This is a genomic window from Paenibacillus sp. Soil522 (assembly GCF_001428245.1).
In the GTDB taxonomy this organism is placed as follows: Bacteria; Bacillota; Bacilli; order Paenibacillales; family Paenibacillaceae; genus Pristimantibacillus.
Window position 1 is genome coordinate 1 of the sequence record NZ_LMRV01000048.1, and the last position, 57671, is coordinate 57671.

General features: G+C 45.2%; 51 protein-coding genes and 1 pseudogene (1 of these 52 running past the window's edge). 12 read left to right on the top strand and 40 right to left on the bottom strand.

Features of this window, described 5'->3' with window-relative positions:
• Positions 1-227: 227 nt before the first annotated feature.
• From ASG81_RS32835 to ASG81_RS16090, 9 genes and pseudogenes are all read right to left on the bottom strand, one after another.
• On the bottom strand, positions 228-833 hold the full coding sequence (locus tag ASG81_RS32835; RefSeq protein ID WP_327205173.1) for a transposase: 606 nt from the start codon (positions 831-833) through the stop codon (positions 228-230).
• A 183-nt stretch (positions 834-1016) separates the two neighbouring features.
• Positions 1017-1617: pseudogene (locus ASG81_RS16060) on the bottom strand (IS110 family transposase); the annotation flags it as partial.
• 422 nt (positions 1618-2039) lie between these two features.
• Positions 2040-2234 carry a hypothetical protein gene (locus ASG81_RS32840; RefSeq protein ID WP_235548895.1) on the bottom strand — a complete coding sequence of 65 codons (195 nt, stop codon included), beginning with the start codon at positions 2232-2234 and terminating at the stop codon, positions 2040-2042.
• Between the two features lie 79 nt (positions 2235-2313).
• Positions 2314-3669, bottom strand: coding sequence for a dipeptidase (locus ASG81_RS16065; protein ID WP_056636237.1), 1356 nt, complete (start codon positions 3667-3669; stop codon positions 2314-2316).
• 35 nt (positions 3670-3704) lie between these two features.
• Positions 3705-3929: a YciI family protein gene (locus ASG81_RS34010; RefSeq protein ID WP_056636242.1), complete on the bottom strand. Its 225-nt coding sequence runs from the start codon at positions 3927-3929 to the stop codon at positions 3705-3707.
• 104 nt (positions 3930-4033) lie between these two features.
• Positions 4034-5056 (bottom strand): serine hydrolase domain-containing protein, encoded by a 1023-nt coding sequence (locus ASG81_RS16075; protein ID WP_442952890.1) that lies wholly within the window; start codon positions 5054-5056, stop codon positions 4034-4036.
• A 188-nt stretch (positions 5057-5244) separates the two neighbouring features.
• A complete protein-coding gene (locus tag ASG81_RS16080) occupies positions 5245-5766 on the bottom strand; it encodes a hypothetical protein (protein ID WP_056636245.1) in 522 nt (173 codons plus the stop codon).
• A 216-nt stretch (positions 5767-5982) separates the two neighbouring features.
• On the bottom strand, positions 5983-6231 hold the full coding sequence (locus ASG81_RS16085) for an MFS transporter (RefSeq protein WP_056636247.1): 249 nt from the start codon (positions 6229-6231) through the stop codon (positions 5983-5985).
• 81 nt (positions 6232-6312) lie between these two features.
• The gene (locus ASG81_RS16090) at positions 6313-6876 is read right to left on the bottom strand and encodes a GNAT family N-acetyltransferase (protein WP_056636249.1); all 564 of its coding nucleotides are present in this window, start codon (positions 6874-6876) and stop codon (positions 6313-6315) included.
• 69 nt (positions 6877-6945) lie between these two features.
• Here ASG81_RS16090 and ASG81_RS16095 point away from each other — a divergent pair, with 69 nt between their 5' ends.
• Positions 6946-9180 (top strand): UvrD-helicase domain-containing protein, encoded by a 2235-nt coding sequence (locus ASG81_RS16095; protein WP_056636250.1) that lies wholly within the window; start codon positions 6946-6948, stop codon positions 9178-9180.
• A 168-nt stretch (positions 9181-9348) separates the two neighbouring features.
• Here ASG81_RS16095 and ASG81_RS16100 read toward each other — a convergent pair whose 3' ends face one another.
• From ASG81_RS16100 to ASG81_RS16120, 5 genes are all read right to left on the bottom strand, one after another.
• On the bottom strand, positions 9349-11526 hold the full coding sequence (locus ASG81_RS16100; protein ID WP_056636252.1) for an anthranilate synthase component I: 2178 nt from the start codon (positions 11524-11526) through the stop codon (positions 9349-9351).
• A gap of 226 nt (positions 11527-11752) precedes the next feature.
• Positions 11753-12220, bottom strand: a complete 468-nt coding sequence (locus ASG81_RS16105; RefSeq protein ID WP_056636255.1) for a GyrI-like domain-containing protein — start codon at positions 12218-12220, stop codon at positions 11753-11755.
• A 69-nt stretch (positions 12221-12289) separates the two neighbouring features.
• Positions 12290-12889 (bottom strand): phosphotransferase, encoded by a 600-nt coding sequence (locus ASG81_RS16110; RefSeq protein WP_056636257.1) that lies wholly within the window; start codon positions 12887-12889, stop codon positions 12290-12292.
• Positions 12843-13286 carry a phosphotransferase gene (locus ASG81_RS16115; RefSeq protein ID WP_155971584.1) on the bottom strand — a complete coding sequence of 148 codons (444 nt, stop codon included), beginning with the start codon at positions 13284-13286 and terminating at the stop codon, positions 12843-12845. The genes ASG81_RS16110 and ASG81_RS16115 overlap by 47 nt, the downstream gene beginning before the upstream one ends.
• Positions 13287-13481: 195 nt before the next feature.
• A complete protein-coding gene (locus ASG81_RS16120) occupies positions 13482-14654 on the bottom strand; it encodes a serine hydrolase domain-containing protein (RefSeq protein WP_056636261.1) in 1173 nt (390 codons plus the stop codon).
• A gap of 171 nt (positions 14655-14825) precedes the next feature.
• Here ASG81_RS16120 and ASG81_RS16125 point away from each other — a divergent pair, with 171 nt between their 5' ends.
• Complete coding sequence (locus ASG81_RS16125; RefSeq protein ID WP_056636262.1) at positions 14826-15278, top strand: Lrp/AsnC family transcriptional regulator; 453 nt, start codon at positions 14826-14828, stop codon at positions 15276-15278.
• Positions 15279-15377: 99 nt separating this feature from the next.
• Here the strand turns inward: ASG81_RS16125 and ASG81_RS16130 are convergent, their stop codons facing one another.
• Entirely contained in the window at positions 15378-16583 is a 1206-nt protein-coding gene (locus tag ASG81_RS16130) for an MFS transporter (RefSeq protein WP_235548896.1), read from the bottom strand.
• 556 nt (positions 16584-17139) lie between these two features.
• On the opposite strand from ASG81_RS16130, the gene ASG81_RS16135 reads away from it, so the two are divergent.
• The 3 genes from ASG81_RS16135 (at position 17140) to ASG81_RS16145 (ending at position 18754) form a co-directional block, all read left to right on the top strand.
• Positions 17140-17622, top strand: a complete 483-nt coding sequence (locus tag ASG81_RS16135) for a DUF2975 domain-containing protein (protein WP_056636264.1) — start codon at positions 17140-17142, stop codon at positions 17620-17622.
• A 10-nt stretch (positions 17623-17632) separates the two neighbouring features.
• The gene (locus ASG81_RS16140; RefSeq protein ID WP_056636266.1) at positions 17633-17860 is read left to right on the top strand and encodes a helix-turn-helix domain-containing protein; all 228 of its coding nucleotides are present in this window, start codon (positions 17633-17635) and stop codon (positions 17858-17860) included.
• 387 nt (positions 17861-18247) lie between these two features.
• Positions 18248-18754: a metallophosphoesterase family protein gene (locus ASG81_RS16145; protein WP_056636267.1), complete on the top strand. Its 507-nt coding sequence runs from the start codon at positions 18248-18250 to the stop codon at positions 18752-18754.
• A 327-nt stretch (positions 18755-19081) separates the two neighbouring features.
• Here ASG81_RS16145 and ASG81_RS16150 read toward each other — a convergent pair whose 3' ends face one another.
• The 4 genes from ASG81_RS16150 to ASG81_RS16165 form a co-directional block, all read right to left on the bottom strand.
• Positions 19082-20383, bottom strand: coding sequence for an MFS transporter (locus tag ASG81_RS16150; RefSeq protein ID WP_056636268.1), 1302 nt, complete (start codon positions 20381-20383; stop codon positions 19082-19084).
• Positions 20384-20654: 271 nt separating this feature from the next.
• Positions 20655-21785 (bottom strand): hypothetical protein, encoded by a 1131-nt coding sequence (locus tag ASG81_RS16155; protein ID WP_056636269.1) that lies wholly within the window; start codon positions 21783-21785, stop codon positions 20655-20657.
• 730 nt (positions 21786-22515) lie between these two features.
• The gene (locus ASG81_RS16160; RefSeq protein ID WP_056636270.1) at positions 22516-23673 is read right to left on the bottom strand and encodes a type II asparaginase; all 1158 of its coding nucleotides are present in this window, start codon (positions 23671-23673) and stop codon (positions 22516-22518) included.
• 300 nt (positions 23674-23973) lie between these two features.
• A complete protein-coding gene (locus ASG81_RS16165) occupies positions 23974-24759 on the bottom strand; it encodes an ankyrin repeat domain-containing protein (protein WP_056636272.1) in 786 nt (261 codons plus the stop codon).
• Between the two features lie 133 nt (positions 24760-24892).
• Between ASG81_RS16165 and ASG81_RS30940 the strand changes: the two genes are divergently transcribed.
• Positions 24893-25051, top strand: a complete 159-nt coding sequence (locus ASG81_RS30940; RefSeq protein ID WP_155971586.1) for a hypothetical protein — start codon at positions 24893-24895, stop codon at positions 25049-25051.
• A gap of 151 nt (positions 25052-25202) precedes the next feature.
• Here ASG81_RS30940 and ASG81_RS16170 read toward each other — a convergent pair whose 3' ends face one another.
• Together ASG81_RS16170 and ASG81_RS16175 are read right to left on the bottom strand one after the other, a co-directional pair.
• Positions 25203-26225 carry a phosphotransferase enzyme family protein gene (locus tag ASG81_RS16170; protein ID WP_056636275.1) on the bottom strand — a complete coding sequence of 341 codons (1023 nt, stop codon included), beginning with the start codon at positions 26223-26225 and terminating at the stop codon, positions 25203-25205.
• 23 nt (positions 26226-26248) lie between these two features.
• Positions 26249-26626, bottom strand: a complete 378-nt coding sequence (locus tag ASG81_RS16175; protein WP_056636276.1) for a winged helix-turn-helix transcriptional regulator — start codon at positions 26624-26626, stop codon at positions 26249-26251.
• A 125-nt stretch (positions 26627-26751) separates the two neighbouring features.
• Between ASG81_RS16175 and ASG81_RS16180 the strand changes: the two genes are divergently transcribed.
• Complete coding sequence (locus ASG81_RS16180; protein WP_056636278.1) at positions 26752-27804, top strand: zinc-binding alcohol dehydrogenase family protein; 1053 nt, start codon at positions 26752-26754, stop codon at positions 27802-27804.
• 550 nt (positions 27805-28354) lie between these two features.
• On the opposite strand, the gene ASG81_RS16185 is transcribed toward ASG81_RS16180, so the two are convergent.
• Positions 28355-29761, bottom strand: a complete 1407-nt coding sequence (locus ASG81_RS16185) for a stalk domain-containing protein (protein ID WP_056636280.1) — start codon at positions 29759-29761, stop codon at positions 28355-28357.
• Positions 29762-30022: 261 nt separating this feature from the next.
• Here ASG81_RS16185 and ASG81_RS16190 point away from each other — a divergent pair, with 261 nt between their 5' ends.
• A complete protein-coding gene (locus tag ASG81_RS16190; RefSeq protein ID WP_056636282.1) occupies positions 30023-30715 on the top strand; it encodes a hypothetical protein in 693 nt (230 codons plus the stop codon).
• Positions 30712-31461, top strand: coding sequence for an S-layer homology domain-containing protein (locus ASG81_RS16195; RefSeq protein WP_056636285.1), 750 nt, complete (start codon positions 30712-30714; stop codon positions 31459-31461). The genes ASG81_RS16190 and ASG81_RS16195 overlap by 4 nt, the downstream gene beginning before the upstream one ends.
• Before the next feature lie 108 nt (positions 31462-31569).
• Here ASG81_RS16195 and ASG81_RS16200 read toward each other — a convergent pair whose 3' ends face one another.
• On the bottom strand, positions 31570-31797 hold the full coding sequence (locus ASG81_RS16200; RefSeq protein ID WP_056636287.1) for a hypothetical protein: 228 nt from the start codon (positions 31795-31797) through the stop codon (positions 31570-31572).
• 219 nt (positions 31798-32016) lie between these two features.
• Here ASG81_RS16200 and ASG81_RS16205 point away from each other — a divergent pair, with 219 nt between their 5' ends.
• Together ASG81_RS16205 and ASG81_RS16210 are read left to right on the top strand one after the other, a co-directional pair.
• The gene (locus tag ASG81_RS16205; protein WP_056636289.1) at positions 32017-32655 is read left to right on the top strand and encodes a cell wall hydrolase; all 639 of its coding nucleotides are present in this window, start codon (positions 32017-32019) and stop codon (positions 32653-32655) included.
• 48 nt (positions 32656-32703) lie between these two features.
• Positions 32704-32895, top strand: coding sequence for a hypothetical protein (locus ASG81_RS16210; RefSeq protein WP_056636291.1), 192 nt, complete (start codon positions 32704-32706; stop codon positions 32893-32895).
• A gap of 93 nt (positions 32896-32988) precedes the next feature.
• On the opposite strand, the gene ASG81_RS16215 is transcribed toward ASG81_RS16210, so the two are convergent.
• From ASG81_RS16215 to ASG81_RS16235, 5 genes are all read right to left on the bottom strand, one after another.
• Positions 32989-34551, bottom strand: a complete 1563-nt coding sequence (locus ASG81_RS16215) for an ABC transporter substrate-binding protein (RefSeq protein WP_056636293.1) — start codon at positions 34549-34551, stop codon at positions 32989-32991.
• A gap of 55 nt (positions 34552-34606) precedes the next feature.
• A complete protein-coding gene (locus ASG81_RS16220; protein WP_056636295.1) occupies positions 34607-35542 on the bottom strand; it encodes a carbohydrate ABC transporter permease in 936 nt (311 codons plus the stop codon).
• A 14-nt stretch (positions 35543-35556) separates the two neighbouring features.
• Positions 35557-36477: an ABC transporter permease gene (locus ASG81_RS16225; protein ID WP_056636297.1), complete on the bottom strand. Its 921-nt coding sequence runs from the start codon at positions 36475-36477 to the stop codon at positions 35557-35559.
• Positions 36478-36665: 188 nt separating this feature from the next.
• Positions 36666-38225: a response regulator gene (locus ASG81_RS16230; protein WP_056636299.1), complete on the bottom strand. Its 1560-nt coding sequence runs from the start codon at positions 38223-38225 to the stop codon at positions 36666-36668.
• 36 nt (positions 38226-38261) lie between these two features.
• Entirely contained in the window at positions 38262-40001 is a 1740-nt protein-coding gene (locus ASG81_RS16235; RefSeq protein ID WP_056636301.1) for a sensor histidine kinase, read from the bottom strand.
• A gap of 224 nt (positions 40002-40225) precedes the next feature.
• Here ASG81_RS16235 and ASG81_RS30945 point away from each other — a divergent pair, with 224 nt between their 5' ends.
• On the top strand, positions 40226-40381 hold the full coding sequence (locus tag ASG81_RS30945) for a hypothetical protein (RefSeq protein ID WP_155971588.1): 156 nt from the start codon (positions 40226-40228) through the stop codon (positions 40379-40381).
• A 332-nt stretch (positions 40382-40713) separates the two neighbouring features.
• On the opposite strand, the gene ASG81_RS16240 is transcribed toward ASG81_RS30945, so the two are convergent.
• The 12 genes from ASG81_RS16240 to ASG81_RS16295 form a co-directional block, all read right to left on the bottom strand.
• The gene (locus tag ASG81_RS16240; RefSeq protein ID WP_056636302.1) at positions 40714-42249 is read right to left on the bottom strand and encodes a glycoside hydrolase family 31 protein; all 1536 of its coding nucleotides are present in this window, start codon (positions 42247-42249) and stop codon (positions 40714-40716) included.
• Between the two features lie 53 nt (positions 42250-42302).
• Complete coding sequence (locus tag ASG81_RS16245) at positions 42303-42500, bottom strand: hypothetical protein (RefSeq protein ID WP_056636305.1); 198 nt, start codon at positions 42498-42500, stop codon at positions 42303-42305.
• A 166-nt stretch (positions 42501-42666) separates the two neighbouring features.
• On the bottom strand, positions 42667-44436 hold the full coding sequence (locus ASG81_RS16250; protein ID WP_155971589.1) for a glycoside hydrolase family 36 protein: 1770 nt from the start codon (positions 44434-44436) through the stop codon (positions 42667-42669).
• A gap of 22 nt (positions 44437-44458) precedes the next feature.
• Positions 44459-45319, bottom strand: a complete 861-nt coding sequence (locus ASG81_RS16255) for a carbohydrate ABC transporter permease (protein WP_235548897.1) — start codon at positions 45317-45319, stop codon at positions 44459-44461.
• 13 nt (positions 45320-45332) lie between these two features.
• The gene (locus ASG81_RS16260; RefSeq protein WP_056636308.1) at positions 45333-46214 is read right to left on the bottom strand and encodes a carbohydrate ABC transporter permease; all 882 of its coding nucleotides are present in this window, start codon (positions 46212-46214) and stop codon (positions 45333-45335) included.
• A 75-nt stretch (positions 46215-46289) separates the two neighbouring features.
• Positions 46290-47618, bottom strand: coding sequence for an ABC transporter substrate-binding protein (locus ASG81_RS16265; protein WP_056636310.1), 1329 nt, complete (start codon positions 47616-47618; stop codon positions 46290-46292).
• A 128-nt stretch (positions 47619-47746) separates the two neighbouring features.
• Positions 47747-49333 (bottom strand): response regulator, encoded by a 1587-nt coding sequence (locus ASG81_RS16270; RefSeq protein WP_056636312.1) that lies wholly within the window; start codon positions 49331-49333, stop codon positions 47747-47749.
• Positions 49330-51123, bottom strand: a complete 1794-nt coding sequence (locus tag ASG81_RS16275) for a sensor histidine kinase (protein WP_056636314.1) — start codon at positions 51121-51123, stop codon at positions 49330-49332. The genes ASG81_RS16270 and ASG81_RS16275 overlap by 4 nt, the downstream gene beginning before the upstream one ends.
• Positions 51124-52226: 1103 nt before the next feature.
• A complete protein-coding gene (locus tag ASG81_RS16280) occupies positions 52227-53354 on the bottom strand; it encodes a low temperature requirement protein A (RefSeq protein ID WP_056636316.1) in 1128 nt (375 codons plus the stop codon).
• A gap of 37 nt (positions 53355-53391) precedes the next feature.
• On the bottom strand, positions 53392-55512 hold the full coding sequence (locus ASG81_RS16285) for an EAL domain-containing protein (protein WP_162255032.1): 2121 nt from the start codon (positions 55510-55512) through the stop codon (positions 53392-53394).
• 557 nt (positions 55513-56069) lie between these two features.
• Positions 56070-56774: an HD-GYP domain-containing protein gene (locus ASG81_RS16290; protein ID WP_056636320.1), complete on the bottom strand. Its 705-nt coding sequence runs from the start codon at positions 56772-56774 to the stop codon at positions 56070-56072.
• A 100-nt stretch (positions 56775-56874) separates the two neighbouring features.
• Positions 56875-57671 carry the 3' portion of a methyl-accepting chemotaxis protein gene (locus ASG81_RS16295; protein ID WP_056636322.1) on the bottom strand. It continues 661 nt past the right edge of the window, so 797 of the gene's 1458 nt are visible here — the last part of the coding sequence; its start codon lies beyond the right edge, outside the window; its stop codon occupies positions 56875-56877.

A 57671-nucleotide genomic window follows, 5' to 3' on the forward strand; every position in this document is an offset into this window, starting at 1 on the left:
CAAGTACTATTCTTCTGCACGCATACTCCACAATTTCCTTGGGGTTCACCATCCCATAGCTCTACGGGTCTATGCCCTTACATTCCTTCGTTACACCTGGCCAAGGCGTGGAGACCGATWGCGTTTAGCTGACGGGTCTGAGCCCTTATCGGGTACGAACTCGGTCCTCCGTGCTTTCTTTGTGAAATCCTGCGAATGAGTCAATATACGTGATCGTTTAWTCYGTCTTAGGCAGCTTGAATSYAGGTAGRGACAGCTTTTTCAGGAGAAAAAGTTYCCCCCCGACTAACAATGCCGATGATGATTCGTGCCAATTTCCCAATCAGTTTAAATACCGATTGATGCTTCTTCATTTGCTTGACTTGAACATTATTCTTATGCAGCTGTCGGAACACAGGGTTGTTTCCAACAAGTTGGAGCATAGCCAGATACAGATATTTTCGCAGCATAGCATCACCTCTTTTAGAAAGYACGATCTGTCCCTTGCGCTTCCCCGAAGTGCTTTCGGCTAGGTTTAAGCCTGCCTTACGCAATAATTGACGTCCATGGGCATACTGCCTGAGGTCGCCAGCACCTGATAGAATGGCTGCAATGCAGATCGTGCCTAGGCCRATAGATCGAAGCTGATTGGCCATAGGAATTTCACTGAGCAACACTTGTATATCCTTTTCTATTCTTTCTAGTATCTCAACAATCCGTTCGAACTCTTGAAATAGCCGCCCCAAATCCTGCTTTGCTTCATCGAGGGCAGTCGTTTCGCCTACRCTTCGCTTAGCTTGAGCGATGAGCTGYGCAGCTTTCTGCATGCCAGTGGAGCCACCGGCTCGCTTCATATGTTCTCTCCATCCTGTRATCACTTCTGATACGGACAGAGWCGCTAGATCCTGCGGAGAAGGGAATTCTTTAAGCGTAGCTAAGGACCGTTTGCAGGTCCAGTCTTCAAACACTGAGAAATACTCAGGGAAGCGAATGTCTAACCAGCGAATGATCCGGTTCTGCAGCCGTACACTATTCGNTAGCTAAGGACCGTTTGCAGGTCCAGTCTTCAAACACTGAGAAATACTCAGGGAAGCGAATGTCTAACCAGCGAATGATCCGGTTCTGCAGCCGTACACTATTCGWCACCCAAAATTCCCGRTCACTCATAATCGTTTTCAACCTTTGAAAAACGATAGCTTGTTGCGAGTATTCATAGTAGTAGCCTCGGCTAACCACGTCAGCAATGACAAGCGCATCCTTCGGATCACTYTTGGAGGGAGAATTATCCYGGTTCTCCTTGTTTCGTTTGGTGGTGGCCGGATTCACCATGACAACGCTCTTGCCCTTGTCGGCAAGCCAATTCGCCAGGTTATACCCGTAGTGCCCTGTCGGCTCCATACCAATTATGAGYCCTTTTAAACGGTRTTTCTGTTGTAATCCATCKAYCCATCGTTCTAATTTTTCGAATCCTTCAATTGTATTTGAGAATGATAGATGTCGCTTACTAAGTATGATGCCGCGAAAATTAGTTGCTTGTGCTACATGAGTTTCCTTCGCGATATCTATACCCACAACAAGGTGAGATGTAGATATTCTTTCAATGCGTTGATTTTGTCTGGCTGATTGCTTAAACTTCATAGTAAGAGCGCCTCCTTGATGGTGTTGGGTTATTAGACCTTTCGACAAACCCATCATACAGAGGCGCTCCTTTTTTGACAAAGGCCAAATCTTAGGCCCTACAGGAATGTTTAGCTTAATTACAGTCCTTTCTTTCAAATCTCGAANATGGTGTTGGGTTATTAGACCTTTCGACAAACCCATCATACAGAGGCGCTCCTTTTTTGACAAAGGCCAAATCTTAGGCCCTACAGGAATGTTTAGCTTAATCATATCATTGTGTAAGAGACTTCAAATCCTTTACAACCATTTCAACTCGTTCATCTTTAGGGGTATGGGAACCTTCGTAGTTATAAAATATCAAGACATTCGCGACCTGGTATCTTCCATGTGCTACCACATCCGCCGTTGCCGTATTATCCTCGAAATCCTTTATTCCTTTCTTAACGCCAGCACTGGATGATATAAATACTGATTAACTGTTCATCATTAATAAGAAAAGGTTCAGGTGTGACACCATTTAAAGTCATTAGAAATACACTATCTGGGTGTAATTCGGTCGGCTCTGCTAAAGGCATCCCATGTTTTTTAAATAAGTCTTTAATTTGAGTTGATGTAATTGTTTTCTCCTTATTCATGCATCCTGTAATAATGAAGCACATTGCTAACAGTGTTCAAAAAAAATCGCGAAGCCGGCCGCTTCGCGATTTTTCATACCTATAACCGCTTCAGGAACGATACGATCGTCAGAAGCCCTTTGTCGAAATTGCCCAGATGAAAATGTTCGTTCGGCGCATGCAGATTCTCGTCCGGAAGACCAAAGCCCATCATAACGACAGGAGCTGCCAGTTCGCGGGAGAAAGTTGCGACGATCGGAATCGATCCTCCGTCTTTCGTGAACAGAGCGCGCGTGCCGTAGACGTCTTCGTAAGCATCCGCAGCCAACTGCAGCATCCGGTCGGAAGGATCGATGTTGAAAGCGCGGGCCTTCTCGCCGTCTTTGATTTGCAGCTTCGCGCCGGGCTGAACATGCTTCTGCAAATGCCGTTTAATCTTGTCCAGAATGTCCTGCGGGTCCTGGTCTCCAACTAGGCGGCAGGTGATCTTGACATGCGCCTCCTTCGGAATGACCGTCTTGGTGCCTTCGCCCTGAAAGCCGCCGTAAACACCGTTCAGTTCAAGCGTCGGCCTCGCTCCGACGCGTTCCACAAAGGAGAAGCCTTCTTCGCCGTACAACGCGTCAAGACCGAGACTTGCCTTCAATTGATCTTCATCCAGCATCTGCTTGGCGAACTCTTCTCTCATGAGCGGTGAAAGCTCCGGCACACCTTCATAGAATCCGTCGACGCTTACGCGGCCCCGATCATCGTGCAAAGTCGCAAGCAATGAGACGAGGGCATGAAGCGCGTTAGGAACGCCCCCGCCATATGTTCCAGAGTGCAAATCGGTATTCGCGGTGTTCATGGTGACCTCAAGCGAACACAATCCCCGAAGTCCCGTACTGATGGCGGGCTTGCCCGGCTCGAGCAGCGATGTGTCCGAAATCAGGATGACGTCAGTGGCCAGCTTATCCCGATTCGTCGTCAAGAAAGGGGGGAGGCTCCGGCTGGAAACTTCTTCTTCGCCCTCGATGCACAGCTTGATATTGACCGGAAGCCGCTCTTCCTGCTTCAATATGGCTTCTATCGCTTTGATATAGAGAAACACCTGGCCTTTATCGTCCGTCGCGCCCCGCGCGTACAGTTTGCCGTCCCGGATGTCCGGCTCGAAGGGAGGCGTCGTCCACAAATGCAGCGGATCGACTGGCTGCACGTCGTAATGGCCGTAAACCAGCACGGTGGGTTTACCGGGAGCATGAAGATGATCGGCATACACGATCGGATGGCCTTCGGTTTGATGCACTTCCACGTTCTCGAGGCCCGCGCGGGTGAGCGCGTCCGCAAGCCATTCGGCCGCTTTGTTCATATCCGCTTTATGCGCGGACAGGGCAGATATGCTCGGGATGGACAACCATTGCTTAAGCTCGTCCAACTGCTGTTCCTTTAAGTATTGAAAATAGGTTTCATAACTCATCGTGATTTCATCCTCCCTTTCAATTTATATCCATATCATATACCTCCGCCAAGCAAAGATGCCAGAGACTCGGCGTAAATTGTTGGCGTAAACGGAATAACGGTATATTCCGCGAGTTTTTCTTTATGGAAAGGATCTTCCTTAATAATTTCCTCAATCTCCGTCTTGGATTCTGCGCGCGCGATAATAACTCCGCACGTTCTTGGCTTCAGTAGGCCGGATGCGATAAATCGGGAAGCCCCATAGTATGTGCGCTTCAAACGAAGCCGGTGATCACAAAAATTCGAGTACAGTACCGCTATTGGGATGTGGCTGATACGTGTTCTCGGCGTCTATGGTTTATGTATTTACTTGCAACTGGAGATTACCTGCCATCGATTTGTTGAACAATTTCATTTTCAATAGCAGCCATAATATCGAACGCACCTGTCGACTTATTTGAACACACAGCAACTTTTATCGACTCTCCAGGATAGAAAGCGGAGTGGAAGTTAACTCCTGGGTCATATCCCATTACATGATATTTTAAAATGGTATCATTTTTCATTTTCTTAATCCATACACCATAGCCATAGAAGTCATCGTCCTCTTTCTGAACGTGTGGTGTGAGTAATTGCAGTGTATAAACTTCACTTAGAAGGAGATTATTTATTAGTGCTTCCCACAGTTTAACCATGTCATTTACCGTTACAAATGCTCCACCATCTGAACCTCCTTTTACAGGCAATGAATAAATGTTTGTTCTCCAGTTTCCATCGTGATTATCAATATAGCCTTGTGCTGTATTTGGAGGGAGGGCATCTAATTCAAAATATCCTGAATCCTCCATGCCAGCTCTTTTGAAGATATTTTTTTGAATGTACTCGTCAAAGTTAAGCTGACTTGCTTGTTCAACGATTAAACCAAGCAAAATGTACCCTGCATTATTATAATGAAACCTTTCCCCTACTTTAAACCTCATGGCCTGATACTGAAATAGTGGTAAGAAATCTTTCAAACTTCTTATTCGATACATTGGGTTTTCTACCCACAATTCTTCAAAGTCATCCATTACTTCCTCATCAAAGTAGTCGGGTATTCCAGATGTATGCGTTAGTAGATGATGGATAGTTATTTCATCCTCAAAATTCGGAAAGTTAAAATCAAGACATTCTTTTAACTTGGAATCAAAGGAAAGCTTTCTCTCCTCCACAAGCTGACAAATTGCAATTGCAGTAAAAAGCTTACAACCCGAGGCTATTCCGTACCGAGTGAATGTATTATTCTTTAATTGTTCCGATCGATTGGCAAAGCCAAAGCTTAATTCTGTTAAAATTCCCTTGTCCTTTTTAACAAGTATCGTTCCTGAGAAATCTTTATTGTCAGCAATACATTTTGCCACATCCATGTTCATTATTACCTCCATTTTGATGTACCACCAAAAAAAATAATTCTCCACGAAGCACAAAACTAACTGTCATTATAATGGTATGCTTCAAATATAAAAGCATCAAGATACAGTTTGTTTTTACTCAACGAAGCTGCCGTTTTTACCGGCAGCCTCGTCCTGATGTTTATTGAGCTATAGTTACCCGTTTAGTTGAAAAGACAATATAAGATGATAGCTTGTTGTACATAAACTAAATTCTTTTTGAATTCATGACCAACAAAATAATCTGAGGATATTACATCTTCGCTTACTTCTTCATTTCGGAAAAAGGGAGGGCATGGATTCAATATTGAATGCTTTTTAGTTAATTTCATTCTTTCTAAGGTAATTTGATATTTATTTATGTACTCCTCTGTTCGAAATTGATTCGGTAATGAATCTGTCAAAATTACATCACTTTTCTTCAATACAATTTCAAGTTCTGTATGAAATTTATAGTTATGTGAATGCTCGGCAAGTTCATTACCAGCTAAACAGACATGATTAAATTCTAGATTCATTATATTAGCAATATTTGTCCATGACCGAGAGATATTACCCGCAGGACCAACGAATGTATAAACAAGTTCCTTATATTTCTCTTTTTTCTCACTAATTGAGTATAAATCCGCCAAAATCTCGCATGGATGATTATCGGAAATTTTGCGCGCTCCCCATTTCTGAACCAATCTCCCCCATACGTAAACGCAAGGAATACAGCGATAAATATCGCGCCAAGCAAAATCGTATTGCTGTCCTCCGCGGCCGCAAGTACATATTTGGTGTAGAAGGGTATAGCAGCCGGCAGCATTGCGAAGGTAAATTGCACAAAGAAACTGCCGATGACGTATAGTACGAACGCCTTGTTCGAGAACGTAAATTTTAAGGACTTCAGAAAACCGGTTTCATCGGCGCGAAGCGACGTTTTTCTCCTTGCTGGACGACACCATGATGATGAAGAAAAGCAGCGCTATGCCCGCAAAAATAGCTCCCATCGGTCCCCAGCCCAGCGTTCCGTAAACGAGAGGAGGCAGCGCCACGCCAATAATCATCCCGACGATGCCGAACATTTGCCGCCATGAGGACACGGCCGCACGCTCCTTCATCGTCGTGAACATTTCCGGAAACGCCAGCGGTACCATTCCAAACAGCATGTAAGGTATGCGCCTGCCTAAACGGGAGCTCGTGCGGTCGGAGATATGTAGAACTAGACTATCCGGCTTACGCCTCTTATCCTAATTCTTCTGCTTCACCATTCGAATATAGCGGTTGCCGCTGACTTGAATCGAGCCATCTTCGATATAATTCAGCTTTTTATAAAGCGCATATGCTCTCGTATTGCCTGGCTCCACAATCAGCGACAGCCTGCTGTAGCCTTCCTCCATGCCCTTCTGCTCAAAAGCGCCGATCAGCGCCTTTGCGATGCCTTGCCCCTGATAACGCTCTGCGACCGCGATCGAATCCAAATAATATTCGCCTTCTTTAGCCTCAACGGCAATAATCTCACCAGCGCGGGCACCCGAATCCCGTCCCGGCCGCGTCACAAAAGGGACATCGAGCGCTGCCGCCCCGTCTCCTGCATAGCTGAGCAGCATGCCTGCAACGCCATCTTCCCCTCTATCGACGAGCACATGCTTATAGCTAATCCGATTGTCCTCGCGAATATAAAAGCCGGCTAAAATGCGCTCTGCTTCACCCTCATCCTCGCATCCCGCTAAGGAGTAAGCGATGCGGCCAATCGCCGCAAGCAGCAGCGGCAGCACCTCATGTACATCTTCTTTTCTGGCAGGTCCAATCATGACGGCATCCCTCATTCTTTTTAAGTTCTGTTATAATAAATAAATATTATTTCTGAAGGTGATGAAGCAGTGAGCAATGACTATTATACATTCCCCATAGGCATCCGAAACAGCGAGGTTCCCTTTGCTCCCCGTGCAGAAGCCGAGACAAGCCGTCAGCTTGTCGGTGCCGGGGAGACGGACGCCCGTTTTTTCCGCGCTTTGGAGCAGTACGGCATTTCACTTAATAGACCGCAAATTGCTGCGGTTCGCCATAATATAGGGCCTGCGCTTACACTTGCGGGAGCCGGCTCGGGCAAGACGTCTGTGCTCGTGTGCCGGACCGCTTATCTGCTTGCTGTACAGGATGTGCAGCCCCAGCATATTTTATTGATGACCTTTTCCAAGAAAGCTGCCGATGAAATGCGAAGCCGCATTCGCTTACTTCCCGTCCTTAGCCCGCAGGCGGCGAGCGGCGTAGAGGCGCGCACCTTTCACTCCTTCTGCCTCCAGCTGCTCCGGGGACGCGGCTACCGCCAAGGCATACTGGGCGAAACCGGACAGAAGCATATATTTTTCAAGCGGCTCATGCGCGAGCTTCTGCTGCAAAACGACTACGAGCCCGAAACATTGCTTTCCCAGCTTTCCGCTATAAAGCTGCGGATGATCAACGTAAGCGACCTTCCCGTATCAACGACGGAGGAAAGAGAGCTAAAGCTGCTTTTCACACGCTACGAGCAGTGGAAGAAGGACATGGATAAGCTCGATTACGATGATCTTCTGCTCGAAGCCTACAAGCTTCTGAAGGATGACGAGGCGCTGCTTGCTGGGCTGCAAAGACGCTTTCAGTACATCATGATCGACGAGTTCCAGGATACGAATCAAGTGCAATACGTGCTCGTGCAAATGCTAGCAGACAAGCACCGCAACCTTATGGTCGTAGGCGATGACGATCAGACGATCTATTCCTTTAACGGGGCGAAGAACGATTATATATTGAATTTCGAGCATCAATACCCCGGTGCAGCAACTTATATACTCGATATCAATTACCGGTCGACCAGTACGATTGTCGGTCTTGGCAATGCAATTATTCAATATAATAAGCTGCGCAAGGAGAAAACGCTGCTGGCCGTTAAGCCGAAAGGTGTGAGCCCTTCCTACGCGCGGCTCAAAACGACGCAGGACGAGGCAAAGCTCATTGCGGATACCATTTCCCTGCAAACCGGGCAAGGCAAACGCTCCTTTGGAGATTTTGCCGTATTGTTCCGTACTGCGAGCAGCGGCAGGGCACTTGTCGAGGTGCTTCTGACCAGAGAGCTTCCGTTCATCGACTTCGGCGACGGCCAGCTCTTTTATGACCAATGGGCCATTAAGCCTTTGCTTGCTCATTTGCGGCTTACGCATAATCGCCGGAATTTCGATGCGATGGAAATCCTGCTTCCCTCGCTTTATGTCAATCGCGAGCAGGCTATGGCTTTCATATGGAACCAGGACAAACAGCGCGCGAAGAAATGGCCGCTCATTCACCTTCTGGAATTCCCTCAGCTGAAGGAATTCCAGAAGGACAAAATCAAGGAGCGCATCAAGCTTATTAAATCGTTGACCGATATGAAGCCTGCCGCCGCTATTATACAGCTTCGCCAAGCCTTTTATGACCAATTTCTCGAAACGAGCAAGCGTCATGAAATGACGGAGCATAAAGAAGGGCTAAAGGAAGTGCTCGATGAGTTCGAGGCTGCCGCCGGCAGCTATGACTCTATTGAAGCTTTCCTTGCCTATATAGATGATATCACGGACAAGCACGCTGCCGTGCAGCAGCTCCAGAAGAATGAGCATAACCGCAGCGCCATATCGCTGATGTCGATCCACAAATCCAAGGGGCTCGAGTTTCCGGTCGTATTCGTTATTGGCGCCTCGGAGGGCATTCTTCCGCATAGCTCTGCGCTCGCTGCCGATAAACACAGCGATCGAAGCTCCATCCAGACAGGCGATGACGCACTTGCAGAAGCGCTGGAGGAAGAAAGGCGTCTCGCATACGTTGCCGTTACAAGAGCTCAAGAGGAATTGTACATTAGCTCTCCCGCCCTGTACCGGGGAAAACCCGCTGAATTATCGCGGTTCATCCGCTCTGCCTTCAAGAACGGACAGGAGGAGGACGGCGATGCCGCTTCGGCCCTTGCATGGCTTTGCACAAGCGATTCCTGCCAAGTGTGGCAGCGGATTATAACTTACGAGGATTCGCAAGCGGAAGCCCGGACATGCCCCTTGTGTCAGTCCCCAATGGAGCAAGGAACAAAGGTATTGCCGAAGAAAAAGAAGTGAGGCGAAGAAGCTGCGTACTTCCTAGCGCCCAAGGAGACGCATGAGCAATTGAAGCTGGCGCTTAAGCGTCGTCGATGTATACGATTTGCACTCATTCATACTGGAGCTGTAAATTAAAAAAAGCGGCAGCCTGAAACATGAACATCATGTTTTGGACTGCCGCTGCCTTTATTTTTGTTCGCATTTACTTAAACGGGATACAACATTTTCGATTATTTTTATGCCTGCTTCCCCGCGCAGGGTGGCAATTGATTCGGGATGGAATTGCACCGCTGCAATTGGCAGCGTTTTATGCTCGATTCCCATGACAATCCCATCTTCAGAAACCGCATTAACATCTAAGCAGCTTGGCAGTTCCTTTGCGTACAAAGAATGGTACCTTGCTACATGAAATTGCCCGGGCAATCCCGCCCAAATATGGCTTAACCCGTCGGTCTTAACTAATGAGGATTTACCATGCTGAGGATAATCCAGAACATCCAGGCTCCCTCCAAAATATTCAACAATACCTTGCAGTCCCAAGCATACGCCAAAAATAGGTATTTTCTTCTCCAAACAGATAGCAATCGTTTTATTTAATGCAAATTGGGAAGGCTTGCCGGGACCAGGTGAAAGCACGACCATATCGAACGTCTTTTCTTTTAAAATATCCCGGGCATAGGGTGCGCGCAAAGTCATTACGCTCGCGCCGGTTTGCTTAATATAATTGGACAGCGTATGGACAAAGGAATCTTCATGGTCGATAAGCAAAATATTTTTGCCCTGCCCAACATTCGATCGAGCCGGTTTAGATGGTTCCGCTCCCCCAATATGGGGTCCGCGCACAGCTTGAACTAGAGCAGCCGCTTTGGTGAGCGTTTCCTGTTCTTCCGCCTCCGGCACAGAATCGTATAATAACGTTGCCCCAACGCGAATTTGTGCGACACCGTCTTGGATTCTGATCGTCCGCAACGTCAAACCCGTATTCAAATCACCATTGAAGGCAAGATAGCCGACAGCCCCGCCATACCATCCCCTTGGGGATGTTTCATGATCTTCAATCCAACGAATAGCGGCGCGTTTAGGAGCGCCGGTCACCGTAACAGCCCACATATGGGACATAAATGCATCCAATGCATCAAATTCAGGACGTAAGATTCCCTCCACGTGATCGACAGTATGAATAAGGTGGGAGTACATTTCAATTTGGCGTCTCCCGATAACTTCAACGGAACCGGGTTCGCAAATACGGGATTTATCGTTCCGGTCCACATCCGTACACATAGTCAACTCAGATTCTTCCTTAACGGAATTCAACAGCTCTCTAATCTGGTCTGAATCTTCAATCGCGTTATTTCCGCGTTTTATCGTTCCTGATATCGGACAAGTCTCCACTCTTCTGCCCTCGACTCTAACGTACATCTCGGGAGAAGATCCGACTAAAAATTGATTTCCTAAATTAATAATGAAGCCGTATGGGCTCGGATTAATCCGCTGCAGACGCTCGAATATCGTGGATGGAAGGCTGGAGCATGACTCATACAGCGTGTGGGAGGGAACGACTTCAAATAAATCCCCCACCTTAAAGGATTTAATGGCTTCCCGCACCATATTGGCATAGTTTCCTTCGGTATAACGGTTTAACGGGATTTGCCCATGCAGCTCCGGCTGTATAAGCTCCCCCGTTCTTTCGAGTCCGGCGGTACTTTCATCATTGAACCTGAAATCATAAGATACCTGATAGGCAGAATTCAGATGGCGGTCAACAATAATGATCTCGTCAGGAAAATAAAGAATCACATCTGAGTCACGGGTCTCCCGCTGATGCTTGAGTTCCATAGGTTCAAACTGAAAAACCAAATCATATCCAAACGCCCCATACAAGCCAAGAAAAGAATCCTCGGGCGAATAAAAAAAATCTCTGATCGCACGGATTACAGTGAAAATGGAGGGCTGTTTCGTTCTTTCCTCTTCATTAAACATCGCTTTATTGGTTTTAATGTTTCCTGAAACTTTACTTCCCGTATATTCGAGATTTTCAATAACGTCGATTTCTCTAAGTTTGTGAAAAATGGCATTTATCAATATTTTCCCTCTTACATTCTCGGCCGTCATACTGAACCCGTTTCCACTAGCTGCGAGCTCTAATGCGGGGTTTTTAAAACCAATGTCCCAACGCGAATAACGCCCAGGATATTCAAAACCGCTGGAAAATAATGCACCTTTTTTATTATCGATTTCTTTTAAGATGACTTGATTGGCCGTTTCGACATCAATGTGGTCTGCCGTACGGGTAACTTCAATGTTTCCTTTGGTAATGTATACGCTTTGGCGGGGAATAGAAACGAACGATGACAAAATACTCATGCGGATTACCTCCTCTAAATTTTAGAGGAGAACAGGAATAACCTAAGAGAGGAAATTGGGAATTGAAAAAACTCAAAACTAAATACACTTCGCATCTCTCGACTAGTCTCATCTCTTCTCGGCTCAGCTAACCTGTTCTCGTCTCAACTGCTTAAAGTTTAATGGATTTTCCAAATATTTTCAAGATACAAATGGGAACTCTACCATTCTGTAGGTGCAGATTATTTTAAATAGCTGGTATATAGATGTCAATTTGAGAGACTTCACTTTCCAATGCATGAATATCATTCCAATATTCAATATCAATTGGTCTGCCGCCATACGTGTTGTTTATAAAATCATAAGTTGTACTAATCTGAGATTCGGCACCTTTATGTATAATTTTGATATAACGGCCGGAAGGTACTGTATGCGTTATCATGTCATTAGGGATTTCGCCATATGAGGTTACTTCAAATCCGATCACATGTTGATATGGCACATAGGGAGTCCAATGACCGTCATGAGGATAAATTTGGATCAAGTAAATACCTGATCCTTTCCTATTTTCGATTTCATTCATCCGTTTCTCCAAATCCTCGCGTAACGGTCCAAGAATCTTCGATTCTAAAACATTATTTAGGCTTTCGGTTATTGAAAAACCAACCAGCCTGATTTCTTCTCTTTCCAAATTATCGACTTGATAAGTATTCATTTTTATATTCCTCCCGTTATGTGGAAATATAGTTGAGATAACGATTATTTTACTTGGACAAATCAAGGATCAAAGTAAGTAATTTTCAATCAGCCGCTTTATTGAAGAGCAATGATTGTTCAGCCAGTCATTCCTTGTTTGAAATTGATTTAGGATGTAATTGAAGTTCTGCTCGATATTTCTTCCAGAATAATGCTGGCCGATGTAAATATGAAGTACAGCAATATGGTAAATTTGAGTCAATAGTTGCAACTGATTCATTTCTCGATATGTACATTTTCTAAATTGAGAGTAGCCTTTTATAAATGCCTCAGTCATATCCCATGATCCGTTTGTCAACTGAATGACGTGATTAAGGGAAATCGCAAATTCCATAAAGCTAATATCAATTGACGTAAAATCAAAATCCAAAACACCATGGATTCTGTTGTCTTTTGAGAGTAAGTTGTAGATTAACACATCATGATGAACTAGTTGCTTGGGCAATGCCAACAACTCAAGTTTATTTTTCTCCACGAAGGAGACCGTTTCTTTATAAAAATTAAGGGCTGTTTGAGGAATTTCAAAGGGTGGGGCCTTGATAAAAGATGCAACAGCTTGATAATCGGCTAGTGGATGCAGACTATAAATTTCCGTAAAGGAAACCCCGTCGAATAAGCTCTGCTTCATATTGACTAAATGCTGAAGTAATTTCACCGATAACAGAGCCAAACTCTGTGGTTTGCTGAATACTGGACATCTCCGGAACGGCCCCTTCAATAAACGAAACGACCGCACCTAGTGTTCCATCTGACAGGTGTACGTACTTTTCGCCGGCTTTCGTATTTAAAAACACTGGTACGACAAATGAAAGATTCTGTTTACTTAAATACGATGTTATTTGGGCTTCAAATTTAATGCTCTCTACATTTTTAGTATGATGATTGTAGATTCGAATGACATATTTTTTGTCATTCATTGTTAAAATTTTCGTTAGGTTAGTCAGACCGAATGGTACTGGCTCGATTTCGTATACAGAATCCTCAAAGTAATTACGAACGATCTCATCGATTTTTTCTTGCATCATAATCCCCCCTATCCGACATCCTTTCTTTATCAAATCAGATACTCATAACAGAGTATCACAATGAAGCGATTCAGGGAATGTTTACCATCCAAACCTGCTCGTTAGCTTAATAAAATGAGCAGACCACCGCAGCGCCTGCTCATCCATGTTTGTTTTTCAACGGTAGTTGAATAATAGATCCATTTATTAATTTTCTTACTTCTTCTTAACTCCGCAAATACCGGCATAGACGGCTTCGCATATTTCAGTTGTAAACCTGCCTGACATCCCCTCGAGCGCAGTATTCGTGAACGCTACAACACTAAGCTCTTCTTTAGGATCAACAAACCACGAATGGCCATAAGTCCCGCCCATCCGCCACGTTCCCGCCGATTCCGGCGTATTGGCAGCTACGGGGTCTTTCAGTAACGTAAAGCCTAAGCCAAAACCTCTTCCCGGCCAATACGGCATAATAAGGTCACCAATTTGATTGGTCGTCATTTCAGTGACAAGAGCCTCCGGAAGAATAGGATTCCCTCCTTGTCTCAAAGTCTCCAATAATTTAAGGAAGTCTCCGGCACTGCCAACCATACCGGCTCCACCGGAAGGATAAGCTGACTTATCGCTAAACCGGTTTGGCGTAAGACGGAAACCGGCCATACCCTCTATAAAAGGAACGGTGTCAAAATCGCGTAGACGGCGAGGTTCCTCAGAGCTATCGGCGTAGGCAGTGGTCAGTCTATCTATGTCCACAGCAACAAAATCAGTGTCTTTCATGGCAAGCGGATGAGTAACGAGCATTTGTACAGCTTCACTTAGCGATATCCCGGTAACTTTTTCGATGACCGCTCCGAGCACATCAGTTGCAATAGAATATCTCCACATTTTTCCTGGCTCATAAAGAAGGGGGACAGAAGCGAGCCTTTGGAGATTCTCTTCAAGCGTAATTTCAGCCAGATCCATGCCATCCGATACCCCGGCAAGCTCGTATGTTCCTTTGTCTTCTTGGAAAAAACGGTAAGTTAAGCCGGCGGTATGCGTTATCAAATGATGTACGGTTATTGAAGCATAACGGCCGTTTGGCAGTTTAGGGCGGAATGTAGGCAGCCATTTTTCCACTAGGTCATTTAGACGCAATCGCCCTTGTGAAATTAAAACCAAAGCTGTCGTTGATACAATAGGTTTGGTTACGGAAGCGTACCTAAACAAAGCGTTTTCCTGCATCGGCCGCTTCTGCTCCCGGTCGGCTAAACCTGCAGCCTTGCTATATACCAGATTACCGCCTAAAGCAATTTGAACAACGGCACCCACTATTCTTTTTTCTTCTAGTGTCCGGTTAATGACTTCATTCACGCATGTATCCATAAACTTCATGTCCGTATTTCTCATTGCTCCCAATCCTCTCCTAAAGTTATTTGCTTGATTATTTAAAGTAAGTGTGTTAATTATATTAATAATTTCACCTGATTTACATAAGGCGTTTAAGTTGCATATGGTAAATGACGACGATTATGAAGGTATTTAAAAGGATTATCTTTTAAATTAAAAGGAGACGATTTCATGGATCAAATCGATAAAAACATTTTGTTCCATTTACAAAACCAAGCGAGATTATCAATGACTGATTTAGGAAAGCTGGTAGGGTTATCTCAGCCTGCCGTAACCGAACGCGTGAAACGAATGGAAGAAAAAGGGGTTATTGAGGAATACCGTACGGTGATCTCTCCGCAGAAAGTGGATAAACAAAGCACCGCTTTTATTCTTTTTCGGACGCGAGATTGCCGTGCCTTCCTTGATTTTTGCCGTTTATCGCCGGATGTGGTGGAATGTTACCGCATAAGCGGAGAACATAACTATTTATTGAAAGTCATGACGGAATCAACCCAAGCCCTGGAAGAGTTCGGAAACCAGTGCGATAAGTATGGAACCTATACGATTCTAATCGTGATGTCCTCTCCTATCCCTTATAAAAATCTCATTGATGGAATAAATATACTTGCTTCTAAAGAATAGCCAGGCGCTTAAAAGATTCCTGTTGAAATCAAAAAAAAGAATCCGTAGCCGTACCGGATTCCTGACATTCTTATTAGGGCCACTATCATGGTGCACCTCTTAGCTCCCTTTAGGAAACCCATGCTTTTTAGCTTGCCAAGCTATGAGCAGGGCGAAAAATAGCAGAATGAATAATGAGCCTGGAAGGAATCCGGCCCCAAGCAGCTCGAGTAGGATACCACCTATGATGCCTCCCCCGCCGATAGCCAAGTTCCATGCCGTTACGAGCATCGATTGCGCTATATCTGCGCTCTTGCTCCCGGCTTGAGCAATCGCTGTTTGCAGCAATGTCGCCGCCCCGCCAAACGTAAGTCCCCACAAGGTGACTCCGAGGATGATGATTGCCGGTTGAGCGATGCCGATCCCCATTGCTACAGATGCCAGGGCAAATACCGTGATGCTGATCAAAACCAATAATCTCATAAATCGGTCAATCAGCAGGCCAATAACCCAAATGCCAATAACTGAAGTGATGCCGAAAATAAGCAGAACCAAGTCCACCCTCTGAGCAAGCGCGGTCTCGGCAAGGTAGGGTGAAATATACGTGTATAGAATATTATGAGCCAGCACCCAAGCCAAAACGACGAACAAAATCGGCCGTACCCCGGGGATAAAGAAGACCTTATGGAACGGAAGTTGAACATCGGCGGGCTCTCCGGCATAATCCGGTACCTTCCAAAGCACCCAAACGACCAGGGCTACTGTCAGCAACGATACGGTTCCGAAGATTAAGCGCCAGCCCACGTGATTGCCGAAAAAGGTACCGACCGGAACGCCAAGCGCCAACGCCAAAGGTGTGCCCACCATAGCCACTGCCATCGCTCGTCCTTTCAGCGGATCAGGCACCATGTGACGCGCATAACCAGCAGTCATCCCCCATAAAACTCCGGCAGATACCCCTGCAAAAAAACGGGCGGCAAGCGTCAATGCATAAACGGAAGATAACGCGGTAACGGTGTTAAATACAAAAAAGCCAATGATGCACAGCAATAGAAGCGGCCGGCGCCTCCACCCTCGTGTAGCGGCAGTCAAAGGAATGGCTGCCAAAAGAGAGCCAACTGCATAGAGAGTAACGAGTTGTCCGGCCAGAGCCTCCGTGACATCAAGATCTTTTGCAAGCTGAGGCAGCAATCCTGCCGGCAGGCTTTCAGTAAGGATGCAGATAAATCCAGCCATGGCTAACGCAAGCAATCCTACCCATGGAAGACCTTTTGAAGACGTAACGTTTATTTCGCCTTTGGCTAGACTAGTTGTGTTTAGGTTCACGTAAAAAGTCTCCTTTGTCCTATATTTAAATCAGAGAATCTCTTTCAATGATCCATCCTCTTTGTGTATAAGCTTACATAATTAAACTGCTCTTTTGCATACATGAATATAGGTAATTGAAGCGATTTAAGATGATAATCGATTTATTTTTTGAATTTCTCTTTTAATTTAAATGCCAGACGGATTTCTTCTACGCGCAACACTTTATCCTTGCTCAACAATTGCGATTACCTTTCTAAAACAAAACAAGGAAATAGGCCACATCGTTAGATGCCACCTATTTCATCCTCTATTACTGGAATAACTTGTGCTTGAGGCGTGTAAAAAAGTTGTGTTCTCACCTGTGCGTACATTTAAATCTGCTTGAGGATTGAGCTAACAGGCAGGTTAGTTCAGTTATAGAGCATTTCTTTGTAATGAGGAATGCTCTTTTTGGTTAAAAAAAGGATATCTCTATAGCAATAATAATATATTTAATAACAGTAATTTTTTATTGTAAAACGATAAATATTGTGTTAAAGTCAAATCAAATTTAATAATAAGTGAGGGGCTTTTTATGGAACGAGGAACAACACTCTTTTTAAAGGTAGCTGTTATTGTTATTGGAATCCCAGTTCTTGCTTTGTGCATATTTTTGGTGCCAGAGATAGCGAATTTTGCAGCAGAATTGTATCCAGATCATACTTATTTGAAATATCTCGTTTTAATCGATTTGTATGCAACGGCGATACCTTTTTACTTTGCTCTGTATCAAGCTTTTAAACTTTTAAGCTATATTGACAAGAACAAAGCTTTCTCGGAATTTTCTGTACGAGTTTTAAAGAATATAAAATACTGTGCAATCACAATCAGTAGCTTGTTTGTGGTAGGCATGCCACTCTTCTATCTTATTGCGGAGAAAGACGATGCCCCAGGTATCATAATAATCGGAATGGTCATGATTTTCGCCTCCATGGTGATTGCCGTTTTTGCTGCTGTTCTCCAAAAGCTTTTAAAAGAGGCTATTGATATAAAATCAGAAAATGATTTGACGGTCTGAGGTGAATAACATGGCGATTATAATCAATATTGATGTGATGTTGGCTAAAAGGAAAATGAGCGTAACAGAACTTTCGGAGAGGGTTGGAATAACAATGGCTAACCTTTCTATATTGAAAAATGGAAAGGCAAAAGCGATTCGATTATCAACTTTAGAAGCGATTTGTAAGGCTTTAGAATGTCAGCCTGGAGATATATTAGAATACAAAAGTGACGAAGACAGCACCATTATTCGTTAATGTGAGTAGTGATAGTGCTCCAGGAATAAAATACATGTGGCATGTATTAGTTCAAATGGGAACCCTTACGGTATTCTGGAATTCTCATTTGATCTCTTATCATGTCGTGGACTTTCCAACTCCTGCTGGTCCCGAAAGTAGATAAACGGTTTGCATTTATAGCCTCCCCTTCACTTCTTATATCGTCCAATTCATTATTCGTGGTCTGAAAATAAAAACCCTTTAGCGGTTTTCTCGTTGGCTAGTATAGCACTATACGCATCTGGACAGAAAACATTAGCAGTCGGTTTTTTCGTTGTTGCATTGATTGTTGTCTTATTGGTCTATTTGATAAAAATATGAAATACGAATGAAGAATATGAAGACAAGGAATCGAGGTCGGTGAGGATGAAAATCGTCGTCGTATCTGATACGCATATGCCCAGAATGAACAAGAAACTGCCGGATCGATTGCTTCGCGAGCTAAAAACGGCAAAAGCAATCATTCATGCAGGTGATTGGACGAACCTTTCCGTGTACGAGGCCTTGGTCGCATTCGCTCCGATCTACGGTGTCGCAGGTAACAATGATGGAGCAGACATTATTCGCAAGTTTGGATTGCGGAGGCAATTAGAGCTCGAGGGTGTAAGAATGGGTATCGTTCACGGACATGGCGATGGGAAAAGAATAAATACGGAAGCGCGTGCGTTAGAAGCCTTCAAGAATGTTCATTTGAATGTGCTGATCTATGGCCATTCCCATATTCCAGTACTTAAGCGCTCAGCTGGCCTGCTGGTATTTAATCCCGGGTCACCAACTGATAAAAGGAGGCAGCCCATGTATTCGTTCGGCATTTTTCAACTTGCTGGTGGAACAGTGTCTGCCAAACATATCTTTTACAATGACAAATCGTAGGATTTGAAATTGGATCAAAATAAAGGCCACGCGCTTAATTCGGTAAATCTTTTAGAAAACAGTCTAAAAGAAAGACAGCCCAATTGAATGGCTGTCCTTGTAGTAATTACCCTTCCTTTCAGGGACCAATGCAAATTGGGTCCTTTTGATATGTATCAGGAGTTTATTCTTCAATATGTGTCCCTTGTCCTTCTTTGTGAAACTATGCTGTCCGTTAGCGTGGAAAAGGCAGCAGATCATTGTGGTCGGCTGCCTCCGTGTCTTTATTGAACTCCCGATAGCTCAATGCACACCATCTTGCACTGGCTTCGAGACCAAGCTCGGTGCCTAGTTCAACCCGCTCGTCTTGTCGTCATGCCCGTCTGAGAAGCCGACCGCCTGTCCGGTACCCGGCTCCGGCACTCGCATGAGAATGACGATACCTACGATGAATAGGATTACGAGGCTGAATACGCCCATGCTCGTGTGGCCGGTGAGCTGCGCGGTTACGCCGACGAGAAGGGGGCCCAGAATCGAAGCAAACTTGTCGAAAATATTATAAAACCCGAAAAACCGGTTAGCGTTCTCCTTCGGCACCATCCGCGCGAAGTGAGCCCGGCTCAGCGCCTGGATGCCGCCTTGCGAGGTGGCGACCAGCATCGCAAGCACCCAGAAGTCGAACGCCGACTTCATGAAATACGCGTAGGTACATACGATGATGTAGACGCAGATGCCGACGTACAGCATGATTTTGCCTGAGAACCGATCCGCCAGACGCCCGTACAACATCGCGAACGGAGCAGCGACGACTTGCGTGACGAACAATATAATGAGCAGGTCCGTCGATTCTATGCCCAGATCGGTCCCATAGGCGGTGGACATCGTAATAATCGTCCCGACGCCGTCGATGTAGAAAAAATAAGCGAGCAAGAAAAGGAAAATCGCGCGATGCTGCTTGATTTGCTTTAAGGTCTCGTAGAGGCGCTTGAAGCTGTTCGCGACGATGCGAGGCTCGCGGTTCAAGTAATGCTTCTGGCGTACGTTGCGGAGCATGGGCAGGGTGAAGACGCCCCACCAGAGGGCCGTAATGAAGAACGCGATTTGGCTCGCCGCCGTGACGGAGATCGGCAGAACCTCTTGCTTAGCAAGAAGAATGATCGCGATGCTGATGATAAAAGGAATCGTGCTCCCTATATAACCGAGCGCAAATCCGCGGGCAGACACCTTGTTCATCCGTTCGTCGTCGGTGACGTCCACGAGGAAGGCATCGTAGAACACATTGGAGCCCGCCGAGCCGATAGCGATGAACATATAACAGACGAGCAGCAGCTCCCAACTATCGTTTGGAATAAACGTAAGCAGTGCGGTGGCGACGATGCCAAGCAAGCTGAAGCCGGCGAAAAACGTTTTTTTGAACCCTTGGTAATCGGCAATCGTGCCCAAGATCGGGCATAGCAGGGCGAGGATAAACGTCGAAATCGCAATCGCATATCCCAGGTAAGCCGTAGAATTCGCGGCGCTAACGCCAGCGTCCTCGGCTGCCGCTTTGTAGAAGAGCGGGAAGACGGCCGTCGAAATGATGATGGAGTAGGCGGAATGGCCCCAGTCGTACCACATCCAGCTTTTTTCTTCCTTCGAATATGACCTCATAAGCTTGGCCTCCTGAATGAACCGAATGCTCTTATTGTATAGGAAATGTGGACTTCCGGGTGCAAAGAACAAAAAATTTTTCCGATCTGCGATAACTGGTGGACTTCACCTGAACAAAAAAAAAGTCCCGAGGATAAATTCCCACGAGAACCTTTTTTACCGATGCTTTCGGATTCCTACCATACATTCATATTACTTTACAAACATAGGCCACGTCCGTAACGGTTAAAGGAGTCTCCGCTGGCCATACGGGGGCGGTAGTATCGGAGTATTAGATTTGAATGGCGAACAACGAATTGCTGGTCAACCGGTACCATGCGCTATTCCGGTAATGGAACTCCCCTGGATCGCTGGACACACGCACATGTTGATTCGCCTGAGTGGAATAAAGGTACGTTTTGGTGTTCGTAATCGACCTCGTGTACACCGTGTACACCACCGAGCCGTCCGCGCCCAACTGGTTGATGGAGAGGCCATCTCTTGCGTACCACGACTGTTTCCACGTCTGTGAAGGGGTTTCAAAAATCGGTTTGGTTTCGCCCTCCGGCGACCGGACATACAAGATCCAATTATCCTTTTCTTTATTATACTCCTGATAGGTAATCCAGCCATTATTGATCTGATAGTCTCTTCTTGGGTTGGTAAAAAAACTATAAAAAGGGTTTAGGGCTAATGTGGTAATCTTGTCATCGGCGTCACGCAATCGGACCACCCACTTCTGTCCGATACTCGTCCATATGAGTACCTTGTAGATGATGTTTTTTCCGTCCGTCAAGGGCCCGCCGTAGCTTAAGTAGCCAGCAGGCGGCACCAGCATCGTCAACGTACCGTCGGGAAGCGACTTGTAGAGGTTCGATCTATAAGTTCGATCCACATAGACCACGGTTCCGTCAGCTGATAGATCAAAGCGGTTCGTATTTACAAAATGCGAATTCGGCAATGAACGTGATTGTCCCGTAGTTAAATCCACAACACCGTTGGTAAATACCGCAAAATTCCCTTTTACTGCGTGTAGACTCTGTCCGGCGACAAGCTGTCGAACCTCACCATCCTTCCAATAATAAATCACATGCCCGGTTGAGGCATTAACTGAGGCAAAAACAATACCTTCAGCGGATAACTTCGCATTCCCGATAAAATCATCGGACCCGGCAGCATCGTAAATCTTTACTTGGCTTCCATCCGTACGGTTGTACAGCCAGAGCACCTTATCGCCGACTTCTTTCCAAATAATACGGCTTTCGTCAAAGTCGAGGATGGTTCCGTTGAACTCGTTAAGGAGCACCTCGGAACTAGTCTCGGTCTCTGTATCCCCCTCAGCGGCAGCGGCCTGCAACGGCGGAAGCAGAATCAGCATCAGCAGCATAAATGCCCAAACGAAAGGTATAAATCGTCGTTTCATTAGAATACCCCTCACCTATAATTTATTTTTGTTAACTATCCATCGGTATTTCGTTTTTAAAATGACATTAACTCTACTTGTTTTGAATTAAACACCTCCTTGTGTCGAATTCACAGTAAAACATGTTGTAGTTGAGAAGACAAGGTCAGGAAAGGCTAACACTTAGCAGAATCACCGAAAGAGTATGATCGCGTTGTCTAAGGCCCTTACGGGAATTCATGTCTTTATTATTTCTTCCGGAAAAATGAGGAAAGTCTTCAAATCATTATTCAATTCGAATAATAGTATACAACAATATAGTTCATATTGAATATCTTTTTTCGTGGTTGAATAACAAAATTCACCCAGCCGTATGAGAACTTCCTCCGGATCCTTGGTAACGTTCAGCATAGGGATCAGGAAGTTGAAACACAGTCGATTCCAGAATACGAATGCGATGAAAATACGCGGTACACTCACAAGGCAACGAGAAGGAAGTTGAGATTTTTTCTTGGAGAAGCGTTGAAGTTGGCTACATAATCGTGCGAGGGGAGTCACAGATAAATGATCATTTAAAATGACACATAAGGAAACTAAATCTTGTGCGGTACATTTGCTTATCCGTTGGACAAAATTAGTTTGTCTAGCGAGCACTTCTAGCTGGGAAGGAGAAAAGTGATGCTGTAATTCTTGGGGTAAACAAAAATAAAAGCGCCGCCCCTTGAACGGAGCGGCGCAATCGAATAATCTCTTAGTATTGGTTAAAATACTCTTGAATCTTCTGTGGATCTTGGGTTTGGGTGAGTGCCAACATCAACAAGATGCGTGCTTTTTGAGGACTGAGATTGTCGGAAGTGACAAATTTATTTTCGTCATCGATTTTTTCTCTGGTAACTATGCCTTCAGGCACGCGGGTACCGCGAACAACGACAACTCCTTTCTTTACAGCATCCTGCAGACCCGGAAGCGTTTTTTCATGAATGGAGCCGTTGCCTGTACCGGCGTGGATGATGCCCTTCGCTCCGGCTGAAACCGCGGCGTCAACCATGACACGGTCGTCATTGGCATGTGAATAGACTATATCTACACGCTTCAAATGATCTTCAGTAATATTGTGAATGTCAAAGTCGGACTGGTTTGTATGTTTTCTAACCGGCAAGTTGTAAAAGTAAGGTTTACCTCCCAGCATATATCCGAGGTAGCCTAGTTCCGGATTTTTGAAGGTATCCACGCCGGTAGTGCTGGTTTTAAAATTATCACGGGCGTTTCCAATCTTGTCGTTCAAGGAAATCAGGACGCCTTTACCCTGAGCTTCTTTAGAACCGGCCAACGCTACAGCGTTGTATAAGTTTAACGGGCCGTCAGCAGACATTGCCGTAGAGGGACGCATGGAACCGACGATCACGATCGGTTTATCGGAATGAACAGTCAAATCGAGGAAGTAAGCAGTCTCCTCCAATGTATCCGTACCGTGGGTGATGACAACGCCGTCATACTTTGGATCATCCAATGTCTTTTGGACTTCCTTCGCCAGCTTGACCATGATGGCATCGGTATTGGATGTGCCTGAATCGATTTTCGCCACTTGAGCAGCGGACAGGTTAGCAATATCTTTTAGCGATGGCACCGCTTCAATGAGTTGATCCGGAGTCAGAACCCCCGCTTGATAACCGGTAGTTTGAGTAGCAACAGAGCCGGTTCCGGCGATCGTGCCGCCCATTGCTAAAATTTGAATGTTGGGCAAATTGGGTTTGACAGCATTGCTCGCATTTGTGACGGAAACTGGTTCATTTCGGGCCGTACTCTTTGCTTGTGCATCCGTTTGGTTTTTTGCCGCACATCCTGAAGATATGAGAGATAATGCCAGTACAGTGACAGCCACGATTTTGTTTCCGGTTAATTTTTTCACTTGAAAAACTCCCCCTTTAAGACATTTGGCCCATCTTTAGATTAATATTAAAGCGCCTTCATTAATCAGTATAAAAACTTGACTATAATAATCTATAAGAATCTACAAAACCAGTTCGAGTATTTTTTACGAATTGACGCAAGCTGTAGGAGAGTCGTATTCGATGCCGGATTCTGATGGGCATGTGGTATTACCCCTTATTCGCGCACAAAAAGACACCTCCCGTATGGAAGATGTCAATCATTAATGCACTTAATCCTCAGAGCTCTAGCCTGAGGCTCTGCAACCCAAATTGATCATTCACAGTTCGCCGGCAGATTTAGCGCCTTGACTACGCAGCCACTGAACCAGATCAGCAGCGGAACTACGTTGCGCTGCGTCCAGTGGGGTTAATCCATCCCAAACCGAAATCCAGTTCAGTTCAGCACCTCGGTTGAGAAGGTATTCTGCAGAGCGCCGCTGTCCACCGTGGCAAGCGCACCAGAAGGCGACGATAATCTTGTCCGGAGGTGAAGAGCATCTTGCTCCCCAAGGGTATCGCTCCGAAAGTGTGGCACCGGCAAAATAGGCCTCAATTGCATCCATCTGTCCTAGCGCAGCCGCATGCCAGAGTGCGATCTGGGCTCCACGTTTAACCAACCTATGCGCTGTCCCCCACTGTGCGAACGCTACTGCATCATCTAGTGGTGTGCCACCTGCGATCACTGCACCTGGCGCTTCGATGTCGGCTCCAGCATCAAGAAGCGCGTCAAGCACTTCAATGTCATCGCAGCTCGAAGCCCAATGAAGCGGTGTCTCGGTGTTCGATCCAGTGAACCGAGCGTTCACCTCAGCACCGAACTCGACTAACGTACCCACAGTAGCAGCACCGTTAGGAAAATGACCGGGCCAGTCGGTCACCACATGCAACAGTGTTCGAGACATTCCACAACTTTTGCCTTCGTTGTTATTGTCTCTTCCGATAATTCTTACCGTAGCCAAGCCCGGATTCTCGTCAAGAAGTTGGTTTAACAGTGAGATATCGCCAGTGTGGATCGCTTTAACAACATTTACTGTCAGCGTTTCATCTTCGTAAATAAAGTCCATGTCCAAATCTCCTCTCACACCCTATAGAGTGAAACAAGCAATCTAATAAATTCGGGTAATTCCTCATGTCTAACTCCTAAATGAATAATCGTCTACATGACGGACATACTAGCGCCTGAAAGGAGTGTTGAAGATGGATCGCGCGAAAGAGACCGCAAGTGAACGTCCGCTTTCGGACAAGTCGGAGATTGAACAAGCAAACATACGAATGGATCGCGAATTCTACGGAGATACGGACATCGAACATCCGGAAGAATCGACGGTTCCGTTCATTAACCGCAATCAGAGCTGATTCATAATCTGAATTTATCGAAAAACGGAGCGGGCTGAATAGTCCGTTCTTTGTTGTGTTTTTAAAGCAAGTTTAACAAAGGATGCCTCGTATTATCCGTCGGCATCCTAATTTTGTTATTGAACTTCTTTTTGAGTAAAATGCATAATTGTCACACAAAATCCAATTGCTCCGGCAGTGCAGCCCAGTTATCTTCGATCCAATGCATTTCTTCGACAAACCGGCCAAGTAATCCGCGTAGCTCGCTTTCAGCACGAACCTCCGTACGAAGCCACCAGATGGATTCGATCAAATAAAGCATGCGCATAGCCCGGGGAAGCATACCTTGTGACACTTCTGAATGTTCACAGTATCCATCCATAAACGATCGAGCTGTCTCCATCCGCATCTGGCCGTCCCGCAAAGCACCTGACAAGACTGCGCGGGCCACATCGATTTCCGGGTACGCCATCGTCATCCGGTTAAAATCGACAATGCCGGCCAAACCATGCCTATGCACCAAAATATTATCCACCCACAAATCCCAATGCAGCCATCCGGTAGGACATGAATCAAACATACGAAAATCCATTGATTTTACAATGTCCTTTGACCGCCTAAGCCACTCCATTACAGTCTTATCTCCCGCATCTTTCGCCTTCTCCCAGTTGCTCTGCCATTCTCTCAAATAGATATCCTTGTCTGGTTTCCAGGCAGGCTCGTCTAACGGCGGTACGGACCGCAGCCACTTATGCATTCGCCCAGTAGCCACGCCTAATTCATACATTTGAACGGCATTTAAGCACCCAGCTTGAGCGGTATGACCGTCCACCCAATCCAGCACGGTATAAAATAAATCCGACGGCGTTTCCTGTATGAACTGTTCCTTGTAAAGATAAACCTTTGGGCACGGTATTCCGGCTGCGTTTAGTCCATGCTGCAGTTGGAGCGTTTTCTCGATCGCACTTCTTCTCTCGGGACGCGTATTTAGCTTGTATCGCTCCGGGTGATAGTACTTTACAAATAACGGCCCGTGGTCCGTTTCCATTTTCCACTTGACGTTGAGCCAGCCCTTATCGATTGGCAGCACTTCTCTCACGTATAATCCGAACCGTTCCTTAAGATGAACCGCGATTTCAGCTGACCAACGCTCTTTCGCATCATGAGTCATATGACGGCAAACATATCCTTTCATCGGTTAGTTTTTTCCCAGATTACTCAATCCTCCTCCCCTTGCGGCGTTCTAATTTCGTTAAGTCTGATTTTATAAATCTCTCCCCATTCTTTCATAGATTTTATGATCGGTTCTAACGTTTTTCCAAAATCAGTGAGAGAGTATTCCACTCTGGGTGGAACTTCTTTATAAACTTCTCTGTGAATGATGCCGTCCCTTTCAAGCTCCCGTAACTGCAGTGTAAGCATAAACTGCGTAATACCCGGATTAAGACGCCGGAATTCATTAAATCTTTTCGTCCCGCCAATGAGATGATAGAGAATGATCCCTTTCCATTTTCCCCCGATAACATCCAGAGTTGTCTCGACATGACATCCTTCCATATTTGGATTAGCACCGTATTTGTTTCTTCGATCTCCCATTATTCTGTCTCCTTACAATAGTATGATTTTTAATACTATGTAATAAAATTATGCGCACTTTCTAAAAGTAAGTATACATCATATAATTCAAATGCACGATATACCAACTTGAAAGGAAGAAAAATATGAGTAATCACCAAAAAATGAAAGCAGTCGGAGCTTACCGATATCTCCCTTTATCCGATCCGGAATGCCTTGTTGATCTGTATATAGAAAAGCCGATTCCAACTGGCCGTGATCTATTAGTAAAAGTAAAAGCCATCTCTGTTAACCCTGCAGATTTGGGCGTTCGAGAGAAAAACAACTATGAAGAAGAATCGCCTAAAATTCTTGGCTGGGATGTAGCCGGGATCGTGGACCAGGCTGGACCTGATTGTCAATTGTTTAAACCTGGAGATGAGATTTATTATGCGGGAAGTGTAACTCGTCCTGGGGGCAATAGTGAATTTCATTTGGTAGATGAACGAATTGCGGGAAACAAACCGAAGAGTTTGGATTTCGCACAAGCTGCCGCTTTACCGCTTTCTTCGATTACGGCTTGGGAAGGCTTATTCGATCGTTTAGGAATCAGTCATAGCGTAGAAGAAAACATAAATAAAAGCTTACTCATTATCGGTGCAGCAGGAGGAGTAGGGTCGATCGCAACACAACTTGCCAAATTAGCAGGCTTAACGGTAATTGGCACTGCTTCACGCCCAGAGTCCATTCAGTGGGCCAAAGATCAAGGAGCAGATATTACAATCAACCATAACAGCCATTTTGCATCGCAGCTCAAAAATAGTGGGTTTGAGACCGTGGATTATATATTTTGCTTAAATGACACGGTACAGCATTTTGCGAATATGGTTGAAGTCATAGCCCCGCAAGGTAAGATCTGTTCAATCGTTCCTGCAGATAAAGCTTCTTGGGCCGGAAGCCTGGATATGGACATGCTTTTTTCTAAAAGTATCACATTCGTATGGGAGCTGATGTTTACCCGTTCCATGTACCAAACCGAAGATATGATCAAACAACATGATCTACTGAATAAACTGGCTGATTTAATCGATAACGGGAAGTTGAAATCCACTTTGACTGAACGAATTGAACCCATTAATGCAACAAACCTGCGTTTCGTACATGAAAAAATAGAAACAGGAAGATCGATAGGAAAGATTGTGTTGGAAAATTTCCAATAAGCTTCAATAATAAAGGAGCAGCAGCTGGCATGCTGCTCCTTTATTATCTTCCAGGAAGCACATACAAGCATTTTGATAAGCCAATATTTTCCACATTAACCTCCCTCTATGGAGAATCACTTTCCTCTTAAATGCTCTGATGAGCGATTGCATCTTTTCAGCGGCCCAATTTTTATCAGGTAACTGAGCTGCAAGCCATTCTGCATCTGGTGAAATCCTAAATATGTAGAATGTATTGTCTTGAAGTTCATTCCAAGTTGTATAACCGAGACTCTGATTAAATTTGTCTAAATCCCCGAAAAAGCATCCCTATATAGTTTGCACTGTGGAAATTCCCACGTTCATACCCGACCGGTGCAATTCACGCTTGGAGAATGATCATTATTTTCAGTTTTTGTTCGTATGATTGCTTAAACTTCATAGTAAGAGCGCCTCCTTGATGATGTTGGGTTATAAACCCGTCTCATACCGAGGCGCTCCTTTTTAATGAAACGTTTGAATTGGGATTGCATTCGCGGATCTTGTTAGAAACCAATTAACTACATCCTTTTTATAACGTCAACAGCACTTCCCTGTTCTTCCCGTCCCAGACCACTTTTGCCCCCATCGCTTGAGATACAAAACGCAGCGGCACCATCGTCCTGCCTTTCACAATCTGAACTGGGGATGGGAGTTTCAAAGTGGTACCGTTTACTGCCGCTTCCTGTATCCCAACTTCCATCTTAATTAAATTAGAGCCATACTTGATTGTAACGATATTGTTGGCATAGTTGACTGAACCGCCTAGCGATTCGAACAGGCCTCGAATTGGAACAAATACTGAACCGTTTATCATCCTAGACTGGTTTTCCATAAGCAGGTATTTTCCGTTTAATCGAATTCCGATTCCTTTGACGACCTTTTTCGGAATGATTTTATGATCGTATTTGTATTTATCGTCCCCGTAAAAGTTACTCATCTTTCCCCATGAAGATACCGTGCCATCTTTGTGAAGCACTGTACCTCCTCCTTCACCCTTAGCGCTAATTGCTATAGCCTGACCGATTCCTTTTACTGGGTACAACTTCTTATCTTCTGTTGGCCAAATCCAGTATGACACCGTGCCGTCCTTCATGAGAACAAAAGAGAATGCATAAAAATCTCCTAAATCGTCCATAGCCCCCGATACTGCCGTAACACCCGGGGCCAATTTTGCAACGTTAAAATTTGGCGTTGTTAACCCATATACGGCATATCGATTAATAATATAGACATCCCATGAAGCGCTGAAAATCATTCCAGTAGAGATCGATGCGGCATTCTTGAAATCCGTTGGCTCGATGCCAGATCGATAAAGTTTACCGGGAAGGAACGGATCGCTGTATTTGTCTCGTCCCCAGAACCAAACTGTCCCGTCCTTAGCGAGCGCTACCGGAAAATACCCTCGTCCCTCAATCGCGATGATATTTTCTAACTGACCAATCCGACCCGGCTTTCGTCTTTCTTCTATACTTGCGTCAGGAGCGCAAGCGTCGTTAGGTGTTTGGAACTCACATAATCCTTCCAGCGACCAAACTGTTCCATCAGCTTTAAGAACATAATTTCCTGAAATGCCGACAGCATTATCCAATCCTTCAACACGACTTGGTTGATCAAAGGAATTAAAATAAATGGTCTCTCCGTTTGGACCCGCTATATTTCCGACCTTCCTGCCCCATGTCCATACACTGCCGTCCATTTTTATAGCCGCATTGCCTTCGGATATGGTCTTTACATCCTCAAGGATCGGCACTGCCTCGAAGGTTTCATCATTCCACGACCATAGTATTCCCTTATCGTCCAGCGCGTTATTTCCAGCAATGCTTACAATACCATTCAGAAATGGATCCTGTGCTGCATTAGCATAAGTAGGTATTGCAGATAGAATAATTGTGACTGTAATCGTAAAAATCGCCAACTTTTTCATAATCCCACGCATTGGTTCACCTCATCACCTTTTTTATAAATAATAGAACGCCATTATTTGTAAAAAGTTGCAGGAGTCTCAGCAAATGATTCGCATAAGATCGTTCGTTTAGAATTCAACTGTCGCCATGTTGGCCAAATTTTTCCTGGGATTTAGTAAGGCTTTCTGGTAAGCGCGGGCAACATCAATGTCCCAAAAAAACTTTTTCAGTGACAAATGCTCGGGATCTTTGTAGCATTAGAAATGGAGTATTATAGTCAGGAAGGGTGTTAAATGGTGAAAGTTATACGATTCAAACTGGTGGCTCTGCTGTTGGCGATGATCATGTTCGTCCCGTTGACGCAGGCATCAGCTGCAGGCGAGGTGTACAAGTACGATTTTGATCAGATCAGAGTTGTGTATGCCGCCGAATTTACGATGTATCCCGACTCTGCCCCTTCAGAACACTGGCTGACGCAAATCGCTGGCGGGCCGAACAAGCCGATTCAAATTTTGTACGGGATTCTCCACCTGTACAACGGAGACCGCTACATCGATGAGCAATTTATTAAAATGTCCGGCGAAGGCGGTTCGGAACGTTTCTTAAGCAACTCGCTCCGCAACGATTATTACGATGAGACCTATACGCTGAAGCGGCAAACCTCCGTTCAGTTCTGGTCCGGGAAGAAGCTTGATGGCAATGCGGTCGTGAAGGACTTTAACGAGCCGCTGAAGTCGGTTACGCTCGTTCAATCGTTCGACCCGCAAGGGCAAGTAACGGGCTTCAATCTCTACGCGCAGCCTCTTATTATGCCGGGAAGCGAATGGGATCCGTTCTCGAATTACGTCAGTTCCTACACGTACGATCCAAGCAGCCTTCTGCATGCCGGAGAAGCGAATGGCAAGGAAGTAGAGCCGAAGCCTGAAGAGCAGAAGGTTGGAGAGCCACAGACCGCGGAGCCGAAAGCCGAGGTGATGCAGCCATGATGAAAAAAAGCGTAACCGTTTCCCTTCTGCTGGCTATGTTTTTGCTGCTGTCCTCCTCGGTTTACGCCACATCGGACAGCCGTGTGAAGCAGGCTGACACCTTGAAGCAGCTCGGTCTATTCACGGGTACTGGACAAGGCTACCAGCTCGAAGCCGCCTTTACCCGCGCACAAGGGACAGCTATGCTGCTTCGTCTAGCAGGCGAGGAAGCAGATGCTTCCAAAGCTAAATTGAAGCCAGCCTTTAAAGACGTGAAAAGCTCGTATTGGGCTGCTTCCTCCATCGCATTCGCCGTAAAAAAAGGGTATGTGAAAGGTGTTAGCAGCACCGCCTTCGCCCCGGAGCGCATGATGACGGGCAAGGAGTTTCTGACGCTGGTCAACCGGCTGCTGGGTTATCCTGACGCAGTGCCCGCTAATGCGGCCGAGCTGTCTCAAATGAATGGTCTTTTGCAAGCGGATGCTGTTGCAAGGCTGACTGCAGCCAGACCGTTCCTGCGCGGCGATATGGTCGAAATCGCTTATGCAGCGCTGCTCGCCAAGCCAGCCGGAAGCAAGAGTACGCTTCTCCAGAAGCTCGTAGAAGAAAAAGGTACAATCACGGTTGCAGCCGCCGATGCAAGCGGTCTTTACACCCCTTCCGCCAAGTCCAAGGATACGGCAGACGTTTACATTCCCGAGCCTGGAACAGATCCGATGGATGCGATCGAGGAAGCCATCCGGCAGAAGCTTGATGGGAATGAATAATACCCTCAATCTCTATTATCAAGCCCAACAACCTTATAAGGTTGTTGGGCTTTTTATTACTCAAATAAATCACCCATGAGCTCGTCAGGTTCAGTTTTTTTGGTTTCACTAAGTGAACTTATCTGGCAGCGCCTTAATGATTTCTTCATACTGTAGAGCAACTACCACTTCTAAAATATGTATAGGGTTTTGATGAGCGTAAGCTACAAGCAATTCTTTATTAAACTCATCATCATTTAATTTCAAACTTCTTTTTATCAATTCCATCATAGCTCTTTGATTACGAAAATTAAGCTGCTCAATTTTTTCCATTGCTAATTCAATATCACCCTGCATGGTACACCCCTAATATCCGTGATCCGTGACTTTAATTTATTTTTATCAGTTCGTTTACATCATACTAATTCGGTGTACTTCCATTTTTTCGGGGGGTGTATAAGACGAGAAACATGAGAAAATTTTAACAAGATTATACTATTAAAGCTGTGCTAGAATAAACGAAACCTAGGACATTCTATAAATTTACATTATTCGTAACGGAGGAATTCAAACATTATGTACAGATTTCTGACTCTATTCACTCTACTCGTACTAGTTATCGCGACCGCATCAAATCACAAGATAGATGCTTCGCCTGTCTTGAAAGCCGGCAGCGAGGGACAAACAATTTCGGATCTGCAGTTCCGGCTTCAGACGCTCGGATATTACAATTTACCCATAGATACAAATTTCGGAAAAGTCACCCTCAGCGCGGTTCAACGCTTCCAAATAAATAACGGACTGCAGAGTGACGGCATTGTAGGCCCGAAAACATGGAGGAAGCTCAAAAAATTGACAGTCAACAAAAAAGAGCTTTCCATGCTTGCGCGTGTCATCTATGCCGAGGCAAGAGGGGAAAATTATAAAGGTCAAGTGGCGGTCGGTGCGGTTGTCATGAATCGCCTGCAGTCTCCAAAGTTTCCCAAAACAGTGAAAGAAGTCATTATGGAGCCCAATGCTTTCTCAGCCGTAAGGGACGGACAGTACTGGCTAATACCCAATCAAAATGCATTTAAAGCGGCCAAAGCTGCGGTAAAAGGTATGGACCCGACCGGTAATGCATTGTTCTATTATAATCCGGATATCTCTAAATCGGGTTGGTTCAAGACGCGTACGGCCACCAAGAAAATCGGCAATCATCTATTTACACTGTAGGCACAGACAAGAGAAAAAAGAAATTATCCAGAACAGGAGAACAAAAAAATGAGAATTGATACCAAAATCCGACAAAAGGCTAGAGTTGAAGTGGCAATTGATATTATTAAAGATATTTCTGAAAAAGAGGCCGTTCCGGAAGCTTTCAAAGATAAATTGAACGCAATGAGCTATGAAGATTTGGGAGCCTTGGTTATGCATATCGTTAAAACCCGATCCGTTGATGAAATCCTTAATTAAATGATAAGAGCACGCCTGTCGTTCTCATTAAACCGTGATTCTGATCTAAGAGCAAAAAGGAGGCGACAGCTGTCGTCTCCTTTTTGCTCTAATTTATTTGCTTGCAAGAAAAGCGTCGATTTGCGCTTGAAGTTCTGTCTGAAGCTTATCAATGCCGGCCGCTTTCAGCTGCTTGATCAGATCCGCTTGACCTTTATCAATATCCTTGATAAGGCCGTATTCGAGAGGAATGGCATAACGAAGCATGACATTGCCGATGTTGGCTACTTCATTCTTCACATTCGCATCGTTGAACACGAAGGTTTCCAGATTGAAGTTATAAACCTTTTGCTGCCAAGCGTCAGCGATAGCGTCCGCTTCAGCAGGGTAAGAAGCATCCTTGCGGTTCAGCGGCGAGTTAGCGCCCCAGTTGGAGAAGCCCGTAAAGTTAGCCGTGCCTGCAGTCGCGTTGAATTTATCGTCGCCTACCGCTTCATAGTGGGTGTCTGCAATGCCGTACATGAACAGATCGTGAATTTCTTTATCGTTTTGCAGCAAATCGATGACCATCAGTGCGCGCTCCGCTTTTTTGGACGTTGCGTGAATCGAAAAGCCGTTTTGCGTTGAGATCGCGGCAATTTTCTTTTTGTCAGGCGTAAGATCCGCAATTGCAAGCTCCACCTCAGGCTTCTCTCTGCGCAGCTCGGCTAGGTTCATGGCTACCGTACCAAGGTTTTGAGCGTAGGATGCCGTTTTGCCGGCTTTCATATCCTGCCATACGTCATTCTTATTGCTGACTATGTTTTTCGACCATGCATGGTTTTCAGCCAGATCTTTGTAGTATTTCAGAAGCTCTTTGAATTCCAGCGTATCGTAGATGTTGAATACTTTACCGCTTGCATCGTCAAGCTTGTAAGCCAGCGGCATATTGTAGTCTACAAGATTCCACTCATTTTTCTGCTCGAGCAGAATTTGATCCAACTCATGCCATTTCCAACCGTCAGCCGCTTTAGCGTTGTAAGCGTTGATGCTTTTCTCGTTAGCAGCGATCGTTTTTACGTAATTTGCAAACGTTTCAGGGTTGTTGACAGGGTCGAGATTGTATTTTTTGCGTAGGTCATCTCGGATTAGAACCGCTTTGTCTATCACCTCAGGATTGTTGTTTGGAACCATGTACTGCTTGCCGTTCACCTTCGATTGCTCCCATGCGACTGATGGCATCGCTTTCCACGTAAGCGGCATATTTTTCTGAAGCAGCTCGTCGGTCAGCTCAAGGAAGCCGCCTTTTAAAACTTGATCGTTATAGAACGCCCAGTTTGCCGTATAAGCGATATCAAAGTCTTCACCAGCCGCGAATTTCAAAGGATATTTTTGCGTCCAATCGGACCAATCCAAAAATTCCGCTTGAACTGTTGCATTGATTTTCTCTTTCAGCTTTTTGTTCAGCTCTCCAAATACCGTATCGTAGTCAATCGGCTTACCACCAACGAGAAGCATCTTAATGACAAGCTCCTCGGAAGTTCCGCCATTAGCTGCCGGCTCCGTCGTTCCTTCGGATGGCGTGTTGCTTGCTCCGGTATTTTTGTTTGCAGTGTTGTTGCTTCCGCAAGCGCTTATTACCGTTGTAAGCACAAGCATTAAGGCGAATAATAGCATGAGTGTTTTTTTGTTCTGCATGACGGGTAAATCCCCCTTAAAATAATTTTTATATGATAACCAGGTTGCCCTGAGGTCATCCTTTCACAGCGCCAATCGTTAAGCCTTGCACGAAATACCGTTGAATGAACGGGTACGCGAGCAGAATCGGACCGGTTGCGATAATCGTCATCGCCATCTTCAAGCTTTCGGTCGGGATATTCATCGTAACGACCGCTCCGGAGCTGGCCATCGCCTTGCGCATGCCGTCCATATTGCCAAGCATTTTGTACAAATAGTATTGAAGCGGCATCAAGTTTTCACTGCTGATAAACAAGAGCGCGTTATACCAATCGTTCCAGTAAGCTAGGGCGATGAACAAGCCGATCGTAGCTAATGCAGGCTTGGACAAAGGCAGCATGAGCTGGATGAAAATCCGGAAGTCGCCCGCCCCGTCGATCTTTGCCGATTCCGTAATGGCTTCGGGAATGCTGCTCATGAACGATTTCATAACGATAATATAGAACACGTTCAGCAGCATCGGGAGAATGAGCACGATTAGCCTGTCCTTTAGATCAAGATAGTTGACTATCATCAAATACCATGGCACAAGCCCCCCGCTGAACAGCGTCGTAAAGAAGAAGAAAAACGAAAACTTGTTGCGCCATTTAAAATCCTTGCGCTGCAGCACGTAGGCCGTCATCGCCGTTAAGAACAGTCCGGCGAGCGTTCCGAGCGCCGTTACCGCGATCGTTACTCCGTACGCCTTCAGCATCTGCGCAGGGTATCTAAACAAAAGCGCGTAAGCCTCTACCGAGAAAGCGGTTGGAAACAGCTGAAAGCCGTTTTCCACGATTGTGGATTCCTCTGTCAGCGAGGAGGAAATGATTAATAGAAAAGGTATGATGCACATAATCGCAAGCAGCGAAATAAACACATAGCCGAGTATCGTAAGCAGCAGGCGGTCCATTTGCTTTTTACCCGCGCCTCTCGGCGAATTATCTAATTTTCCAGTTGTCATAACAGCACTCATGTCATACCTCCGTTTTAGAACAAAGCGTGATCTTTGTCATACTTACGTACCGCGTAGTTTGCCAGCAAGATTGTCGCAAAACCAAGAGCGGATTGAAAAAAGCCCGCGGCGGCCGACAGTCCGATTTCATTCGACGTCGTCAGTGACCGGAATACGAAGGTGTCAATGACGTCGGTCGACGAGAACAGCAGTCCATTATTGCCAACCATGTTGTAGAACATGCCGAAGTCGCCTCTAAAGATGTTACCGACAGCAAGCAGTACCAAAATAATAATCGTTGGATACAGGTTTGGAATCGTAATATGGAAAATCCTTTGGAAAACGTTCGCGCCGTCGATCTCGGCCGCCTCGTACATTTCGGTATCAATGCCGGTGATCGCCGCCAGGTACATGACCGAGCCGTAGCCGAGCGCCTTCCAGGCAGATACCAATACGAGAATGAAAGGCCAGTAGGAAGGCGTATTGTAGATGTCAATCCGCTCAAGGCCAATCGCTGCCAGGATGGAGTTCAACGTTCCTACATCGTAGTTGAACAGGTTATATGCGATAGCACCTACGACCACCCATGAAATGAAGTATGGCAGAAACATAACGGTTTGAGATAATTTGCGGAACCATTTGCCCACCGCTTCGAATAAAAGAATCGCCGCGGCGATTTGCAGCACGTTATTTACGATAATAAAAGAAATATTGTAAAGAGCGGTATTTCTCGTTACAATCCATGCATTGCCCGATTCGAAGAAAAACCGGAAATTGTCCAGCCCGTTCCAAGGGCTTCCGAATATGCCGCCGCCGTAATTAAACTGTTTAAAAGCAAGCACGATACCGGCCATTGGCACATAGGCGAACAAAATAAAAAACAGGACTGCCGGTGTCAGCATTAGCAGCAGCGATTTATTTTTTTGTACGTCCCCCCAAAATCCGTGTCGGTTCATTTGTACTCTCCTCCTACTAACTCTTTGTATATGTTCATTATATAAAGAACACGAGAGCGAGATAATGAAGGCAAACAACTAAAAGTAATATATAATCTACGATTTGAAATAAAGAGGTTAATAATCTTAGGTCAAATAGCAAAAAGCCCGCTATCAGTTGCGACACGGGCTTACGTTTTCCATTCCGGCTATATTTTATGTTTTTTGCGGTATTCTCCCGGCGTCATTCCCGTCGACTGCTTAAACTGGCGGTTGAAGTATATGATGTTTTTGTAGCCTACCCGGTCGGCGATCTCGTATATTTTGAGCGTAGGATCGGCAAGAAGCTCACATACCCGGTTCATCCGCCTCTCGTTCAAAAAATCGCTGAACAGCATGCCCGTTTCTTCTTTGAACAAGGTTCCGAGATAATTTGGCGTAAAATCAAAGAAGGCCGCAACTTCCTTGAGCGTAATGCGCTGCTCCAGCCCTTCGTCGATATATTTCATAATTTCCTCGATCAGCTTACGCTTTTGCTTTTGCTTTTTGACGTACAGGAACTCCGATAACTCGAAAAATCTTCGTCTTAGCCACGAAAGAATGTCATCCATCGTCTCAAATTGAAACAGAACGGCCGGCTGGTGCGATTCCCATTTGAGCAACTCATACAGATTTTCGTTTTTTTGCAGTAATTCTGCATGAAGCTTAGACGTAATTCTAATAATAAGATCATAAATGTCACTCTTATGGGACATAGACACATGACGGTTAAATAGCAATAGCAGGCAATCATCAATCTTAACTAAATCATATTCCAGAATGGCCTCAAGCATCTTCTCGACGTTCTTGTCTAAATTGGGAGCGAAAACTCCTGTCTGTGTTAATGCAGAGACATCCTTAATCAAACGATTCTTCCCTAGCAGCCACTTCGCGCTTAAGGCAGCTAGAGCTTGTCGATAGGAATTGTGGAATTGACTCATCTCATACGTATATAAACCGGCACCGATCGTTATCGTAACGGGGAATGCTTGACGTACCGCTTGAATGAGTTCCTCGAGCAAAGCTGTAAAATAATCCTCCTTAACTGCCGACAGTATGACGAAGCGAAAATCGTGACTAATGATCAATGTGCCTAAGCCTTTTTTCTTTATGAATTGTTCGATAAATTGTGAAACATCCGTCATGAAGGCCCGTCTTTCTTCCTCCGGAATTTTCCATTCCACATCGTCGGTTTCGATAATGGCCACGGCCGAACCGAATTTCAGCTGCGGCTCCAGAAATTGTCTGATATGGTGCTCGCTAGCTTCCCCCAATGACGGGTCATTGAACCAGCGCAACAGCAGCTCCTGATTCACAAGCGATAAGGCCTTTGCCACACTGCGGGTTTGTTCCCTTTCCTTTTCCACCTTATCGCGTAATGAGGCGAGCATGTCGTACAGCTCAACATCATCTACGGGCTTCAACAGATAGCCGGAAGCATTGATTTGAAGCGCCTCTTTGGCGTAGCTGAAATCCTCATGTCCGCTAATAAATACGATTTGAACATGCGGAAGGAGCTCCTTGGTCTTGCGCGCAAATTCCATCCCGCTCATGATCGGCATCCGGATATCGGATAGAATGATATCCACATGCTCCGACTCCAAAATCTTTAATGCGCTAAAGCCGCTGTTGGCCGTTCCGACCACATTTAAGTTTAAATTACTATTAACCACCCTGCGTCGAAGCCATTCGAGATCGACCGCCTCATCATCAACCAACAAAATATTCATCTCTGCCTGTGCCCCTTTGCTGTAAAGAACGCCTTATTACTCACACTCGCCGTCATGAAATTTATCGCCCAGATCGAACGGAAGCCTGATTCGCACCGTGGTTCCCCCACCGTAGACGCTCCCGATTTGTATGCCAAACTCATCGCCGTACCTGAGCTTTATGCGGTCATCCACATTTTTCAGTCCATAACTATCCGATTGGCTAGGCCCGACCAGAAGATGCTTCACCGTATTTGGCTTCATGCCAATTCCGTTGTCGATGACTTTGAGCTCGATGTTTGCTCCTGTACGCCTGCCGGTAATACGAATCGCGATCCGGTCACCGAACCAAGCATGCTTAAAAATATTTTCAACGAAGGGCTGTAATATCAATTTAATAACCTGACAGCCTGCGATATCCGATTCGATATCAAAATAAACACTAAAAGCATCCGCATACTTGATTCTTTGAATATCCAAATAGGTTTCGATCTGTTCCAGCTCTTTCTTGAGAGGAATATAAACGTTCCCTTGATTTAATGACAGCCTATAAAATTTCGCCAGACCGCTAACCATGCCCGTAACCTTCTGCGTTTCACCGAGATTGGCCAGACTGCTTATGGTTGAAAGCGTGTTATATAGAAAATGGGGATTGATCTGCGCCTGCAGCGCCTCAAGCTCCGCCTGCTTCTTCTGTATGCCCTGCAAATAGACGCTATTAATGAGCTCCTGAATATTGGAAGCCATAATATTATAGGCATCGGCAATATGGACAAACTCATCGTTTCCGCTGAAGCGCAGCCTCTTCTGGAAATTATCCTCCTGGAAAGAACGCAGAAAGGTTACGATCCGTTTCATCTTGCGCCCGGATAAGCGCGCCACGATAAAGCCAATAAAGGTCATAACGAGGAAGCTGATTGCACATACTGTAAAAATAACGGACTGCAGCCGGCTGGCGTCTTTGGAAAGATACGAATAAGGGACAAGCGTCTCAATGACAAACCCCGTCCCGGGAACATTTTCCCTCAATATAAGGTAGGAGTCCGAGCTGAGCGGTTCGCTCGTTTCACCGCTTTGATACAGGCTCGTACCAGAAGTTTCGTCAAGCAGACGCAGTACGATACCTTCTTCAACCGGGAACGTATTGAAATCGCCTAGCAGATCATCCAATCGGGTTGTTATTCTGACGTAACCGATCATGGTCTTATAGTCGCTATAGGATACCAGCCTGCGAATATGTGAAATATTATCCAGTTTCTGATCTGTTTCGATCTGCAGCCATAAGTTATCCTTTCCTGAGCTTTGAAGGGATCGATACCACCCACTATCTGCAATATCGGTAAGCGGGAGCACGTAATAATCACTGTCCTCTATCTGCTCCGCCATGTTGTCGCCAAGAATATAGTTAAGATTCTCGTTTGTCGTATATACGGCCAGTCGGATATGATTTCCGAATAAGTGCAGCGGCGCTTGCATTTGCGGAACAATTTCATCCAGCATCGTCAAATAAACTTCCAAAGAATCACCTTTTTTCTGAAGTGCACGCTGAAAGGGCTGACTCCCGAAAAAGGTATCGGACATTCGTTGGATTTCGTCCAGCTGGTATTTTAAATTATTTCGAGTCTGTTCCATCGTGGTGCGAATATTGGTTTCGGCCATTTCGGTCCTCGATTGAATCAGCATCGAATAGGATATATAGCCAATAAATACGTCGGTCATTAACACCAATATGAGGTATGGGATCATCATCTTATAAGTGAATGGCATATAGTTTTTTTTCTGATTCTGATTCGTCATTGGCTCCCCCTGCTCTTATCGCAGTAATAGGACAAATAATAAACCATCTCTCAAAAGAAATAAATAGCGCGCCGCAGGAGACGTAAAAAAGCGGCAATCCGGAATAGGTTAGCCTGTTCTGGATTGCCTAAGTAAACTTGTTATTCCAAACATAAATTTCAAAGAATGGATAATTTAAAAATCCAGAGGAAATGATACTCCTAACAAAAAGGGGGTGGATAATAATGCCAAACAATAAAATAGTTGCAGAAACCGATGGTGATCAAAAAACAGCTTATGAAGATACCACTGCACATGACCGACCAGGCTTTATACTTGACGATACGGAGCAGTTAGGTAAAGAACACAAGAAACATTCTGGTGAACCAAGCAACAGCTAATTAAGCAGCCTCTGAGTTAAGAAAGGCTGCCCGTATGGCAAGAAGTAACCATTATCGTTAAGGGCACTCAGTTGTGCATCGACACAAAACTGTTTTTCAAGCAGTTTTGTGTCGTGTTTTTTCGTTGCATAACCAATTCACTATTTATTAATAACAATCGATAATTTATAGTTTCGTATTCAGAACATATCGTATGTCATTGAACACATGATGACTTCCCTTTGCTGCGATAAGTTTACTTCACAGAATACCAAACCGCTCCGGACCGGAGCGGTTTGTTTAGTATTGATGATCGGCTCTCCCAAAAGCCAGCAGTAAGCCGAAATAACCGTTTAGTTATATTCCCGTCGGAACCACGGCAGCCTGGAAAGCGGAGCCTCGACTTCCGCTTCGCACGGCCCGCACACTTGACTCCCATCCTCTCCTAGCCACGTTCCCTGCGGGAATACGACCTTTCGGGCCGTTGCGCCTTTTCGTAACACCGGTGCAACTAAGATGTCGTTGCCCAGCATGAATTGATCGATTATCGTGTCATAGTCTCCTTCCGGAAACACGTAGGCCATGTGCCTCATGATCGGTTCGCCTGTCGCTGCAGCGTACCTGGCCAGCTCGGCAATCTTGGCTCCCATTTGGCAGTGAAGCCTTGCAGCTTCGATGCAGTACGACAAATGCGTATTATCAAGCACCCTCCATGGCGCCGTTGAAAATTGCATCATCGGAAACAAGGCCGAGCATTGTGCGTAACGGACAAATAGCTCTTCGTCCACCTGGAAGTCTGGCCGGATTAAATCCTCATACTGACCGCCGCCGACCATGTCGGGACAGTTAAACGCGTATCCGACAAGTCCTTGCGCAAGTCCGTTCGGAATCAAACTGGCCAGGCCGTCGGAACCCCAGCTGTGGTTTTTGTCGGACTGCCGCTGGACAAGTGGTTGACCCGCGAGCTTCCAACAAGCCCGGTATTCGTTAAATGAATAGTTAAGGCCAATCCGCGCCCATGCTTCACACTGGTCGTTCGGCGTCGCTGGTCGTGCACTGATATCCGTCGTCTTGTAAAACTGAGGGTCTCCGGCATCCAGTTTAAAACCATCTACTCCGTACTTTTCCATAAGCCGGTCCAAATTCCTTGTAAACCAGCTTACCGCATCGGGATTCGTACAGTCCAAAATAGCGCTGTAACCGTTCCACCATTTGCGAATAACCGGCTCCCCGTGCAATTCCCTTAACAGGTACCCTTGTTTTTGTAAATAGCGGAACACTTCTCCATCGGGGCTAATGAACGGGCAAACCCATAGCATGACGCGGAATCCAAGCGCATGCAGCCGGTCTATCATCGCCTTGGGATCGGGAAACTTACCTTGGTGAAAGGTAAGCGTACCGTAGTCTTCATGCCAGTTGTCATCGATTATCAGGATGCCAGGCGGAAGCCCGTTTGCAATAATCGCTTCGGCGTAAGCGAGCACTTTATCCTGCGTAGGATGATAGCTCATCTCCATCCAGATGTTGTACTGGGGAACGGTGAAAAACAATAAATCTGGAAAGGTACTAGATGGCGGGAAGTACGATTGCGATGCATGAAGAAAGGCATCGCGCAAATGATTGCCGCCTTGCTCGACCTTGATCGTTCCCGCCACTCCTTCGACGACCAGCTCTTCGCCATCAAAAGTAAATCGGAACGGTTCCTCCGACCAAACATATCTTCCCTTATTCGAAAGTAGCAGCGGGCTTGCCTGGTTATAGCCAGCGTTTCCGAACAGATCTCGCTGATATATCCGGCTGCCGAATGGCATTTTCGTTCCATCGCTGATGACCCCGCCCCACCAATATTCATTTTCCATCAATGGAATACTAATGGTTACGTTATACATATAGCCTCCTATTCGATGTTATGGCCTTAACGTAGATAGATCGCCGATTCGACTCAGTCAGCGGTCAGTGGTATAAAATAACCGAATCTTACCCAAGGGATATGCCGTATAAGCGTAAAGTATTCGCTACATTCCATGATACACTCGACCTGTTTAACGCTCTCCCATAGCTTGGACAGAGCGGTATTCGTGACCAGCTCACCGATCAAAGAACGATCCGAGGCTACGATAATCCGATCGTGCTGGTCCAAGAGATACAAGCTTCCCGAACCGATATAATGGTCGACCGTTCTCGTCCATTACTTATCCAAACACGTGCAACAGACGACCGAGGCATGGTGATGTCCGTCTTGTTGAGTATGTTACACCAACAAGCAAGGGCCGCCGTATCATTCACGGCAGCCCCATATTAGAACACTATTTATCTTCAATTAGCACAACACCAGGTCCAGGAATCTTCAGAACCTGTACCCCCTTCGCGAATGATGCTGTCTCTTCACGGACGATCTTACCACAGCAGTCCAATACTCGAACCTTTCGCGCAGCTAATTCCTCCTCGAAAGAAACGACGATTTCATCCTGCAGCGTTCCATTAACCAGGATCAGCTTCTTAGGCACCTTCAATCCAGTACGTACGACCACATCCGCATACACGGCAATCAACCTTTTGTACTCCGCATCGGCTTGTACCAGCGGATACATGGCTTCGGGAGAACGGGCCGACAGCTCGCCGTCTAGCAATACATCCCGGTGTTCTCGCCAAAAGGTCAACCAGAACCTCGTCATGTCGATATGAAGCTCAGGAAGTGCCTCAAATCTCATCGAGAACTGCGGAACGGAGAATAAAATATTTACCATCTGGAGAGCGGCCGCTTCTACTGGCTCCTCAGGATTCCACATGACCATATCCGAGTGTACGGGCGTGGTCCCGGATAACAAGCGGATATCAAGCGTTTCCATGCGATTGGTAATTGCATCGTTCGGACAATCCGCTGCACGAAACATGTTACCGTATTTTCTCATTAAGGGCCCGATATAGTTCTGTCTGAACTCAATCATGATATCCGGCTTAATCAGTCTCAGCCGCTCCATTACATCGGTGAGGAAGCGATCCACTGCCTCTTGAATGGAAACGTAATCCATACCTGGCTTCGGTTCGGCTTCCTGCTCCACGTCCAAGTAAAATTCATCGACGAAATCCAGTTTGAAGCCGTCAAGATCCCACTCCAATACAGCCCGCTCATAAGTGGAGATCAAGTATTCCCTGCAATCGACGTACCTTAGATCCAACACACCCGCCCCTAGATTTTCCTTAAAGCTCAGTAACTTATCCTTGAATCTCGGCCAAGCTTGGGAGTGAATGCCGACGAACGGTACGCTGTACCACAAAATATACTTCAACCCAAGACGGTGGATCCGCTCGACATGCACACGCATATCCGGAATGCGATCCGGGCAAACCTGCCAATCTCCGCAATAGGCGTAACCACGATTCGAATCCGACGTCTGCCATCCATCATCCACGATCACTGCCTCTATCCCCAATTCCCGTGCCGAACGGCATTGCTCTTCAATGTCCTGCGCGGTGATCTGTTGATGAAAGCTATACCACGTGGAGTACATGGGCGCTCTTGCAGCATCGGGTACAGGAGCAGGCCGGTACCCCTCCATCCGTTCCCACCAGTTGGATACCAACCTGAGGCTTTCGTAGTAAGGAATGCTTCTCGTATCGATTCGCAGCACAACCTGGTATGACATTCTCGGTCGTGTCGGTTCCGTCAGCAGTCGCACCCGGCAATTCAGTGTGGCATCCTCCTCGTGGACACCCATCGTGAAATCGGTTTGATTCAAGGCATCGGAGAGTGCATACGTCAGTCGGTTCAGACCGTTCAAATTATAAAAGCAGCCGACCGGCGCTGAGACTGTCGCTTTGGAGCCGATGTGATGATTGAAGTCGGGAACGAGGCTCTTAGTACGAAATGCGGCAGGTTGCCAATACGATTGGATATCCACTATCGAGTGCTTCCAGTACAACTCAAGCTGCGGAAAATGTCGCTCCACCTCGGATTGAAAGCTGACCTGAATGTGAATCAATCCCGGCTCAATCTCCGAGACTGCGCTCTCCACCTGAAGTTCGTCCGCGCCGGACATATAAATCGTTTGATATGGTGTTTCAATCTGCTTCAATGTGAATCCTCCATTCCTAACCTTATTTGACGGCGCCCGCAACCCCCATAGCCCTCTCCACCTGTTCGCTAAAGATCAGGTAGAACAAAATCGTAGGAATACTGGAAATGACCAGCGCTGCACCCATAGCTCCCCAATCGGTATTGAAGGCACCTTGAAAGCTCATCAGCCCTAGAGGCAGGGTCTTCAAAGATTCCTCTGAAATGAGAATCAGAGCAACGGTGAACTCGTTCCAGGCTGATAAAAAGACAAAAATCGCAACCGTAGCGACCGCCGGCGTGACGATCGGAACAATGACCCTAAAAAAGGTCTGAAAAATGCCCGCACCGTCGATAGCCGCCGCCTCCTCCAATTCAAAGGGTATGGAGCGTAGAAACCCGTATAAAATCATCGAAGCAAACGGAATTTGAAAGGCGGTATATGGGATAATTAAGGACCAATACGTGTTGGTCAAATGGAAATCCTTCACCAGAATCAATAGCGGAATCAAGATGATCTGAACGGGAATAAACAGGCCGGCAGTCATATAAATCCTAGCGAAGGACGATAGCTTCCATTCCATTCGGGCCGTTGCATAGCTGAACAGCAAGGCTATCACGAGAGTGGCCGCTACCACACTGAGACTGACGATGAGACTGTTGCGGAAATAAATCACAACATTAAATTCCGTTAGTGCCTTTACATAGTTCTCGATCCGGAACACTGTTGGGATCCCGAATGGATTCGTGACGAATATTTCATTGTTATTCTTGAAAGAATAAAAGAGCATCCATACAATCGGATAAGCCGAGATTAGTGCATAGAGGATCAGAAAACCATAGGTCAACGTCTCACTTCGGAACGGATTGATTCGGATTTTAGAGCGGACGACGGACGATCTCAATTAGTATACCTCCCTAATATACGATTCGTTCTCTCGCCACGAAGCGATTGATGAGAATCGTGAATATCAAACACTCGAGCACCAACAGAACTACTGAGGCTGAAGCATATCCGTATTCATTTAGCCTGAAGGCCGCCCGATACATGAAATACGTCAATGTATAGGTGCTCGTACCAGGTCCGCCTCCTGTCATGATCGCCATATGCTCAAATGCCCTCAGTCCTCCCGTAATAGCAAATATCAGACAAAACTTGAATGTCTCCGCAAGAAGCGGAAGGGTGATGCGGAGGTGCGCCTTGAATTTGGAGGCGCCATCAATGTTTGCCGCTTCGAAATACGATTCTGGGATCGCCTTAATTGCGGTGTAAATTAGTACAAAATGGAATCCCATATATTGCCAAGCATTGACCCCGGCTACGGCCCAGATCGCCATGCTCTCATGTCCGAGCCAATCCTGTCGATAGGACAAGCCGAGCGACTCAAACGCTTTATTCAACAATCCAAATTGGCCGTTGTAAATATTCAGCCATAGCTGGCATACGACCGTTACAGATAGGACGACGGGAATAAACAGAGTATTTTTAAAAAAGCGCTTGCCTCGTATTTGTCTGGACGATAGCAAGATCGCTAGCACGGTTGCCAAGCCGATCTGAATCACCACCAGCACCGCTGCAAATATAAGCCCATTTTTAAAAGCGATATAAAAATCAGGATCTTGAAAAAGACGAATATAATTATCTAATCGGATAAATACAGGCTTGCTCAGTCCATCCCACTCAAATAAACTCCTATAGAAGGTTTGCAGCATAGGATAAATCACCACAACACTGAACAGCAGCAATGCTGGCGACACAAAGAGGAAGATTGCCGCTTTGTTCCTTCTAAGCTTGTTCATGGTCTACCTCCCCTAACAGTTTTCTTAAAAAAACATTCGAATGTGCAGTCCCATTCGAATGTTTCCGCTTCTTGCTTATTTATTTCTTGCCCGGTTGATCGCTGCGTCCATATCCTTGACGAAATCTTTAGTTTCTTTGTAGCCTCCAGCCATCAACTTCTGAACGTTATCTTCCAACGCGGTCTTTACCGTCGGATTCGTCATCCCAAAGGTGAAAGCGCTAAAACTCTTTGCTTGACTAGCATAATCCTTGTATTCATTTTGTATGTCCGAGTAAGGCTTTTCCGGCTGAACCGCATTTTTCACAATCGGGAAAGCTCCTCTCTTCAGTACACGGCCTTCGGACATTTTGAGTGAGAGCTGGATGGCATATTTGGTCGCAATATCTTTATGCTCGGAATTAGGTGACACGGCTATGCCGCCGATTGTTCCGCCGCCGCTCATTTGACTTGCTACTGCACTTTCTTGTCCAGGATCGGCAAAAGGATACTTCAGGATTCCGGCTTTGCCGGGCATTTTGGCACCCAAATCCTGTACCGCCCAGCCGCCATTCAGCATCATTGCCGCCTTGCCTTCCACAAACAGCGAGAGTACTTCATCATAGCCCATATTAAATGCACCCGGTGCAAGAACACCTGCATTAACAAGTTGCGTGAGTTTGTCAGTTGCCTTGGAGTATGCAGGGTCAGATGTCAATGCGGTACCCTTATCCAATCCTTCGATACCCTTTGGATCCATTCTCGTCGCAATCATGTCATACAACTGAACGCCCGGCCATTTTTCTTTAGCGAACAAGCCTAGCGGAATGATATTTTTTTCTTTCAGCTTCTTGACGACATCGAGGAATTCATTGAAGTTCGTCGGAGGCTGCAGCCCATTTTGCTGGAACACGTCTTTGTTGTAATAGATCATTGCAAACCAAGGAGCGTCGGACGGAATGCCATAAATATGGCCTTCGTCGTCTCGCAGAGTCGCCTTCGTAGAATCCTGCAATTGATCCTCGATGTTCAATTCCTTGACATAAGAGTCAAGCTGAAGGATGTTATTCGATTTTTTAAACGTCTTGATAATATCCGGATTAGCATCGAAGATATCCGGTAAATTCCCTGCCGCTGCCAGTGTTTTTAGCTTTTGGTTGTCGTCTCTGGCTGCCGGCATAATTTCCGCTTCGACTTCCGGCATGACTTTTTTCATTTCAGCAATGGCATAATCCAGAGGAACCTTCTCCGAATCATCTGAATACTGAAGATACAGTTCCAATTTGACCTTTCCACTCGCAGTCTTGTCAGCTGTGGCTTCTTTCTTTCCACTATCCTGCCCGCTGTTGCTGCCGCAGCCCACAACGGCCGCGAGCATCACCGAGGCAAGAGACAGCGCCATGATTCGATGTAGCCCTCTTTTCATATCCGTAAGACCCCTCCTGATTAAGATTAATTATTCCCCTTGAGGATGACTTTATTATACGAACATGAACCAGCGAACTGAATGGATATTCCGCACCGAACTTGGAAGAATCGCATCACTTTAGGCTGCTACGAAAATCTGTTCAGACTTTCATATTCCCGGGGGGAATATCCAAAGTATTTTTTGAACACTTTACTAAAATGGCCGGGGTCGCTGTACCCCACCATCAAAGCAACCTCTGCGATTTTGATCGTATTCTGCTTGAGCATTTCCTTAGCCCTCTGCATGCGTACATTTAACAGATATTTTGATATTTGTAAGCCCATCTCCTTTTTAAACACACCGCGCAAATAACCGGCATTGATGTAAAAATGATTCGCAATGGCTTCTACATTGAGATCCTCTTTACTATATTCCGCTTCAATATAGCCTTTGGCTGCCAAGGCAATGTTCTTGGATTTGGACGGTTTCGAGACACGGTTATAGGCCGCTACCTTCTTGAAGATATCGGTGATCCAACTGTGGATAGCTCCAATCGAGCTCTGGCGCTTCAATTCCAAATAAGGGTAAAAGTCCGCGCTGAATACATCCTCCACACTTCCGCCCAGCTCCTCCAAGTACGTCAGACACATCGAGATAAAGCCCATGTAGATGACGAAGATATAATCCAGCGACAGCTTGTTTTCGATAATATAGGCCTGTACCTTGACCAGCTTATCTTGAATGGCCTCCCATTCGTTCATTCTCAGATGAATGAGGATCTCTTCATTCACGAACAACGAGTAAGACCCTACGTTGGAATCATTTGGCGCAAGCTGATCGTAAAATACTACCCCTTCGTTCATCAACCGAAACCGGTTGTGCAAGGCGAGTATCGACTCTTGATACGACTTCTCTATCTGCTCCAGTCCGCGGTGAGGCTGGCCTACCCCGATGGTAATCGGGATCTTCAAATACTTCTCAATCAGCTCACAGAGTCTGCGGTACAGATCCGGATCGAGTTTCTGGCCCTCCTCAAGGACCATGATGGAAACAATGCGATCCTCATCACCATAAAACGAAACTTGGCGGCACTCTTCCTCACTTAGCTCATCCCAAATATTCATAACGGCAAATTTCCATAGCAGCCTCTCCTTCATCTGATCCCAATTGTATTTGACCGGGTTCAATTCAATGGAAATGACCTGAAACCAGTCCTCCTCTTGGAAATGAACCCCGTACTCGGCCAATTGCTCAAGGATCGCCTCACGGTCTTTCTGCTCCCCTCCAATGACCAGGTCGTTCAGATGCATTTCTCTCATGCTTTTCTTGTAACTTTCCGCGATTTTCTGGCTCTTGGTCATCTCATCATGCCGAGCTTTGATTTTGAGCAGCGTCAGGACCAACTCTTCCTTATCATAGGGCTTCAGTAGGTAGTCCGATACGCCATATTTGATTGCTTGTTTGGCATATTCAAACTCGCTGTAAGCCGTAATAATGACAATTCCCATGTTGGGATACATGTCCTTCAGATGCTTCGAAAGCTCGAGCCCATTCATAAAAGGCATGTAAATGTCCACTAATGCCAGATCAATATGGCGTGATTTGCACTGCTCCAGCGCATCTTCGCCATTCTTCGCTTCCCCTACCACATGAAATCCGTAATGTTCCCATTTAATCTCTTTCCTCAGACGCTCTCGGAACATAGTCTCATCATCCACAATGATCACGTTCATGATGCCTCCACTCCTTCGATCAGTGGTATTTTCACAATCACGGTAGTGCCCTCATGGACCTTTGATTGCAGCTCGATCCCGTATGGTGTACCGAAGTACAGTTTGATTCGATGATCGATGCTGAATAAGCCGAAGCCGTTGCCAGCTTCGTTCTGGCTGGTATCGGACCACAACGTCCTAAGTGCTTCTTCGGACATTCCGATACCATCGTCACTAACTTCGATCCAGAGCATGCCATCTTTCTTGTAACCTGTGATATCCAGATGGCCAAAGGCTCGTTTCGGCTTTAGCCCATGATAAATCGCATTTTCCACCAACGGCTGAATCGTCAGCTTCAAGATTCGATAATCCAAGCATTCCGCCGGTATGTGAATCGTGTAATCAAATTCATCTTTGTAGCGCAGATGTTGGATATACAAGTAATTGCGAATCATTTCGATCTCTTCTCGTACCGTGATGATCTCGTTCCCCCCGCTCAAGGAACGCCTGTAGAAGACTGCCAGCGCCTTAGTCGCTTTCTTCGCTTCTTTAGTCCGGCCTAATTCGGCCAGCGTATAGACAACATCTAGTGTGTTATATAGAAAATGAGGACGAATCTGCTGCTGCATCAGTGCCAGCTCATATTTTCGCTTCGTCTGCTGCTCCTCCCTGATGTCATCGATCAACTGCCGGATATGCTCAGTCATGCGATGATACGTGAAGGTTAATTGGCCAACCTCATCATGACTGAAAACAGCTGGGACTACCTTATACAGATCCCGCTCCGTCTCACGCATGGTTTGGATCAGACGTTGGATGGGATTCACGATGATGACGGATAGTTTCACCGCAACGAGCACGGTAACGAGTGCGCACACTAGGATGACAATGAGCGATATCTTTTGGAGGGATTGATAATCCTTCATCAGCTCGTCCAAAGATACTTGATAGAGGATCAGCCATTTGTTGCGGTTCAGCGGGTATTTGGTGTACACGATCCTCTGGTTGTCGATGTTCATTACGTCACCTTCTGACTCACTGCTCTGAAGCAGCGGATTCAGAACCGGATTACTAACCGCATGTAAGACTTCATTGCGATCTGTCGAGGAGATGATCCTGTGATTTTCATCAATCAAATAGAAATTGCTTGTTTTCAAATCATTCATCTGCTCAAACAAAGAGGAAATCTGGTCCTCGCTGACGAACAGGATTAACTCTCCCAGCGTTTCGCCTGACTTGATCTCAGTTATCTTCTTACCCAGCGGCAGAACAATTTGCGATTGCTCTCCATTGCCAAAGGGAAACCGAGTCATCTCAAACCCTTTGCTATATCCCGATGTCGCTTGCAGTTGATCGATATAGGCTTGAATCTGTTCCTTTGCATTTACTGAAATTATCGATCGGTCATTCGCAGCGTATATTCTCTGTTGATTGTCAACAAAGATCGCTTCTTTCACATCGGTGAATACGAGCAAAGCAAAATTCAGCTTATTTTCTATCGCGTACTTGCGGTCGATCTCCGATGTGGTACCGACGCTGCCCTCCGTCAAAAATCCGGACAGATCATTCATGTAAAATGTGATCATATCCAGACAGCTTTCCGTATTCTGAATCACATTTTCGATTCTTTGCTTAATAAGATAGGAGCTATTCATACGATCCTGGATCGTCTTCTTAACTTCATTATGTTGAAAGATATAATATGAAATCAGTCCAACCAGCAGCATCGGAATAATCATGAGCGGCAGAAACACAGTGAGCATCTTATGCCGGATTCTTAAATTGGTGAACATTATGTTAAGCTTCTTCATCCTGTAGATCATGCTCCTTTCTTGCATTTTTGCGGCCAACAAGCGCCTTCATTATTAAAACAAATAAACTGACCACGGAATTATGGTCAGCCTCGGGAATGGCCATGATTTTTCTTTAAAGTCCTCACGCTCACCCTTATAACCCTTGTATACGTCGGTAGTATCAAACCATGGCGGCTTTTCGGTTTTGAATTGGACATGAGTTGTGAGTCGATAAGGAGTAGCTTCTAATTGTCTATGATAAACGAAAGGAAGGCGGCTGTGAATAGAAATTACTTGCCGTTAATTTTCTCTAACAAGATTTGATGCTGTTCCGACATCTGAACCAAGACTGATGTAAATATCTCTTTCATGGTCGCCTGCTGCTCTTCGGTGGATGCAGATACCTCCTGTACGATTGATGCTGTATTTTCCGACACCTTGGTAACATGGAGCACAGACTCATTTCTGCGGTGTCTCTGTTTGATGCTCATTTCGTTTGGATACAAATAATATAGTTCGCAGATTTGGGTATTTTATGTAAGCTGAAGTACTGGATTATTTTCCTATGCCCATAATGTTTGATCCACGGAGCGCCAAAAACAGCAAGGCCGAACTTGTTATTCCATTGTTCAAGCGGAGAGCCTTGCGGATAAAGAAGTCCATGCGTGCTTGAACGGAATCCGATAACCGGCTTGCCCCGTTTAAGGTAATTCCGGATATAACGAAATTGTTCCTCTTACAGATCGCGGTACCGAATAAAAAATACAGCCAAATCCGCGTTCTCCGCTGTGATCAGCGTGAATGCGCTAAAAATCTATAAACCTTTTCCGGGGTATACCAGCTGGCCCTCACTAATCTAAATGTCAGAAAAGAAGAAGTTCTATTTATTTCAGCCAATTCATTTGATGCGGCAGGTGCTAAAAATTTCGGCTTCAAGGTATGCTGGGTCAACCGGTTTAATGCGATCTTTGATGAATTAAATGTGAAACCCGACCTGATAGTCAACAACTTAAATCAATTAACGAATATATTTGCTAGCGGCAACAGACTATTTTGAAATCGCCATCATTGGATAAAATAGAAAAGGGCTGCCCACCGACAGCCCTTAAAATATTGAAAGCTCATGTCGTTAATTTAGCATATACAACAAAGAATACCGCCACTTCTCCAATGATCACAAGATTTGAAGTCTGGAAAAATAAATCCAACGTAAAAAATGCCCCAAGTAACCCTAACAATAACGCCAAATGATATGTCCCGAGTCTATGATGAGTATGTCTATACTTATGGAACACCCATGTAGTTGAAAAAAAGTAGAGCAGCACCGATCCAAATATAAAGCACAACATAAAAGCATCATTTAATTGTTCCATAAATAACAATTGGATCGAAGCCGCAATCATACACATGGATAAATAAATAAATAAATGGCCATAAATAATGGTTTGCCCGGCAGTCATGATCGTTTTATTCACTTTTTTCTCAATATTGTCAAAGTATTGCCACCACATTGCAATAATTAATAAAAATGTGATTGCCGCAAATAGAATCGATTGCCATGTCCACTCGCTCGACTGCAATACGGCAAGTATACTGATTACGGATTCGCCTAGCAGAATCAGTGTAAACAACGAAAAGCGTTCTAATAAATGATGAGTATTAATAGGCGTTTTCACCAAAAACCGCCTGCCGATTAACGGGAGAAAAATGTCTACAACAATTCCCGCGTATAAAACGGCATAACGAATCCATGAGTCAAAGAAAAGTGAAAAAGAAGAGATTACCAGTCCAATCCAAAAGCGGCTGCCTAAATAACGGGCGGTAATCTTTCTATGTGCCGCTTCTTTTTTATGTACCGATAGATATTGAATGGCTGTCATCGCTCTTAAACCAACATATCCTATAAAAAATGAAACATAGTATTGATCAAAATTAACCGATAGGCTTGCCGTCATTATTAATACAAAAAACAATTGTAAAATTAGAAATATCCGGTGTGAAACGGTATCTTGTCCAAAACGATTTACAAAAAGAGACTGCCCCACCCAAGCCCACCAGATCGGAACAAATATGAGGACGAATTTGATTAAATACTCAAACGGAATTGAACCATGTTCGACATGCAGCAAAACATGGCTCGCTTTCGAAACCGCCGCTACAAACAGAAGATCATAAAAAAGCTCCAGCCAAGTCACTTTCTTCTCAGCAAATGCAGTGCTTCGTTGAATATCCGGTGTGTGTTTATTCATCGTTTTACTCCTTTGCTTTGATTCTAGCGAGCATCTTTCACCCCCCGCTAACTACTAATTTCTCTTTTGTTACTCTATTTCCTTCCAGCAGACCAAACACCTCATCAGGCGGCAAAGGTCTGCTTATTAGGTAACCTTGTACTTCGTTACACCTTCTGGAAGATAGAAATGCGAGCTGTTCTTTTGTTTCCACTCCTTCAGCAATCACTCTTAAATGGAGTCTTCGTCCCAAAGCAATGATCGTTTTGGTGATTGCCGTATCTTTAGGTGCCATGGGAATATCTTTAATAAACGACCGGTCTATTTTTAGACTGTCTATCGGAAAGTGCTTCAGATAGTTTAACGATGAGAACCCTGTACCGAAATCATCAATAGATATTTTGATACCCAGCTCTTTCAATTGCTTCAGCTTTACAATAGTCATTTCTCCATTATTCATAACGACGCTCTCCGTTAATTCAAGCTCCAATAAATGAGGTTCTATGGATACCTCTTCCAGCACTCTTTTTACGGTATCGAGAAAATCACTATCTTGAAATTGAAAAGCTGAAATATTAACGGATAAGCTTACAGGTGAAGTCATCTTCGTAAGCCAGGCTTTGTGCTGGATACAGGCCGTACGCAGCACCCATTCCCCAATCGGGATAATTAAACCCATTTCTTCGGCAAGCGGAATAAAATCTGCCGGAGGTACGAAGCCGATATCCGGATGCTTCCAGCGGATCAGCGCCTCCACTCCGGTGATCTTTTCGCTAACCAAATCGAATCGGGGCTGATAATAAAGAAGAAACTCTTCACGCTCCAAGGCTCTGCGCAAACTGTTTTCCATTTGCAACGTTTTTTCAGCTTTAATATTCATTTCGCGATTATAAAAGCGATAGTTGTTTCTGCCTTGGTTCTTGGCGGCATACATGGCAATATCGGCATTTTTAACTAAAATCCCAATTTCATCGCCGTCGTACGGATACATACTGATTCCAAGGCTTGCCGAAATGAAAAGTTCATGTGAATTGATCTTAAAAGGCATTTTTAACTGGTTAATTACTTTTTCTGCAACGATCCTCGCTTGGCTGATTCCACCGATTTCCGGAAGCAGAAACAAAAATTCATCCCCACCCATTCGGGAGATCGTATCGCCCTGACGCAAACTTTCCGTCAGCCGCTCGGTAACCGCTTTCAACAATAGGTCTCCTGTTTCATGTCCAAGCGTATCATTAAAAACCTTAAATCGGTCCAGATCCAAAAAAATAACGGCCAGCAATTTTCCGGAGCCGTGTGCATCGGATAAAGCGATTTTAAGTCGATCGTTAAACAGAATACGATTAGGCAGTCCGGTTAATGCATCATAATAAGCATGGTATTCAATCTTCTCCTCATAGCGTCTTCTCTCTTCCATCATATCGGAGAAGGCATCCACCATCGTATTAAACGCATGGCCGACATGCTGCAGCTCATCTTGTATTTGAAGATCAATGCGCGTTGACAAGTCTCCCCTCGAAAATTGAAGAGATGCCTTTTTTAACAAAAAAACAGTACGGATAATGGATTCATAAAATGCACTAAAGAGATAGAATATGAATAAAATTACAATCAATGCAAATCCGATGACATACTGTTTCTTCTTGGACAATTCATGAATCCGCTCTACTAGCAAGCTGTTTAGGCGAGGGGATTCCACATCATAAAGTTTAAACCCCGAATCAATCGCATTTGTCGATATCCTGTAAAATTCACCTGATTGAATATGGATTGTTTTTGCATCAATAATATCATTTTTAAGTATTTCCAATAGTAATTTCGTTGCAGTGAAGTGATCCAGAATATAGGGTTGTAAAAGTTCATTTAAATAGGGGCTTACGAATTCGTTCCTATGGCCGCTGACATCATTTATCGCGGATTGGACCATTCCGGTTAAAATAATTAATTGTATTTTTTCTTCCGGTGTGAGTTTCTTTTTTGCAGCAATCCCTGAGCCTAATCCCCTTAATTGGCCTGTCGATTCAATAATCAACGGAAGCTTATTGACGATCGTGTCCATCAGAAGATAGCTATCGTCGCCCGGGTCTAGTTTAAGACTAGAGATATCTCCAACATGAACAATAAGAGAGAGCAGTTCCGATATCATTGCAGTATGTAATTCAAAGTTTTGTTTAATCATCCCGGTATGTAATTCATCATTTTGTTCCGGCCCTAGAAGAAATTTTTTTTTATCAAGTATATACCAATTATCTTTAATCGCTTTCCATTTGGCTGTTGTTTCTAAATAACTCCCTAATTGCTGGTCTAATCGGTCAATGTTACGGATGTCCTCCTCTATCTCGACCTTTTTACTTATCAGCACTTCCTTAAAGGACGTATCCCCGTTTAAACTTGCGTTCATCATGCCTCTGTGCTGCTGGAGATGCTCCAGCAGCTTTCGAATCCCGTCGTTATACTCGATTCCTAATCGTTCATTTTTAGCAAAATTGATTTCCTTGTCAATATTGGTGACGAGCATATACATCGTTAACCCCACAGGAAGCATAAAGAGTACAGCAATCAATAAAAACTTCTGCAAATATTTCAGCCGGTTCATTAATGCGACGGCAGGAAAAAGCAAACCTCTCATCATATAAAACCTCTCCAATAACAGCTATAGTTCTGCCAGTAGATCTAAGTGTACGTTTCGCAGAATCTCCGAACGGTTTCCGATTAGATTGCATACAGCCATGCTTGTTATGCCATTTTCTTCGCCGAAATTTTGGATATATTGATTTTATAGAAGTGTTCAACCACATCAGGATGATAGCATGTTCCGCTCATTCGTTTGATCTCTTCCAACGCCGTCATAGGACACATCGGATAATGATAGGACCTTCGCGACGTCATCGCATCAAACGAATCGGCAACGTGAATAATACTTGCTGAAAGCGGAATGTTATTCCCCTTCAGTCCTTCCGGATATCCGGTTCCATCCCAGTTTTCATGGTGATACAAAACTCCGCCCAATAGCTTATTGAACGGGTCAACCGGTTTAAGAATATTGTATGAAACGATAGGATGCCGCTTGATTTCAATAAATTCCTCGTTCGTTAAAGGACCGCTTTTGAGCAAAATGTTGTCTTGGATGCCAATTTTTCCAATATCATGAAAAAGAGCTGCCAGGCGCACTTGCTCGCATTTGGAAGAGGATAAGCCCATACTTTTAGCAACTTCCCTTGAAAGTTCACTAACGCGCTGGGAATGCCCTAAAGTGTAAGGGTCCTTCACCTCTAAAGCGTTATTTAAAGCTTCGACAATGCCCACCACCAGCTTTTGATTGGCGATCACCTGATCGTCCAAATCAAGCTTTGTATCAGACAGCTGCTTAATCACTTTAAAAAATTCTCTTTCTTTCTTTACCAAATCCCGTTGAAACAAGGAAAACAAGTAGTCATTCATTACGGTCACTCCCAACAATGTTTTATCATGAAAAATCACATTGCTATCCAAATTTTATTTATTTCTCTCTCTCTATGACACTCTCTCAATCATTGCTTTATTAAGACTCCATCCATTCATTAGCGATATCCATTGCCCGCTTGAAACGTTCTCTGCCTTTATTGATTAGACCCTGCTTGGCTTTTTCATACTCGCCTTCGAGCATCCATTTGGCATTTTGATCCTTCACTTCGCTGAATTGCTGCCATGCACTTTGCAACGAGTTAAAATATTCCTTGTTTTTGTTGTCGGCCGATTTTGCTCCAAGCTGCTGATTGCACGCTGCCAGCTCGCTCTCCATCGCTTCTTTTTCCTGATTCCAATAGCGGATTTGCTCAGCGTCCCGCGAATCAATCATGGACACCATGACGGACCTGATACCCAAAGAACATTCCACCCACCGGTCCAATTCCTTTTGCAGAGGATGGAACTCGCTTTTAGAAGGAAGCTTAAATTGTGATACGATGGAACGCAGCGAAAGACTGCTGCGCGTAGCCTCGCGAATGTCCTCGTTTATTTGTAAAATATTGTCCTGCTGGATTTCGGTCGAAGCGAGCACTTCTTCGCATCCCGCAGCTACTTCCTCGATCATTGCCGAGGTTTGATTGAGGGAATCGGCTATCGAAGAGCTGTTTGCCGTAATGACTCTGAACTGGCCATCCACTTCCTTCATTTGGTTTAAAATGCGGCCGAGGAACATTTCCATCTCCGCATATTTGTTTACTGACGCCTCCATCGTATGTACGCCTACACCCACTGCCTCATGCAAGTTATCGACACCAGCCTTTAAACCTTGAGCATTGCCCGTTACCCACTGGATCTGATCATTAATGCTTAAGGTAGCCTGCTTCGTCTGAA

What these genes read in the sequence shown, in the direction of transcription:
- ASG81_RS16240 (WP_056636302.1), bottom strand. Translation starts at nt 42,249, where the DNA reads ATGTATAACGTAACCATTAGTATTCCATTGATGGAAAATGAATATTGG.
- ASG81_RS16230 (WP_056636299.1), bottom strand. Translation starts at nt 38,225, where the DNA reads ATGAATATTTTGTTGGTTGATGATGAGGCGGTCGATCTCGAATGGCTT.
- ASG81_RS16195 (WP_056636285.1), top strand. Translation starts at nt 30,712, where the DNA reads ATGATGAAAAAAAGCGTAACCGTTTCCCTTCTGCTGGCTATGTTTTTG.
- ASG81_RS16280 (WP_056636316.1), bottom strand. Translation starts at nt 53,354, where the DNA reads ATGAATAAACACACACCGGATATTCAACGAAGCACTGCATTTGCTGAG.
- ASG81_RS16110 (WP_056636257.1), bottom strand. Translation starts at nt 12,889, where the DNA reads ATGAAGCAGAGCTTATTCGACGGGGTTTCCTTTACGGAAATTTATAGT.
- ASG81_RS32840 (WP_235548895.1), bottom strand. Translation starts at nt 2,234, where the DNA reads ATGAATAAGGAGAAAACAATTACATCAACTCAAATTAAAGACTTATTT.
- ASG81_RS16265 (WP_056636310.1), bottom strand. Translation starts at nt 47,618, where the DNA reads ATGAAAAGAGGGCTACATCGAATCATGGCGCTGTCTCTTGCCTCGGTG.
- ASG81_RS16180 (WP_056636278.1), top strand. Translation starts at nt 26,752, where the DNA reads ATGAGTAATCACCAAAAAATGAAAGCAGTCGGAGCTTACCGATATCTC.
- ASG81_RS16085 (WP_056636247.1), bottom strand. Translation starts at nt 6,231, where the DNA reads ATGCTGTTTGGAATGGTACCGCTGGCGTTTCCGGAAATGTTCACGACG.
- ASG81_RS16090 (WP_056636249.1), bottom strand. Translation starts at nt 6,876, where the DNA reads ATGATTGGACCTGCCAGAAAAGAAGATGTACATGAGGTGCTGCCGCTG.
- ASG81_RS16100 (WP_056636252.1), bottom strand. Translation starts at nt 11,526, where the DNA reads ATGAGTATTTTGTCATCGTTCGTTTCTATTCCCCGCCAAAGCGTATAC.
- ASG81_RS16135 (WP_056636264.1), top strand. Translation starts at nt 17,140, where the DNA reads ATGGAACGAGGAACAACACTCTTTTTAAAGGTAGCTGTTATTGTTATT.
- ASG81_RS16270 (WP_056636312.1), bottom strand. Translation starts at nt 49,333, where the DNA reads ATGAACGTGATCATTGTGGATGATGAGACTATGTTCCGAGAGCGTCTG.
- ASG81_RS16170 (WP_056636275.1), bottom strand. Translation starts at nt 26,225, where the DNA reads ATGAAAGGATATGTTTGCCGTCATATGACTCATGATGCGAAAGAGCGT.
- ASG81_RS30945 (WP_155971588.1), top strand. Translation starts at nt 40,226, where the DNA reads ATGCCAAACAATAAAATAGTTGCAGAAACCGATGGTGATCAAAAAACA.
- ASG81_RS16215 (WP_056636293.1), bottom strand. Translation starts at nt 34,551, where the DNA reads ATGCAGAACAAAAAAACACTCATGCTATTATTCGCCTTAATGCTTGTG.
- ASG81_RS16075 (WP_442952890.1), bottom strand. Translation starts at nt 5,056, where the DNA reads ATGGATGTGGCAAAATGTATTGCTGACAATAAAGATTTCTCAGGAACG.
- ASG81_RS16185 (WP_056636280.1), bottom strand. Translation starts at nt 29,761, where the DNA reads ATGCGTGGGATTATGAAAAAGTTGGCGATTTTTACGATTACAGTCACA.
- ASG81_RS16210 (WP_056636291.1), top strand. Translation starts at nt 32,704, where the DNA reads ATGAGAATTGATACCAAAATCCGACAAAAGGCTAGAGTTGAAGTGGCA.
- ASG81_RS30940 (WP_155971586.1), top strand. Translation starts at nt 24,893, where the DNA reads ATGGATCGCGCGAAAGAGACCGCAAGTGAACGTCCGCTTTCGGACAAG.
- ASG81_RS16275 (WP_056636314.1), bottom strand. Translation starts at nt 51,123, where the DNA reads ATGAAGAAGCTTAACATAATGTTCACCAATTTAAGAATCCGGCATAAG.
- ASG81_RS16065 (WP_056636237.1), bottom strand. Translation starts at nt 3,669, where the DNA reads ATGAGTTATGAAACCTATTTTCAATACTTAAAGGAACAGCAGTTGGAC.
- ASG81_RS16260 (WP_056636308.1), bottom strand. Translation starts at nt 46,214, where the DNA reads ATGAACAAGCTTAGAAGGAACAAAGCGGCAATCTTCCTCTTTGTGTCG.
- ASG81_RS16235 (WP_056636301.1), bottom strand. Translation starts at nt 40,001, where the DNA reads ATGACGAATCAGAATCAGAAAAAAAACTATATGCCATTCACTTATAAG.
- ASG81_RS16125 (WP_056636262.1), top strand. Translation starts at nt 14,826, where the DNA reads ATGGATCAAATCGATAAAAACATTTTGTTCCATTTACAAAACCAAGCG.
- ASG81_RS16190 (WP_056636282.1), top strand. Translation starts at nt 30,023, where the DNA reads ATGGTGAAAGTTATACGATTCAAACTGGTGGCTCTGCTGTTGGCGATG.
- ASG81_RS16145 (WP_056636267.1), top strand. Translation starts at nt 18,248, where the DNA reads ATGAAAATCGTCGTCGTATCTGATACGCATATGCCCAGAATGAACAAG.
- ASG81_RS16120 (WP_056636261.1), bottom strand. Translation starts at nt 14,654, where the DNA reads ATGAGAAATACGGACATGAAGTTTATGGATACATGCGTGAATGAAGTC.
- ASG81_RS16140 (WP_056636266.1), top strand. Translation starts at nt 17,633, where the DNA reads ATGGCGATTATAATCAATATTGATGTGATGTTGGCTAAAAGGAAAATG.
- ASG81_RS16165 (WP_056636272.1), bottom strand. Translation starts at nt 24,759, where the DNA reads ATGGACTTTATTTACGAAGATGAAACGCTGACAGTAAATGTTGTTAAA.
- ASG81_RS16150 (WP_056636268.1), bottom strand. Translation starts at nt 20,383, where the DNA reads ATGAGGTCATATTCGAAGGAAGAAAAAAGCTGGATGTGGTACGACTGG.
- ASG81_RS16220 (WP_056636295.1), bottom strand. Translation starts at nt 35,542, where the DNA reads ATGAGTGCTGTTATGACAACTGGAAAATTAGATAATTCGCCGAGAGGC.
- ASG81_RS16225 (WP_056636297.1), bottom strand. Translation starts at nt 36,477, where the DNA reads ATGAACCGACACGGATTTTGGGGGGACGTACAAAAAAATAAATCGCTG.
- ASG81_RS16175 (WP_056636276.1), bottom strand. Translation starts at nt 26,626, where the DNA reads ATGGGAGATCGAAGAAACAAATACGGTGCTAATCCAAATATGGAAGGA.
- ASG81_RS16155 (WP_056636269.1), bottom strand. Translation starts at nt 21,785, where the DNA reads ATGAAACGACGATTTATACCTTTCGTTTGGGCATTTATGCTGCTGATG.
- ASG81_RS16115 (WP_155971584.1), bottom strand. Translation starts at nt 13,286, where the DNA reads ATGATGCAAGAAAAAATCGATGAGATCGTTCGTAATTACTTTGAGGAT.
- ASG81_RS16290 (WP_056636320.1), bottom strand. Translation starts at nt 56,774, where the DNA reads ATGAATGACTACTTGTTTTCCTTGTTTCAACGGGATTTGGTAAAGAAA.
- ASG81_RS16105 (WP_056636255.1), bottom strand. Translation starts at nt 12,220, where the DNA reads ATGAATACTTATCAAGTCGATAATTTGGAAAGAGAAGAAATCAGGCTG.
- ASG81_RS16205 (WP_056636289.1), top strand. Translation starts at nt 32,017, where the DNA reads ATGTACAGATTTCTGACTCTATTCACTCTACTCGTACTAGTTATCGCG.
- ASG81_RS16200 (WP_056636287.1), bottom strand. Translation starts at nt 31,797, where the DNA reads ATGCAGGGTGATATTGAATTAGCAATGGAAAAAATTGAGCAGCTTAAT.
- ASG81_RS16285 (WP_162255032.1), bottom strand. Translation starts at nt 55,512, where the DNA reads ATGATTAAACAAAACTTTGAATTACATACTGCAATGATATCGGAACTG.